The sequence below is a fragment of the Psychrobacter sp. HII-4 genome (assembly GCF_904846595.1).
GTDB classification, from domain to species: Bacteria; Pseudomonadota; Gammaproteobacteria; order Pseudomonadales; family Moraxellaceae; genus Psychrobacter; species Psychrobacter celer.
Genome location: NZ_CAJHBJ010000004.1, coordinates 113808 through 161506 on the forward strand (window position 1 = coordinate 113808; position 47699 = coordinate 161506).

Consider the following 47699-nt stretch of genomic DNA (forward strand, 5'->3'; position numbering starts at 1 on the left):
CATTGAAGCTGAGATTGATGGTGTTGACCATGAGTACTCAACGCTTGAAGGACTACAAGAAGACGTACTTGACTTGCTTTTGAACCTAAAAGGCTTGGCGATTACCCTTCATGACCAAAATGAAGTATTTTTGACCTTGGATAAACAAGGTCCAGGCACTATTACTGCTGCAGACATCACGCTACCGCATAATGTCGATATCATCAATCCAGATTTGGTGTTGGGTACATTAAGTGACCGTGGTCATCTTAAGATGCGTTTGCGCGTAGTAATGGGTCGTGGATATGAGCCAGCAAACCAGCGCCGTGAAGATGGTGACACCAAAGCAATCGGACGTTTAAAGCTTGATGCAAGCTTTAGTCCTGTGCTACGTGTTGCTTATCAGGTTGAGAACGCTCGCGTAGAGCAGCGTACTGATCTTGATCGTCTTATCGTTGAGCTTGAAACTAATGGCACTATAGATCCAGAAGAAGCAATTCGTAAAGCAGCCACTATTTTACAACAACAGATTTCTATCTTTGTTGACCTAGAAGCTGAAGAAGCGCCTGAGCCTGTGAAAGAAAAAGAAGAGGTCGATCCGGTGCTATTACGCCCTGTGGACGATCTTGAACTAACGGTTCGCTCAGCCAACTGCTTGAAAGCTGAAAACATTTACTATATCGGTGATTTGGTACAGCGTTCAGAGACTGAACTACTAAAAACCCCAAATCTTGGTAAGAAATCATTGACCGAAATCAAAGACGTACTAGCGTCTAAAGATTTAGAGCTCGGTATGCGCCTAGACAACTGGCCGCCAGCTGACCTTCGTGTCGATGATCGCTTTTCTTATCGTAGCCGTTAAACTTTAAGGATTTTTGACTATGCGCCATCGTAAGAGTGGAGTCAAGCTGGGTCGTACCGGCAGTCATCGTAAGGCAATGTTTCAGAACATGACCAACTCATTGTTTGAGCATGAACTGATCAAAACTACTTTGCCAAAAGCTAAAGAATTGCGCCGCGTTGCTGAGCCATTGATCACTTTGGCTAAAGAAGACAGCGTTGCTAATCGCCGTTTGGCATTTAGCCGTATGCGTAGTAAAGCTATGGTCGGTAAGCTATTTGGCACGTTAGGTCCTCGTTACCAAACGCGTCCAGGTGGTTATTTACGTATCGTAAAATGTGGTCATCGTGACGGTGACAACGCGCCAATGGCTTATGTAGAATTGGTTGATCGCGACTAATTTTGCATTGATGATATAATGTATAAAAAAGGCTCCAATTGAATTGGAGCCTTTTTTTATGTTTCGAGTTTGTCGCTGATTACAATAATAATGAATCAACATCGGCTGCACCTTGTCTGATGATTTCAGGCATCCCACCAGTCATATCTACAATGGTCGTCAGCTTGGTGGTCTTGATACCAGCATTGATCAAACCATCAATTTGATTGCTTAATAACTCCTCGATTTCAAAGGGATCATCAAGGATGTCATCACGCTCAGGCAGTATCAATGAGCTGGTCAAAATTGGTTCATCCATGGCTTCTAATAGTGCTTGAGCGATAGGATTGCTTGGTACACGGATACCAATGGTTTTTTTCTTGGGATGCGCCAGTTTTTTGGGGACATCTTTTGTCGCATTTAGGATAAAAGTAATTGGGGCTGGGGTATGCGCTTTTAGTTGTTTATACTGAGCATTGTCTACGGTCGCATAGGTGGCAATCTCGCTTAAATCACGACAAAGTAAAGTAAATTGGTGTTTGTCATCCAGTGCGCGGATTTGCTTAAGTTTGTCTAAGGCCTCTTTTGCGCCCAAACGGCACCCAAAAGCGTAGCTGGTATCGGTAGGGTAGATGATTAGTTGATCTTTGCGCAGCAGCTCGGCTGCTTGAGCGATCAGACGAGGTTGCGGATTGTCGGGATGAATATAAAAAACTTGCATAATCGTTCCTTATTTTATAATTATAACAGTATCGATGATCGGTACTACGTCGCCTTATTGTGAGTCATACTACGGGTCAATGACTGCTGACGCGGGGTGTGATATGGGGTGATAAAGACAAGTACAGAGTAACTCTTATGCCTATTAATACTTGTATCAAACCCATACCTTATAAAGGCGCTTTACTGGTTTAGTATAACGCAAGGCAAATATAAGTTTAGTGGCAGGGCGTTACGATGCGTAGAAAATCGTTAACGGTTTATGATGATATCAAAAGCGCCTAATTTATTTTAGCCGCGCTTATGGTGACTTTATAGACGATGCTGCGTGAGATAAATACCAGCAGCACAGAGCACATATACTATGTGTCCGTTTTATTTAAGATGAATTATAAATTAATTGCACACGCACAAAAAAGTATGCAATAAGGTTTTAGCATCGCGTGGCAGAGTATGAGGGCGGGCAATATAGTCCTCAGCTTGCTGATATACGTCGAGTGCAAAGGTGCTACCGCTGGTATCGAAGTCCGCAGACAAGTTGTCTTGTGACACTCGAAACACACGCCCGCATGCTAAGGTGAATAAACACTCTAGGGCTTGCGGTTTGATCTCTACGCGCTCAAACGCTTGCTGCTGCGCTTCACTACGGCCATCTGGGGCATACCAGTAGCCAAAATCTGCCAACTGCCGACGTGCCTCACCAGCGATGCACCAATGGCTAAGCTCGTGCAGGGCGCTGGCAAAGAACCCATGCGCGAACTCAATTCTCGCTGGTAGAGTGTCTGTTGCAGGGAAGTATTCTGGCTCACCCTGACCACGAACCAATACAACCTTTTGATGCGCAAACACTGTATTAAACAAGTCAATCAGCCAATCAGTCACCGCTTGTTCACTATCTGCTACTGAAGGCTGCTGGCCACTGTCTACCTTTGTAGTAGATATTTTTTGCCAGCCCTCTTGCCAGATTGATAGGTGCGCGTTTGTCATGATTGATGATAGCGCATTATCTGGGTGGCTAGAGGCTATTAAGCGGCTCAGACGCTGACGTAATATCGGCGCATGAATACGGGGCTGGAGGGTAGAAAAATCCATTGGATGGGTAAAACAAGTCATAGATCGGATACAGAGCAAATAGAGTATAAAGACAAAAGACCTTGTGAGCGAAGGCCAAGCGGCAGAGTGAAGCGGTAATGCGGTAAATATAGCCGGTATCAAAAAATAGTAACATACTAGCGCTGGCACCCCTCGGTGCTTTCCGTTAGTATGGCAGGCAATATTATACACCGTTTTGATGAATGAGGCCGCGCATGTCAAACACTTTAGAAAATAAGCCGTCAGCAAATAACACTGACCATAAAAAAGCGCCCGTATCAAGCGTTATGCCTGAGAATATCTCGTTAGATAAATGGGCCGACAGTGGGTTTGAGTGGGCAGGAGAGGTGGAACCACGCAGTTTTGAGCGTTTGGCTGCCATATTGACCACAGAGCATGAGCAACAAATAATACAGCTAAATACTCAATTATACCGTCATAATAATGTGCTGCATCTCGCCTTTACCTTGGCGGGCGATATCTGGCTCACCTGTCAGCGCTGTTTGCAGCCAATTGCCATTGATTTGTCTGATGATTATGACATCGCGTTGTTGGATGATGACAGCCAAATAAGCTTGGTCGATGAAGAGCAAGATTATTTATTACTTGATGAAATCATTCCTGAGCAATCACCAGAAAACTTGCTGCCATTAAAAAAACTGGTAGAAGATGAGATATTGCTCAAAACACCCATGGCCCCTAAGCACGATGATTGTGAAATGAGTGTTGAGCAGTTTGGTGAGATTCCAGAGGAAGAAGAAAACGAAAATCCTTTTGCAGCATTGGCATCGCTCAAAGGCAAACTATAACCGCGGTGGCAGATGAGCCTATGGCAGATTATGATGCCTTTTATCCGCTTTCTATCAAAGAGTGAAAGGCAGGGCTTTATTAATCCATCAAACATGCGTATAATGTCCGGTTTATTGCATTCTAGCAACAAGTTGCTTGCTGATAGAAGCTGACTGGGCAAATTTTCTATCGATTTTAGACGTAGTCAGCACTTTATGTAGGTGGCAATCTATTTAACCAATGATGCTTAAGACTTAGGTTGTTGTGATTATATAGCCTCTGTCAGTATCGACTAAAGCTGAATTTTAAGCTTATCCCTTTAAGTATAGGAGCTATATCATGGCTGTTCAAAAAAGTCGTAAAAGCCGTTCTCGTCGTGACATGCGCCGTTCACACCATCGTATGGAAGTGGCTGAGCTAAGCGTAGATGCTACCACTGGTGAAAAACATCGTCGTCATCACATGACTAAAGATGGTTTCTACCGTGGCCGTCAGTTATTTAAGGTCAGTCAAGACGCTTAAGTCGTTGGTTCTATAATGGTCAATACAAAATAATGATAGTACAGGTGACTATCATTATTTTTGTGTCGCTATTATGAAGCAATTCGCTTTAAGCCAAAAAAAAGCCAAGTTATTTCGCTATCATAAATTATGTGGCTGGATAACTTGGCTTTTTGCTATCGTTTTTTAGACTTTTTGTCTAAAAAGCGTATGATGTTACTCTCTTTTGTAGACAAGCACCGATGCAGCTACCATCCATTAAATCGGGGTTTTGCTCAGCTTTGCCGCACCACCTACTATGATAATAGCGTGTGTCAGTGTATAGTTTACGAATGTTCCGTTTTTTAGACCAAACGTCAAATCAACGGCTTTATACAGTATTTAATAATATAATAACCCCCATTGATTTAGGGATATTTCCAATTAAATAAGGAATATTGGTTATGGCCTCTGTACCCGATATGGTAAAAAAGCAGCCGATTCGTATGGCGGTGATTTTTCCTGGACAAGGATCGCAAGTAGTCGGGATGACTAGCGAGCTTGCTGACATCTACCCAGAGATTCGTGAAACCTTTACCGAAGCCAGCGACGCGCTTGGCGAGGACTTATGGGCAATCTGTCAAGACGAAGAAAAGCTCAATCAAACCCAATATACGCAGCCTGCGCTACTGACAGCAAGTATGGCAATTTGGCGTATCTTACAACAAAAAATCACCACTGCGCCTTGCTACCTAGCAGGTCACTCGTTAGGTGAGTACAGCGCCCTTTGCGCCGCTGAAGTGATCTCACTTGCCGATGCCGTCACCTTGGTGCATAAACGCGGCCAGTTGATGCAAGAGGCTGTGGTCGGTGTAGATACCGCTATGGCAGCTGTGTTGGGGTTAGAGGATCACCGAGTCGAAAACCTCTGTGAGCAAGCGACCGAGCATGTCGATGATGCCATCGTGGGCGCTGCTAACTTTAACAGTCCAGGGCAAGTGGTCATTTCGGGCAACGCAGCTGGCGTGAATGCCGTTATCGATAAAGTACAAAATACGGGCAAAAAATCCATACCTTTGAAGGTCAGTGTACCGTCTCACTGCGCATTGATGGCGCCTGCAAGTGACGCCCTAGCCGAGATATTGGCAGGTATCAAGTTTGATCAAGCTACCATTCCTGTGATTCAAAATCGCCATGCGCGCGTTGAAACCAGTGCCGCTGGCATCAAACAAGCACTGACTGAGCAACTAAGCCAACCGGTCTTGTGGTCACAGACCATGCAAGAGCTGGCTGATAAACAAATCAATGTATTAATCGAATGCGGCAGTGGCAACGTACTCAGCAACTTGGCCAAGCGCCAAGCACAGCCGATTACCAGCTATCCTACAGATAAGCCTGCTCGTCTAGATAAGTTAATGGAGGTGTTATTATGAGCCGCACAATTACCCTAGTCACTGGTGCCAGTCGCGGTATCGGTAAAGCTGTCGCCAAGCGGTTTGCAAAGGAAGGACACTTTGTGATTGGCACGGCGACCACCGAAAAGGGCGCTGAGCTGATTGATGAGTATCTACACGATAGCGGTGGTATCGGCCGCGTATTAGACGTCCGTGATACCGCGCAAATCGAAAAGTTATTTGAAGAGATTGAAAGCGTCTACGGTGCCGTACAAGTATTGGTCAACAATGCAGGTATCACCCAAGACGGGTTGCTAATGCGTATGAAAGACGAGGATTGGGAAAACGTCGTCGATACCAACTTAACCTCAGTCTATCGTATGAGCAAACGTGCGGTACGCGGCATGATGAAAGCACGTCGAGGACGCATTATCAATATCACCTCTGTGGTGGCGCAGATGGGTAATGCAGGTCAGTCCAACTATGCTGCTACCAAAGCGGGTGTCGAAGGCTTTAGTCGGACGCTGGCGCGCGAGATTGGCTCAAGACAGGTGACCATCAACTGCGTCGCACCAGGTCTGATCGAAACGGACATGACGGACGAGTTGGACGAGCGCTTGCTAAACTCGATGCTAGACGCTGTCCCTATCAGCCGTTTGGGTCAGCCAGAAGATATCGCTGCTGCTGTACACTTCCTAGCCAGCGATGAGGCCAGCTATATAACTGGCGCAGTCATTCCAGTCAATGGCGGGATGTATATGTAAAGTGACGCACAAGTGTTACATAGAAATAATAAAAAACTGTGTGAACGAGTGTAAACTATAATAAAGGGTGTTATAATGACGGATACTTTTATGTCAAAGCACTGTATCATGACAGGACTTTAGTAGACATTAGACAGACTGTATCAGGTGTCATAGAGTACTCAGACGGCGATGTCGCTGATCTGGCAAATCCCATTTTATATACCATGCTATAGAGTGTAGACCACACGCTATAGCAGTTTATTAAAAATAATAGATGAAAAAGGAGCAATCTACATGAGCAACGATACCGAGCTAAGAGTTAAATCAGCTGTGGCTGAGCAATTGGGTATGAACGTTGAAGACATCAACAACGACGCTTCATTCATGGAAGATCTAGGTGCAGATTCACTAGATTTGGTTGAATTGGTAATGTCATTTGAAAGTGATTTTGGTATCACTATCCCTGACGAAGACTCTGCAGAGCTGACGACGGTTCAAAAAGCAATTGATTACGTACAAGCCCAGCTATAATGCTGTAGTCATCTGATTGGCTCAGCCAGTCTAAAAAGCCGCTTGCCCTATGGGTTGGCGGTTTTTTTTGTGCTTGTCGCATTTCATATATGGACTTCAATGGTACATTTGAGTGTTTAACAATCTCAAAGTATTAACATATACTTTATGAAATTAACATTACTCAACATACTCTTACTATTTAAATGAAGCGTTTTTGTTATACTCAAAATGTCTACGTGATGCAGACATCGTTGTATATGGCTTGATGCTGTGTATAAATTAATTGCATATGAAGTAATTGGCTGAAGTTTATATACTATAAAGATTACTGACATCACTGATAGTGAGACATTATCTACAACAATAACGACGCATAATAAATAACAACCTCTCAAGGAGTAGTTAGATGGGTATTTTTAGTTTTGCAAAAGACATCGGCGAAAAAATCTTTAACCGTGATGATGCCAAACATGACGCCAAATCAGAGACCAAAGCAGATGCCAACACCCCAGTACAGAGCACTGAGCCTTCCGCCCAGTCAGTAGCCAATATTTTGCTTCGCCGTATTCAGCAGCAAAATCTGAATATCAGCAATCTAAAGATCAAATACAATGGTACGACAGATACTGCAGAAATCAGCGGTAATGCCAAGACACAAGCAGACCGCGAAAAAGCCATTATCGCCATCGGTAACGTGCAAAATGTAGCAAAAGTCATCGATAATATCGATATCGAAGAAGATGCTCCAGAATCAACCATGTATACGGTAAAATCTGGCGATAGCTTATCGAAGATTGCCAAAGAGGTGTATGGCTCATCTGGGGATTATATGAAGATTTTTGAGGCCAACAAGCCCATGTTATCTGACCCAGACAAAATTTACCCAGGCCAAGTCTTACGTATTCCAAAACCTTAACGTGATAGCTTAATACAAGAGGCAGATAAGCCTGAGATTACTGTATTAAAAAGATTGCTCATTGGCAAAAAAGCGCCTCTTATATAGAAAAAGCGTCTCTTATATAAGAGGCGCTTTTTATTGGGTAAGAGGTTGTTGACATCACTGGTTAACGTTACCTGACTAAGCAGCGACTCGCCATAAGAAGTGACTAACCATAAGCAGCTGTGATGAGACAGGATATTAAGCATTAGTACCGCTGAGCTTTTGTTGTTGTTCAGCGATTGCCCAATGTATATGCTCGTCTAGCATGGCATTATGGGTCTGCAGCTTAGCCTGCAACTGGGTAATGACCTCTTGACTGCCGTTGGCATTGCCAAGTGCAATCGCGATATTGCGTAAAAAATTAACGTAGCCTGTGCGTCTAAGCGGGCTACCTTGAGTTTTTTGCATAAAATCCGCTTCTTGCCATTGCCACAGCTCAAGCAAACTGCTGTTATCAAGACTGTGCCGCGGTGCAAAGTCTTCGACAGTTGTGATATTGGCATAACGGTTCCATGGACAGATGAGCTGGCAATCATCACAGCCAAAGACGCGATTGCCAATGGCGCGGCGATATTTTTCATCGATGATACCATCATGTTCGATGGTCAAATAAGAGATACAAGCAGAGGCGTTTAGCTCATAAGGCGCGACAATGGCCTGAGTGGGACAGACATCAATACAAGCGCTACAACTGCCGCAATGCGACTTGACAGGAGCGTCGTCTGGTAGCTCGAGACTGATGAACAGCTCTCCTAGTACAAAAAAAGAGCCTGCTTGTTTATTGAGTAGCAAAGTATGTTTGCCTGTCCAGCCAAGACCAGCGGCATCTGCGATTGGCCGCTCAAAGATGGGGGCTGAGTCACTAAATGGCCGAAAAACAAACTCTTGCGCCGAGCCGATATCCAGGTGTTGCCACTCAGGAAGCATGGCTTCGATTTGTAATGCCAATTGCTTTAGACGACTGCGCATGGTTTTATGATAGTCGCGCCCTCGTGCATAACGCGCTATGATACCTTGATTGGGAAAATCGTTATCAGCGACCGTCCGCGGCGTAGGCGTTTGCGTCAAATAATCCATGCGCACACTGATGATGGTTTTGGCACCTTCTACCAGTTGATCGGGGTGAGCGCGCAGATGGTGATTGTTGTGCATAAACTGCAGCTGTCCTTCATAGCCTTTTGCCAGCCACTGCTGTAGCTGCGTCATCTGCTGAGCAAATAACGGATGATGCACGGAGAGAAAACCACAGTCCCCAAACCCCAACGTCTGTGCTTGAGACTTAATCCACCGCTTGACATCCTCGGCACTTGTGAATGGTGAGTCACTTTTGACGTCGATTTTTTTGTTGGGTACCTGCGATCGGTGAGCAGGCGTCGCAGCCGCTGTCTGGCCGTTAGAAGTGTCGGGTAAGTCCGGTTTTGAGAGAGTAGACATAAAGAATAATAAAAATCAAAGAAGTATCGCTATGATAAGGCAGTGAGTATGGAGTGCAAGCATAAAAATGAATAAAGGAGCAAATATGAAACCGGATTGTCATTTAGCGTCAATAATGCCTAATGAGACCACGGCACTGTATAACAGTGAGCAGGTCTATGCCATGGAGCAGGCTTGGTTTGCACAAGGGCATGATAGCTTTGGGCTTATGCAGCAAGCAGCGTGGCAGATGGCGCAGTATATACAAAAGGCACATGAACAAAAATGCGCGACGGCCTCTATTAACGGTACACCTGCCCGTCGTCATAGGTATCAGCAGCGGGCAAGTATTTGGGTAGGTAAGGGCAATAATGGCGGTGATGGCTGGCTCCTTGCGCATTATCTACAGCGCATGGGCTGGCAGGTACAGGTCGTGACAGTTGGTTTTGGTAAAGACGATCTTGAGACAGATAGCTCTAAAATACAGGATACTGATATAAATAGTGCGACATCTATCTCTGATGCCGAAAGCGCAAAACAAATAGCATTGGCAAAGGGGTGTCGTTATCAGCGCTTTGAAGAGGTGTGCGCTGAGTGGGACGTTAGCCCTGATATCGATGCTGATGCGAGTACATGGCAAGCGAGTGGTTATGCAGCGGATGCTGATGTCTATATCGATGCAATCTTTGGCATTGGGTTGGACCGTGCACCAGCAGGCATCTACCAAAGCGCTATTTATCGATTTAACCAATTGGCCAAATGTTATAAGCCGTTTGTGATTGCGGTGGACATTCCTAGTGGTTTGGTCGCGGCGACAGGTGAGGTGTTTGCTGGTGCCGCGATACAGGCAGATATGACTCTGTGCTTGGTAGCGCGTAAGTTTGGTCTGCATACCAAAGACGGTATGGATTATAGTGGCCAAGTCGTCGACATCGCGCTGATACCTTATGTGCTGGAGGATAATGCTCTTAAACCGGTGGCAAAGCTGATCACAAGTGCGTACGCTCTAACCCCTCGCCAGCAAAACAGCTATAAAGGCAGCTATGGCCATGTGCTCATCATCGGTGGCAACCGTGTAGATGGCTCGCAAGGGATGGGCGGTGCGGCGATACTATCAGCTTCTAGTGCCATGGCAACGGGAGCAGGTAAGATCACTGTGGCATGTCATGAAGCTTTTCATGCAGCCTTGCTGACCTCACTGCCTGATGCCATGACGATAAACCTACATGATGCTGATGGGGTAAGGCAATTGCTTAAGGGAGCCAGCGTCATCGCTATCGGTATGGGCTTGGGACGTGATAATAAGGCCAAAAAATTATTTGTCTGCTATTTAAAAGCTGCCATTACAGAAAAAAAACCAATCGTCATCGACGCTGATGGCCTGTATCATCTGGCGGATTTGCATAAGGAGCATCACCCGCTTATCGCTGCCTTGCAACAGCATAGCGCTCATCACTCAGTCTGCCTGACACCGCACAGTGGTGAAGCCGCAAAGCTATTAGGTATGGAAGTCAGTCAAGTAGAGAGCGACAGATTGGCTGCTATTAGACAGTGTGCGACAGATTATGGTGGTGATTGGGTATTAAAGGGGGCAGGATCGTTGGTGCTAGAGCAAAGAGAGCAGCAGGCACAGATTTATGTCTGTGCGGCAGGCAATGCAGGCATGGCGACAGCAGGTATGGGCGATGTCTTATCTGGTTTGATCGCTGGACTGCTGGCGCAAAAGGACTTGATAAGAGAGTCGCGCGGTCTACAGCAAGCAGTGCTTCTACACGGTATGGCAGGCGATATGTTGATCAACCAAACCGATAAAACGGCGTTATTGATTGGTCAACGAGGGCTACAGGCGCAAGATATGCCGGCGGCCATTCGTCATGTCATGCAGGAACTTACCGTCAGTGATGACAGCTGGTAGTAAGAGCAACAGTAAGACCGATAACGCTATAGGTAGGGCGTGTCCTCAATTGAGTCGATAGTCATCTAAATGGGCGAGAGTTGAAGGCACGCCCCAATCCACTGGCATAAGCGGCGAACTGCAATGCGCCGAGCGTTAGTTTACAAGGCTGCAGAGTTACCACAATATTGATCGATTGCTTGCTGTACCCGTTCACGTTTTAGCTCAATCTCTCGGCCATCCAAATATTGACGTTTGCCATTGGCATCCATTTCATAGATACGGCCACCGACATTGAGGTTGGTTAAGTTATTACGTAGTGACTGACAACGCTGTGCATTGGCTTGTGCCTCTTGCTCTTTGATGCGAGCCTCTAGCTGTGCCACGCGTTGCTGCTCGGCGGTCTGAGTATTGCTACTTTGACTGGCATCTGTTTTGCCCGCCATTTCTCCTGCGTTGTTTTGCCGTCCATCGCTGCGAAACTCAATCAACTCGACATTTTTGCCATTTTGCGGTGCATGTTGGCTATATTTTACCTCACCATGCGCGCCGATAGACTTATACACTTGAATAGCATGACTGGCGCTCATCGACAGCATTAGCATACCTGCCATACTCGCACTGACAAGGAGTTTGGTAGCAGTATATTGTGAAAACGCATATGCCATAGCAGAGTTCCTCTTAAGCGGCAAAATAAAAATATTGGTATAAATATAACACTTTAGTATTTGGATGGTACTAAAAATGTACCGAGGTTTGATTCTATCAAATAATTCTTATCAATGTATATTATTTAATAACCAATAGTTAGGGATAGGGGATATAAGTTTTTCTTGACAATAGCTGATAAACCATCGAATATAAGGACAGTTGATTGGTCAGTGAGCGGCTTTTATGATATTGCCGTGGCACTTGAGGACAAGGACCACAGGTTACTTATCGGTAGCTTGCACGGTTTTGTTTTCTTTGTGATGATGTGTTGTGAGGGTGGTCAAGAAGACCACCACAAATCACAAAATACATTGTCTCCGGACTTATCTGTCTACAATGACTAAGATAAACTTGTTATTTGAACCCTACTAAGTGTCATGCTTACGTTTGTCTCAAAAACGGCTTGATATGTAATGATAATACGAAATCAATAGTCGGTTATAGGACTTAACGGCCTTGTTATCCGCTACTAACCATGAGTGCTATCTGATTTGTTTATGATGATTTATGTATATTGTGTCAACGCCTTTGCATCCGTTAGTCTGACAGATGCTAAGTTTTTAAAACAACGGTTTTTAAAACAAAGGTTTTGAGAACAGCTGCTTGGTAATCCCCTTCAATAATAAGCGTCTTTTATAGATGCGCTCGCATCTTGTCATCGTACATCGATAACTTCCTATCACAAACTGACCTCAATACCTTGCTGTATTTGAGTCTGATGCTGTGTCCAAACAGTATGACTTACGTATGGTGGGCACACATTCTTGATATGGATAAGAGTTGGCGCTTGTTTTATGGTGCTAAAAATCACACCAGTCGGTAATGGTTTTTATTATAAAACACCGCAAATTCTCGCCGCAAAAAAAGGTGATGACAGTGACGCAAACCACGCAAAGTCCGAATATGACCGGACATACCCAGACGGGTAATGCCGCAAAAAACTTCGAAGAAAAACAGCAACGTCTTGCAGAGGGTAGTGCGCAGCCAGTGATGCTATCGGGTGCTGAGATGTTGGTGCAATCGCTGACCGATGAAGGGGTTGACTATATTTTTGGTTACCCGGGTGGCGCGGTACTTCATATTTATGATGCTTTGTTTCAACAAGACGCCATTGAGCATATTTTGGTACGTCATGAGCAGGCCGCAGGTCATATGGCAGATGCCTATTCACGAGTGACAGGCAAGACAGGGGTGGTGCTCGCCACCTCAGGCCCTGGTGCGACCAACACGGTGACGGCCATCGCAACCGCCTTTATGGATTCAGTTCCGATGGTGGTGATTTCAGGTCAGGTGCCAAGCAGCTTGATTGGTGAAGACGCTTTCCAAGAAACAGATATGGTTGGCGTATCACGCCCTATCGTCAAGCACAGCTTTCAGGTGCGCCATGCCAGCGAAATCCCGATGATCGTCAAAAAAGCCTTTTATATCGCCCAGTCTGGACGCCCAGGTCCTGTGGTTATCGATGTGCCAAAAGACATGACGGCTCCTAGTGAAAAGTACGCTTACGAGTATCCTGCTGAGGTATTCTTGCGCTCGTATCAGCCATCACAAAAAGGCCATAGCGGTCAAATCAAAAAAGCGGTTGAGACCCTATTATCAGCGCAGCGCCCTGTCGTCTATGCCGGCGGCGGCGTGATTTGGAGTAAGGCCCACGCAGAGCTGACCGATCTTGCTCATCGTTTAAACTTACCTGTGACCAATACCTTGATGGGGCTTGGCACCTTCCCAGGCTCCGATCGTCAGTTCTTAGGTATGCTAGGTATGCATGGCACTTATGAGGCCAACATGACCATGCACCACGCGGATGTCATCTTGGCAATTGGCGCACGCTTCGATGATCGCGTGACCAATAACGTCAAAAAATTCTGTCCAAATGCGACGGTTATCCATATCGATATCGATCCGGCTTCTATTTCTAAGACGATCAATGCCCATATTCCAATCGTCGGGGATGTCAAGGCGGTCTTGACAGATATGCTAGGTATCATCGGTGATGACAAAGAGCTTGAGCAGCACGCCTTGCAAGATTGGTGGTCGCAAATCAACGAGTGGCGTACGCGTCATGGCTTGCGCTACGATACCAGTACCGATGAAGGTATCAAGCCGCAAAGCGTCGTCCAAGCTCTGTGCAAAGTGACAGATGGCAAAGCCATTATCACCAGTGACGTCGGTCAGCATCAGATGTTTGCCGCTTTATATTATACCTATGATGAGCCGCGTCAATGGTTAAACTCAGGTGGTCTTGGCACCATGGGTGTAGGACTGCCTTATGCAATGGCGGCCAAGCTTGCAAGGCCTGAGCGCGATGTGGTGTGCATCACTGGTGAAGGCTCTATTCAGATGAATATCCAAGAGCTATCGACTTGCTTGCAATACAATCTACCTGTCAAAATATTAAACCTAAACAATGCTCAGCTGGGTATGGTTAAGCAGTGGCAAGACATGCTGTATGAAGGCCGTCACGCACAGTCTTATATGAATTCACTACCAGATTTTGTGAAGTTGGCAGAGAGCTATGGTCACGTCGGTATCAAAATCACCGATCCTGCGACGATGGAGGCTCAGCTGGCCGAAGCCATGGCAATCAAAGACAGACTGGTATTTATCGATGTTTATGTCGATCGTCATGAGCATGTATATCCAATGCAAATCGCGGGTCAATCCATGCGTGATATGTGGTTAACAAAAGGGGAGCGCACCTAATGCAACAACAACATCTGATTTCGGTATTGATGGAAAACGAAGCGGGTTCGTTGTCGCGGTTGGTCGGCTTGTTTTCCCAGCGTGGCTATAACATCGAGACGCTAAACGTCGCGCCCACTGATGACCCAAGTATCTCGCGTCTGACCGTGACGACCATTACCTCACCTGAGCGAATCGAGCAAATCACGAAACAATTGCATAAATTAATCGAAGTGGTTAAGGTACTGAATCTGACGGATAATGTCCATGTCGAGCGTGAGCTGATGCTGATCAAAGTGCGCGCGACTGGCAGCGTACGCGAGGAAATTAAGCGTAGTGCTGATATCTTCCGCGCACAAATCGTGGATGTGACATCCAATCTATATACCATCCAAATCGTCGGTGATAAAGCCAAGCTCGACGGCTTTATCGATGTGATTGGCCGCGAGCGTATTATGGAAGTGGTTCGCTCAGGCGTCATCGGTATCGCACGTGGAGAAAAAACCCTAAGTCTTTAGTCGGCAGTAGTGACTAATACTGTAAACAATATAGTTTATTATCAACAGCGCGCTCATCTTAGCCCACACTCTACGAGAATGGTTGAAGTAGGAGCGCTTACTATCCATGGCACGCCATGATTGAGGAAAAGGACTCTATTTATGAACGTTTATTATGATAAAGATTGTGATCTATCGATTATCCAAGGCAAAAAAGTGGCCATCATTGGCTACGGCTCACAAGGTCACGCCCACGCGCTGAACCTACAAGACTCAGACGTCGATGTCACCGTGGGCCTACGTGCCAACTCGGGATCATGGAAAAAAGCTGAAAATGCTGGTCTAAAAGTCGCTGAAGTCGAAGAAGCGGTAAAAGCGGCCGACGTTGTCATGATTTTGACGCCTGATGAGTTCCAAAAAGAGCTTTATAATGAAGTAATCGAACCCAACATCAAAGAGGGCGCTACCTTAGCTTTCGCGCACGGTTTTGCCATTCATTACAACCAAGTAGTGCCGCGCGGTGATCTTGATGTCATCATGGTCGCACCAAAAGCGCCAGGTCATACTGTTCGCTCAGAGTTCACCAAAGGCGGCGGTATCCCTGATCTTATCGCAGTTTACCAAGACGCATCCGGTCAAGCCAAGCAGTTGGCGCTATCTTATGCAGCAGGCGTGGGTGGTGGCCGCTCGGGTATCATCGAGACGACGTTTAAAGATGAGACAGAAACCGATCTATTCGGTGAGCAAGCAGTGCTTTGTGGCGGCGCAGTAGAGCTGGTCAAAATGGGCTTTGAGACGCTAACTGAAGCAGGTTACGCGCCAGAAATGGCCTATTTTGAGTGCTTGCATGAGCTAAAGCTTATCGTCGACCTCATGTATGAAGGCGGTATCGCTGACATGAACTACTCAATCAGTAACAACGCAGAATACGGCGAATACGTCACTGGTACAGAGGTCATCAACGAGCAATCACGTGAAGCCATGCGCAATGCCCTAAAACGCATCCAGTCTGGTGAGTACGCGAAAATGTTTATCTCTGAAGGCGCGACCAACTACCCATCAATGACTGCCCGTCGCCGTAACAACGCTGAGCATCAAATCGAAATCACTGGTGCCAAACTGCGTGCTATGATGCCATGGATCGGTGGTAACAAGATCATCGATAAAGACAAAAACTAAACCAAAGCACTAAGCCTACGCTTATAAGTAGCCATATGCGCTATCTTTAGACTGGCTGCGTGAGACAAACCCATGTTATCAATAGATAGCATGGGTTTTTTGTAGGTGGATATGGGCTAAGAATAAATGATATGGGTTGAAAAACAAAAAACGCTGCCCAATATAGGCAGGCATTACGGTCTTAATTATGGTGGCTAATAGTGATGGTAGTCGGTGCGTATAGCAGTTAGCTGCCGCGCATTTTTTGTTGATGGTTGCCGCCATCAGTCTTTTTTTGTCTTTGTCTTATTGTCGCAAAGTGCTTCTTTTTTCTAGAATACAGGTTGTCTGTTGTGCAAATATCTTATCCTGACTGGCTAACGCCGCAATTCGTTTACATTACTCTGAGCGCTGTGGTAGCAGTCTTGATTTGGATAGAAGGGGAGATGCTCAAAAAAACAGACGGCAAACTGCCCAAATCAAAGTTTTTTCAGATCAGCTCATTATTGGATACATCGTGGTTTTTTGTCTCTGTTGTCATGCTCTATGCCATAGACCTAACACCACTGGCCATTACCGTCCCAGCGGCCTATGGTATCTATACCACCTTTGGCTGGGTCTATGGCACACGCCTGCTCAAACGTAAGGGCATTCCAGACTCACCGAAGGATTTGGTGGTTCCGGCCAAATACATCGCTTATAGCCAGTCGTTTTCATTGATATTTTTTGCGCTTTGTCTATTGGTACTAAGTGCGCCATGGCTCCCGATATCGCAAGGTTAGGGGGCTATTTAGTTATCTCGTTAGAAAGATGATTAGAAGAATTAGAGGATAGCCAAATAAAAGTAACGTCAATCATAATGAAAGCAGTTGATGTTATTATTGATAATCCCTTTGTTATCAAATAATTATGTTGTATCAGTACTGCCGGTGATCATTGGTTTTTATTCCTCATAACTATTTACAAAAATCATCAATTTAAGCTGTTGCCGTTAGGAAAAGCTGTTATAATCGGCTTGTACCCAGAGGATTTAAAGCAATAACTTTGCTTTATTTAACAGGGGCTTGGTGGTTTTTGCCAGTCCGCTGCAACAAAAGTTATTTGGGTATATATCAATTAATCGGTGACGACACCAGTCTCGCCAACAGTTAAAGAGTTAGGAAAATTTATGTCAGATAAAGTTGAAGGCACTGTAAAGTGGTTTAATGAAGCTAAAGGTTTTGGTTTTATCGCTCAAGACAACGGCGGACAAGACGTATTCGCTCACTACAGCGCCATCCAAGGTAGCGGTTTCAAAACTCTAGCCGAAGGCCAAAAAGTGTCGTTCATCTTAGGTGAGGGCAAAAAAGGTCCACAAGCTGAGCAAATCGAAGCACTATAATCTCTTTGCTGTTTGGGCACACTGATGTTCAGTACGCTCGATGACAGTGAGAGTGACGATATGCATATACTTTTTGTTTATAAAAACAATAAAAATACTGTTTAGACTTTAAAAAAAAGCAACCTCTTATCAGGTTGCTTTTTTTGTGGGGTTTGTTTTTCGGTTATTTACGATATAGGATTGATTGAGAATAGCGATATAAGGTTGATTTATGAAGTGGCAGACATGGTTTTCGATCGATTGGCAGCAGCTGGTGGGCATATCTTTATCTGCTGCGGGGTTTTATGTGGGCTTGATGCTCTTTATTCGCTTGATGGGGCTGCGCAGTTTTTCAAAACTATCTAGTCACGACTTTGCCATGACGGTTGCTATCGGTAGTATTTTAGCCTCTACGGTGTTGTCTGACTCGCCATCACTGATGCAGGGTCTATTTGCTGTGGCGGTGTTATTTGTCATGCAAGGGCTGATTTCTATGATCAGGCGCAAGGTCAAACCACTCAAATCGTTGATTGACAATAAAGCCATTATACTGATGGCTCACGGCGAGTATTTTGCAGACAATTTGGCCGAGGCAAATTTAAGCACCAGTGATGTACAAGAAGTGCTGCGCAAAAATGGCCTAAAGTCCAAGACAGAAGTGTTTGCGGTGATTATGGAGACGACAGGAGACATGAGCGTCATAAAAAACAATGATGTCCCGCCTGACTGGGCGTTGTTTGATGACATACGTGACAGCGAGCTGTTGATGAGACCGAGCCACCATGAGTCAAGCTAAGCTCAGGCTGCTTTGATGAGCAATGGCGCGCCAAACACTGGTAGGGTAAGAAGTCATAACAAAGCCTTAAGCAAGCTGTATGCTAGCAATGCTATAACAGAGTGAAGAATAAAGCTTGAGGTCAAAAAAAGGAAGAGGACATCAGGGTGAAATTGTGCGTTTATAAACTATTTATTATAGAATGGTGACAAATTTATGACGCATTATTCACGGCGTTGTCTTGACCTTGGGCCTGTGCTCACGCAAGATACGTAGGTCTGATAATAGCGGCGGGCTTAGCCTTAGTGGATTTTATTAATAAGAAATATGCGACAAATATGCGTTTTGGTATTGTTTCATCTCTCTTAATTAACTACTATCTATTGACGCAGTATAAACCTTGAGTAGTATTTTGAACGACAGTTTGAATAACCATGAACCTTTGGTTCTTAATTGGCAATTTTTTAATTCATAACATTAATAAACGAGGAACGTATGAAAGCATTAGTAGCGGTCAAGCGTGTCATTGATTACAACGTAAAAGTTCGTGTAAAAGCTGATAACTCTGGCGTTGACTTATCAAACACTAAGATGTCAATCAACCCTTTTGACGAGATTGCAGTAGAAGAAGCAGTTCGTCTAAAAGAAGCTGGCGTCATTGACGAGATTATTGTTGCCTCTATTGGTCCTAAAGAGTCACAAGAGCAGATTCGTGCGGCCTTGGCACTGGGTGCAGATCGTGGTGTTTTAGTATTGACTGACGACAAGCCATACCCTCTACAAGTCGCTAAAATCCTAAAAAATATCGCCGAAAGCGAAAGCACCGATATTGTTCTTTTGGGTAAACAAGCGATCGATGATGACAACAACCAAACAGGTCAGATGCTAGCGGCATTGATGGGTATCGGTCAGGGTACCTTTGCATCAGAAGTAAAAGTCGAAGGCGATAAAGTAAACGTCACTCGCGAAATCGATGGCGGCTTGCAGACGGTTGCGCTTGATTTGCCAGCAGTCATCACCACTGACTTGCGTTTGAATGAGCCACGTTATGCTAAATTGCCAAACATCATGAAAGCGAAGAAAAAACCGCTTGATGAAAAAACGCCAGCTGATTTTGGTGTAGATATGGCATCTAAGCAAGAGATTATCAAAGTCGTACCACCTGCTGAACGCAAAGCTGGTATCACAGTGGGCTCTGTTGATGAGTTGGTCGATAAGCTAAAAAATGAAGCAAAAGTAATCTAATGTCTTAATGATTGGATACTTCGCGGCGGCACATTGTGTACAAGGCTACGTCTATAAATTTGCGTCTATAAAGACAAGTCATAGGGCCATATAGACCACGTTGTACACAAACCCCTTCATGAATCGATGATACGAACAAATAAAGGATTAAAACAATGGCAATTTTGGTATATGCAGAACATGACAATGCCAGTCTAAAAAAGGCAACTTTGAACACCATCGCAGCAGCAAAACAAATGGGCGATGACGTTCATGTATTGGTCGCAGGTAGCGGCGCGCAAGCGGTCGCTGATGAAGCAGCAAAAGCTGAAGGCGTGACCAAAGTATTACTGGCAGACAACGCAGCATATGAGCACCAATTAGCGGGTAATGTGGCTCTATTGGTTGCTGATGTGGCCGGCGATTATAGCCATATCGTTGCTGCAGCGACCACCACTGGCAAAAACTTTATGCCACGTGTGGCCGCATTGCTAGATGTGAGCATGATCTCTGAAATCTCAGCAGTCGTAGATGCGCAAACCTTTGAGCGTCCTATCTATGCTGGTAACGCGACCGCTACCGTGAAGACGTCAGAAGATAAAGTGGTCGTTACGGTTCGTACCACAGCGTTCGATCCAGTAGCTGCTGAAGGCGGCTCGGCGACGGTTGAGACTATTGACAGTGTGCAAGAGACGGGCAAAGCAAGCTTTGTCAATGAAGAGATGGCGCAATCTGACCGTCCTGAGCTGACGTCAGCGAGTATCGTTGTCTCTGGTGGCCGTGCATTGGCAAACGGTGAGAACTTCACCAAATACATCGAGCCATTAGCTGACAAGCTAGGCGCTGCAGTTGGCGCATCACGTGCCGCTGTGGATGCAGGCTATGTACCAAACGATATGCAGGTCGGTCAAACCGGTAAGATCGTTGCGCCGCAGCTATATATCGCAGCTGGTATCTCAGGTGCAATTCAGCATTTGGCCGGTATGAAAGACTCTAAAGTCATCGTGGCGATCAACAATGACCCAGAAGCGCCAATCGCTAGCGTTGCTGATTACTTCTTAGAAGCAGATTTGTTTGAAGCTTTACCTGAATTGACTAGCAAAGTATAAAGATTAACGCTTTTGACTAATGAGAAACTTAATTTGTATTATATAAGCCCTGCTATCATATAGCGGGGCTTTTTATTGAGCTGATTATTGGACTAAGATTGTATATTGAGTCGACCTTATAATTTATAAAAATCCGCTTTATAGTAGTTTGAAGTAGTGTTAGTTAGGGTGGGGTTATTGGATAGAGGCTATGTTTAGTCTACTATATGACTCTACAATGCTATTGAGGTAATTATCACGGACGAGAAGGTAGAGAATCAGTATGAATGCAATTTTACAGTTAGAACCGACTTGGCAGCAGTGGATCGCAAACAATATAAATCGCGGCGTCGCTTATCATAAAATCATTAATACGCTTTTTGAGAGAGGTTTTTATGGCGCAGCCTATGAGCTAATGTCGCAGCAATCAGGTACGATCAATATTCCTTATATGGATATGAGCCATAACTCGATAGTGCTGCCGGATAAGACGGTGAAACTGGCATCGACTTTTTACCCTCCCTTTGTCGCCGTCATCGAAGGCTTCTTAAGTCATAAAGAGTGTGATCAACTGATAAGCAGTGCTGAAGGGAATATGCGAGACTCTCGAATTGTGAGCCCTGTCGATGGTACTTTTGCAGAGCACGATGCTAGAACCAGTAAAAGCCACGGCTTCCAGCGCGGTGCTACGCCTTTGATAACGACAATAGAAAATAGGATAGCAGCCCTATTACATTGGCCAGTGGTTCATGGAGAAGGGTTACAGGTTTTAAAATATGGTAAGGGCCAAGAATATCGCCCACATTATGATTTTTTTGATCCTAAAAACGCAAATTATCAAAAAAACATCGGTAAAGGTGGTCAACGCGTCGGTACTTTGCTGATGTATCTATCGGATGTCGAGGCGGGTGGCGGTACTAACTTTCCAAAGATAAATCTAGAAGTCAGACCAAAAAAGGGTATGGCATTATATTTTGCTAACACCAAGTTTGACGGCAGTATCGAACCTTTAAGCTTACACGCAGGCATGCCAGTAAATAAAGGCACGAAGTTTTTAGCTACTAAATGGCTACGAGCAAACCCTTACGTCAGCTAGTGTGAAGTTTCTAGCGTGAAGTTTAAGGAGGTTTAGTTATACTGTCTTTGCCGTAACGTCTCGTATAGACACAGCGACCCTGCGATAGCCACATTTAAGCTCTCTTGACCATTGGGCTGTGGTAGGGCAATGGGCGTGGCGCATTGCATCAGCTCGGCAGACACCCCTTGACCCTCATGACCCATAATCCAAGCGATAGGCTGGGTCAAATCGTGCTGATAAATAAGCGTATCAGTGTGGGAGCTGGTGGCAAATAACGGCGCTTGTACATGATCTAAAATGTCTTGAATACTCAAGCCTTCATAGATATGTAGGGCAAACTGTGCGCCCATCCCTGCTCGCAAGGTCTTAGGCGACCAAGCCTGCGCCGTCGCGCTGGTGCATAAAACATGAGGGATACCAACCGCTGCTGCTGTGCGTAGCAAGGTGCCCACATTGCCACTGTCTTGTACGTCATTGAGGATCAAACAATCCTCTGCAAGCATCGGTAAGCTGGGCGTGGGTATGGTAATCAGCGCCATGATGTCGATACCCGTACCGAGACTACGAATACTCTCGTACAGCGAGTCTGATAGCGTTATGATCGGCGTATGACTTGGTAGGCGCGTCAATAGTTGCCCAACCTCAGGATGCGTATGCGCTGATTCAGCCAGCAGGATTTGGGCAAACGGATAATCACTACGCAATGCAGCATCAATCAAATGTACGCCTTCGAGTACGGTCTGGCTGTGTTTTTTGCGCTGGCGGGCTTGCGTCAACAAACCTTTGACCAGCTTGACGGTATTATTCTTATCTGAGGTAATCAGCTCGGTGGGGTTTGCTACCATAATAGATCGCTTAGAGAAAAATATAAGTGAATCAATCAGGATAAGGTGCCATTAAACAAAACAAGTGTTATCCTGATTGCGATAAACCGATGGGTCAAGCTTATGAGTGAGCGTGCTGTACGTGCAAGTCTTTGACATAGTTGACTTCGTTTTTGCTGCCTAATACCACCGGCACACGCTGGTGAATGTCAGTCGGCTCGATATCCAAAATACGGTTGATGGCATCTGTCGCCGCGCCGCCTGCCCGCTCAATCAGCAAACTCATCGGATTGGCTTCATACATCAAACGCAGCTTACCTGCCTTGTTAGGGTATTTGGTGTCGAACGGATAAGTAAAGAGACCACCGCGGCATAAAATGCGATGAACATCGCCGACCATTGCAGCGACCCAGCGCGTATTAAAATCACGGCCGCGAACGCCCGTCTTGCCCGCGATAAGCTCATCGATATATTGCTGCATCGGCGCCAGCCAGTAGCGATAATTGGAAGCATTAATAGCATATTCGCTGGTATCGGCGGCGATTTGCACATGGTCATTGATAAGAATATAGTCGCCACTGTCTGGGTCTAGGCTAAACATAACCACATTATCAGCGATGGTCAGTGCCAGCACCGTAGAGGTGCCATATAGCAAGTAACCGGCTGCCAGCTGCTTATTGCCCGCTTGCAAAAAGTCACTGTTTTCGCTGTTCTGCCCTTGACGCTCATACGGTAAGATAGAAAAAATGGTGCCAACCGCCATGTTGATGTCGATGTTTGATGAGCCGTCGAGCGGGTCAAACAACACCAATAGGCTGCCATTTGCATTGGCAGGGGTGGCATCATCTAACTCTTCTGAGGCAACGCCTGCGCAGTGAGTGTTTTTTGCTAAGGCGTCCAGCAGTAAGTCATTGGCCAGCACGTCTAGTTTTTTTTGCTCTTCGCCTTGGACGTTTTGATTGCCCGCTTCGCCCAAGATATCGGCGAGCGCGCCTTTTTTGAGCAGCCCAGAGATGGTCTTACCCACCTCCGTCACGGTGGTGATTACGTCGCTAAGCGCAGGGTCTTTAGCATGCGCGTCTAGATAATTTGCTAAGGTGCTCATAAGGCTTCCTGATAAGTTATATGAAGAGATAAAAAAAACGGATCATGATAAAAAGATGTCGTGGCCATCGCTCAACGGCTAAGCAAATTTTGAAATAGCTGATAGCGCGTCTTTGTCCTGACCACAAAATCAGCTACACTATGTGCATTGTTAATGATTTATGGTTTGACTCGGCGGCGTCCTAAAGGCGACAAGATATCTCACCGATAAGACGCTTGTGTCATTAGGGTAAATTGTAGCAAATAAGTGCTAAAAAGTCCCCGTGTCTGCCCATGCCAACACCAAATGATCGAATAAAAGCCAATAAAGACTGACGGGCTGTGTATTATGGTCGTATCTTATATAGTCCTTCATATAGCCTCATATCAACTCACAATAAAGACGTGTCCTTATGCCAAACTCTATCGATAGTCCCTTAACGCAGTCGGTCTCACCCACTGATTATGCCAAGTTTGACCCCAATACCATTCATCAAAGGCTCAATAGCTCATTGAGTCGTCCGCAGCTCAATGCAGACAATCGTATTCGTCACTTTTTGGGCGTAGAAGGACTCAATAAGGCTCAGCTGCAAGCAATCATCGCCAAAGCAGAGACTTTTTTTGATGAAAATGGGCAACTGATTAACCGTCCTGAGCTTGACGGCTATACGGTGATGAACTTATTTTTTGAACCATCGACGCGTACCCGTACGACCTTTGAAGTGGCCGAAAAACGTCTTGGTGCCAATGTGCTCAATATCGATATCGAACGCTCTAGTACCAAAAAAGGCGAGAGCCTACGCGATACCTTGTGGAATCTGCAAGCCATGACAGCAGATATCTTTGTGGTGCGTCATTCGGCCTCGGGTGCAGCGCACTTTATGGCGACAGAGGTGACGCCTGATATTGCTATCATCAATGGTGGGGATGGCTGGCATGCGCATCCGACTCAAGGTATGCTCGACATGCTGACGATTCATCGCGAAGCACCGCGGCCGTTTGAGGCGCTATCAGTAGCCATTATTGGTGATATCAAACACTCTCGGGTAGCTCGCTCGGACATCAGTGCGCTGCAGACCTTAGGCGTAAAAGACATTCGTGTCTGCGCACCGCGTACCTTACTGCCAAAAGGTATTGAACGGTATGGTGTCAAGGTCTATGAAGACATGAATGCGTGCGTCAGCGATTGTGATGTCATCATGGGCTTGAGAATTCAAAATGAGCGTATTGGCTCGCCGCTACTGGCATCATCTAGCGAGTACTACAAACATTATGGCATCACCCCAGAGCGGGTGGCATTGGCCAAGCCTGATGCCCTCGTCATGCACCCAGGGCCGATGAACCGCGGGGTAGAGATTGCCTCAAGCGTGGCTGATGGCGCTCAGTCGGTCATCTTAAAGCAGGTGAATAATGGTATTGCGATTCGTATGGCGGTGTTGGCATTGGCCATGGAAGGTCAGCGCGCCCATCAGGCGTCTCGCCTATAAAGGCCAAACGATTATTTTACTCTTTTTTATTTTCATTTTATCGATACGGTAATAACGCTCATGTCTACTACACTCAATACAGATGCGCCGATATTTGACCACCTGCCGGCTGCCATCAAACAATCATTACCAAGTACCGTCTATGATAAGCTCGCAAGCTTAGAGGCGGGGCGCGAGATGTGGCTGCTCCCACCATTGGTTGATTTGTGCGCGCGTTTGCGCGAGCCAGGTCAGCAGCAGCATGGCACCTTACAGTCAGAAGGGTCGGCGGCGCGTGGCAATGGGTTTTTGCATGTGGTCATTCCGCCCGACACGACCCCCATTTTAGAAAACGGCTCATTATTAAAAGGCCTACGCGAGCGTGCGCTGAGCGATGGCGGCATTCATTTGCATATTTTAGGCGCATTGACGGCAGGTCTAGAAGGTGAGCGCCCCTCTAACATCGCTGGCCTAAAAAAAGGCGGCTGCATCGCGGTTTCTAATGCTCGCAGACCCTTTAGCAATGATCTGGTGCTGCTACGTACGCTTGAGTACGCGGCCACGTTTGGTATGAAGGTATTCTTTTATCCCAATGAGCCAAGTCTGGCGGGAGAAGGGGTGGCGCATGAGGGCTATATTGCATCTTATCATGGCTTACAAGGTATCCCGTGGATCGCTGAGACAGTGGCTTTGTCTACGCAGCTGCTGATGGTGGAAGAAACAGGCATTGCCGCTCACTTTAGCCAGCTGTCTTGCAAGTCTTCGATTGAGCTGATGCGCTGGGCAAAAGATAAGGGCTTGCCTGTCACGTGTGATGTGGCCATGCATCAGCTTTATTTGACCGATGATAATTTGGAAGGTTTTAACGCCCAAGCGTATGTGCTGCCGCCGCTGCGTAGTAATACCGATCAGCAAGCCATCCGCCGTGGCCTAAAAGACGGGACCATCGATGCCATCTGTAGCCATCATGAGCCACTCAATAGCACTGCCAAAAAAGCCCCGTTTGCTGAGAGCACTCCTGGTATCTCAAATTTTGATACCTTTATGGCGCTGGCTTGTCAGTTGGTACACGACGAGGTCTTAACGCTCGAGCAACTGGTAGATAAAATCTGTCTCAATCCTGCTAAAATCGCAGGCATCAGTGAGCAGTATGAGCACATCGGTGGCGCGGTATTGGTCGATCCTACACTAAAATGGCAAGTCACCAAAGAGTCTATGCTCTCAAACGGCAAAAACACGCCATTCTTTAACCAGCAGTTGCAAGGCCGCGTCGTGGAGACTTTCTTTGGCTAATCTGCCTCGATCAGATGATCGTTTGCCGCCATCTGTCGAGGATGGCTCTTCTCATGCGCCCCACAGATCACACAAGTCGGCGAGCACCGCCAGTGAATCTATCAAAGCAGTGGCCATCTATGAGGTGGTCAAAGGGACGGGGGCTATTCTTGGCGCTGGGGCGTTATGGTTATGGCATGCAAGCCTTGAATATTGGTTAAGCCATGCAAATGACGCTTGGCAGCAAAGCTTCGGTCAGCTGCTAGCGCCGCAGATCGAAAGTGCGGTGCGCATTGCTCAGCAGGCCAGTAAAAACTGGCCCATGTTTTTGCTACTGATCGTTGCGTACGCCAGCTTGCGTTTTTTGGAGGCGTATGGCTTGTGGCAAGATAAGACATGGGCGTATTGGTTTGGTGTGCTGGGCTATGGCATATTTATACCTATCGAGATTTACTATTTGCTAGCACGCCCGTTTGATTGGTTTAAGCTTGCGATACTGATCTCAAATATCGTTATCGTGTTTGTGGTTTATCGCAATATGAAACGAAAGGGGTTGATATAACGATTTTATTTAGCCCATCAACTCAGTAGTACCGTCAAACATAGTCGAGTCCAAGTAAAACAGATACATGGCTATCAAGTCGCTCAATGAAACGTTGTTTTTCTTGGGTGCTGTGCCTACGCCGACAGATGCTACGAAAAACAACTTTTCCTCTCAAGGTATCGTTTTTATATCGGATTGACTGTACAGTAGACCAGCATAGCAATAAATGCTTATGCTGGTCTTTTTTTATGATGATAATAGAGGGACAAAAGACTTTTAAGCGAATTATAGCGTGGTGGCCTGCTTATCAGGCGCAATGCTTTTTGCGACCTTACCAACGCTCAAGCCTTGTACCAAGATAGAGAAGATGACCACCGCATACGTGAGCGCCAGTAAAATGTCACGCTCTGCGCCCGTTGGTAGCTGCAGCACCAGTGCCACCGAGATGCCGCCGCGCAGTCCGCCCCATGTCAGTACTTTCCACGCTCCAGTTGGCAAGTCAAGCTGCCGCTGAAGGGTCTTTGTGGTCATACCGACAACGATAAAACGGGCAAGTAAGGCAATAACAATCGTCAAACCTGCAGCGATAAATAAATTGCCAGAATATGCAATCATCACCACCTCAAGTCCAATTAAGACAAATAAAATCGCATTGAGAATTTCATCGATCAGCTCCCAAAATAGATCGATATAGTGTCGTGTTTTATCACTCATCGCCAGTGCTCGTCCGCGATTACCGACCATCAGTCCCATCATGACCATGGCCAGTGGCCCTGAGAGATGCCAATGGCTGGCCAGCGCATAGCCGCCGATCACCCCCGCCAGCGTCAATAGCACCTCTTCTTGATAACTATCAATGCTCTTTAGCATATAGTACAAAATCGCCCCAAGCACCAGACCAAACACAATGCCGCCGCCTGCCTCAACGGCCAAGGTATGGGCCACATAGTTGGCTGTTGGGATATCGCCGCTGGATAAAATACCAAGTAGCAGGACAAAAATAACGACGCCGATACCATCATTAAACAACGACTCGCCTGCGATGACGGTCTCTAAGCTTTTTGGGGCGCCAGCGGATGATAAGATGCCCATCACCGCGATAGGGTCGGTCGGCGAGATTAAAGCGCCAAACAACAAACACCAAAGAAACGGCAAGCCAAATCCAAAGAATGGCAACATAAGATAGAGCGCAGTGGCGATTAGCAAGGCTGAGACTAGGGTACCTACGCAGGCGAGAATACCAATGGGCAGTCGATAGCGTTTTAAGTCACTGATATTGATATGCAGCGCCCCTGCAAATAAAAGCATCGAGAGCATACCGTCCAATAGCACCTCGGTAAAATCTAGCTGCTCTAGTAAGCTCACTTCATAATCAATGAGCTGGTCGAACCCCAAAAATCCCAAAAAAATCGCACCGATAGATAGGACAATCGAGATCACCATGACTCCAATGGTCGTGGGCAGACCGATAAAGCGATGATTGACATAGGTTAGCAGGGCAGTAATCGATAAAAAGATAGCGCTGATTTCAAGTATGGTCAGGCTGGTTGCAGATGCCATAAAACAGGTCTCTTATGAGTGATAAGTAGTAAAAGTAATCAGTACAAATTATTTAGTGTGCGCCTGCAGACTTTGGCGAATGCTGGCGGCAAAGTCACTGACATAGTGAAAGTGTTGGTGCTGCGAGTTTTTATCAATAATAAAGGCTTTGGCTTGCTGACACATCGCGCTTAGGTCGTCGATAAGCTCTTGGTAGCTTAGGTTTTCTTCTCCTGCGCGCTCAATTAGCTGTAGCTCATGCAGCAAGGTCTGCTGCTGTGCTTGATTGATACAGGCATAGTTGAGATTGACCATCGCTTGACACAGCGCCTTTAGGACCATGGCATCAGCTGCGGCATAGCGCCGAATCTCTCCAAGTGAGGTGTTGATGAATTCTGGTATTTTGGGCGTATAAGTCACCACGGCCAAGATAGCCACGCGCTGCTGCGCCACCACTTGTTTTGGTATGGTGGTATACGGCGGTTTGTCACGGTGCTCGGCAGGTACATAAAAATGATAGGGGCTAGGCGGCTGACGACGCATCATAATGCTCAGGCAACTGGTGAGCGATTGTACGCAGTTGATGGCTGTTTTTGGGTCATTGATACCAGGTGAGAGGGCGCGCACCGCAATCTCGGTCATCTGCCCCAGACTATAGGCGATATCATTGGAGTGTGCCAGTCGCTGCTCGATACGAATACAACCGGCAAAGCGCTGCCAAAACATACCATCAGGGGCACGTGGCACCACGGCCAGCTGCGGCGTTGCGGTTTTTTGCCGATTATTGGGATGGTCTGTCGGACGTTGATAAAAATGCCCAATGACGTTGTTGTCAGTGACATAATCACCGAGGTTACTCTGTAGATGCACCACGCCGCCATACTCTTGAGTCAGGGTGATTAAAGACTCCAAATAAATGTGCTGCAGGTAGCCGGATTGCGGCGGATAAATCGGCGTTGCCTGCCACTGGTGAAACTGCTCGACATCGTGCTGCTCGACATCGCGCTGATGCTGAATATCACAATAATCGCCATACCAGTAGTGAATATTATTAATGGCATCGTTGCTGGCGTTTTGAATGACGTGCGAGGCCTGAATAGCGTGGACCATATGCTGGACAAAATAGACCAATAACAGCGCACAGATGATCGCCATGATAATCCCAAAGGTCACCGCCAGTTGCGGTACGCCAAAGGCCACATCATACTTATGAATCGACTTGAGTACCAACAAACTATAGCTAAAGGTACCAATAAACGCCCCTAAGACAAACTGGTTTGGTGTGTCTGTCAAAAAGTTGCGTAATAGCCGTGGGCCAAACTGGGAGGAGGCCATCGAAAGGACGGCGATAGTAATTGAGAACGTCGTACCAGCAACGCCCAATACAGCGCCAGCAATCGAGGTCATGATGGCGCGCGCCGCATCGTCATCACCCGTAAAAGCAAAGGTAATCTCTCGAACGGTCTCGCGGTCAAAGTGCTGATCTATCGTCACCAATACCGGCGCCAGTAAGATGCCGGCGATGACGCAAGCAGTTGGAATAAACCAATAAGAGCCGATCAACTCCTGCCACAAGTTTCTTAAACGATCGGGCAGGTCAGCCAATGTCTGTAACGACCAAAGCTGCGAAAACGCCTTCATTCTCTGCACTGCAAATAAGAGTAGTCGCTTAAGAAAGCCATTTTCAGGGTGTTTGTCCAATGTTCGCGCTCCAAAAATGACTAATGACTGACGAGATCGTATATAGTGAATCTATTTTAAAACAGGTATCGTCCTACAAGGATTCATTGTCCTTGCTTGCCGCGTCTACGCCCTATAGCTGGTTCAAAATAAAATGGTGATAAATTTAAGCGTAACGCTGGAGTAATCTTTTGACTATTTATTACCTTATCATATAAATAATAACGATGAAAAATTTAGTAAAAATAAGCCCCTATCATAGGAGCTTATTTTATCTATTTTAGCAAACTAATTTTTATTATTAGAGCCGTGTTTAGGGTTGTCCGCTTCGGTGATGATTGTGCTTTTGTGTCCCCATCTGCTGGTTTGTGGAGACGGCGGCGTTTTTGGGTCTATAGGAATGATGATTTCATTATCATGTGCATCACATTCAACCTTACTGTCCTTGTCATAAGCGGCTGGATCAAAGTGCGGGGTCGCTGTTGTATCAATTGACTGTCGAGCTAAGCTTTTAGGAGCGGCTCGCGATGTTTTTCTAAATTCAGGTTTTTTAAATAAAGGGTGTTGGGTGTTTTTATTCGTGCCTTTATCATCAGGGTTTTTGCGCGGTTCAGCGTTAGTAAAGATAACATTCAACGGCAAGTCTAGCTGCTGCTTAGCATACGCTTCTGTGTGCTCAAAACGATCTACCAGTAAGCTGAGCCAAAGTTTTTGGTCTTCCACTCTCATCTCATCGAGCTCGTCTTTGATCGGCAAAGGGTAGGGTAGAGTGCGATAAAAATCCCACAATGTCATCTTGCTCAAGTCTTTTTTGAGTACATAGTCCTCATCTTCGGTCATGGTGATGAGGTTGCTGTCTTGGAGGTAGTTGATATAGGTGTACCATTTGGGTAGCTCTTTGCGGCCCAACACATTGCGCAGGGCTTGCTCACTGACCGCTTCGCCTTTTAGATGATGGGTGTACACAAGGTTTAACATATCGAGCAAGCTGAGCAGTGGATGGCGCGGGTAGACTTCTTCGGTCTCAAAAATCGTCAAGGTATAGCTGATCTCAACGCCTAACAAAATCAAATTCCAAGACAGGTATATCCATAACAAAAAGATAGGCAAGGCGGCAAAAGCTCCGTAAATGGCCTCATAGCTGGTAAAGTTTGCCATCACTGTGCCAAACAGATGCTTCATCAGCTCAAAGATAATCGTCACAAAGACCCCAGCGATGGCTGCATTTTTTGCGGGCACACGGGCTTTGGGAATAAACCAATACATCCCTATAAAGCCGGCCATGGTGATACCAACCGACACCACTTGTACCCAAAACCCCCAATCAATACCGTAGCCTGCTATTTGGCGATTTAAAAAACTCAAGCTTTGTACCGTGCTTGAAGCGATAAACGCCGTACCCAGCACCATAGGCCCCAAGGTCACAATCGTCCAATAGCGCAGCAGACTCTTTATACCACCTGAGCGGCTCTCCACCCGCCAGATTTGATTAAAGGCACGCTCAATGGTGGTCAAGGTCATGATGGTGGTAAAGAATAGCACCATGGCGCCGATGATGGTAAGGTTCGATGATTTTTCGGCGAAGTCATTGATATACTCACTGACTTGCATGCTCGATTGCGGCAACAAGTTGCTATAAATGACCTCGTATATCTGCGCTCTGACGGATGCCAGTGCCGGTACAGAGGACAATATCATGAGCAAAACGGTCAATACAGGCACGATCGACAGCATGGTGGTATACGTAAGGGAGGCGGCTTTTTGCTGGCAGTTGTCTTCAAAAAAGTGCCGCGTCAAAAACCGTAAAAACTGGAACCAGCGCTGATGTAAAAATGGGAGTCTTTTGCTTAAGTTTTCCATAGTGACCATTTAGCAGGAAGTAGAGAGACAATAGTGTAACAAAGATGCGTCGTTATCATCTGCCGTTTAATTGTGTCAAAATGCACAGCGGCTCTTTGATAAGGCATTACGTAGGCGTGGCTGGAGTAAGTGGTCGTAAAATAGTCGTCAGCTGGTTTGCATGTCGGTGAATGACTGGGGCATAATGAGCACATCATCGCATCGCCTATCGCAGGCGATATCGTTATTGATCGATAAATAATGATATATAGATAATACTATCAATGATTTTATGAGGAAGGACGGTTAATGAGTCAGGCCAACCCTTACGTTTTGGTGCTTTATTATTCAAATTATGGCACGACAAAGACATTAGCCTACGCCATCGCTCAAGGGATCGAAGAGGCTGGGATGACAGCGCGCATCCGTACAGTGCCGACCGTCGCGCCTGAGACCACGGCCAGCAAACCTGCGATTCCTGATGAGGGCGATCTGTATTGCACCATGGACGATCTCAAAGACTGTAGCGGCCTTGCACTCGGTAGCCCCACCCACTTTGGCAATATGGCCGCGCCCATGAAATACTTTTGGGACAATACGGTCACGCTCTGGCTGGCGGGAAACCTACAAAACAAGCCTGCCTCGGTATTTACGGCGACAGGTTCGATGCATGGTGGCCAAGAGTCCACATTGCTCACGATGATGTTGCCATTGATGCATCACGGTATGATAATCGTTGGGGTACCGTATGCTGAACCTGCATTAAATCGGACGCATCGCGGCGGGACGCCTTATGGTGCCAGTCATGTGAGCGGTGCATTACATGACCAGCCAGTCTCTGATGATGAGCGCGAGCTCGGTATCGCTCAAGGTCGGCGTTTGGCGATTAGTGCTCGCGCATTGGCGCAGGCCAATTGGCAACGATAAACGGCTTTTGTCTTCTACTACCTTTGTCTTTTACTATACTGTCAGTAGCCCCCAACTGTCGCTGCTGTGAATGAGGAAACCTGTATCTATAATGGCTACCAACCGCTCTGATAGCGACACCCATAGCAACGCGCCAACTGTAGAGTCTGGGCGCGCGGCCACCCCGCAAAAACCTATTACGCCCATGCGTCAGCGCTTGATGATGACGTGGCTGATTTGGTTGGTGTATAGACTGCTTGGGTTGCCCATCTTGATCAATGTGTTTAATGCCAGTCGCCCTGATATTGTGGGCGGTATCGCATGGCAAGCACTATGGCTTTTGCCAGCTTTTATACTGACGCCATGGATCGTGCGCGGGCGCTCGCCTTATGCGTTATTGGTCGGTAGTATGTTTACTCTAGTATATTTGGGCGCAAGTGGCGTGGTGCTGTTTACTCGCGCGTATGGCAGCAGCTGGGCGGAAATAGCGGTATATCTGTTTGATTTTGTATTGTTGTTTGCCATCAATGTTTGGCTGTTTATTTTACTAAAACGCTTGCCGTCGATGAATAATGTCGTCAAGAAGCCGCGCGCTCGCTAGATTGGTTTTTTACCTCTGCTGTTGGCATAAAAGATATTAGGTCACAAAAAGATTGGATAACAAAAAGCGGCACTCTCATGTAGAGTACCGCTTTTTTTATAAGGCTCGCTCAGCGTCAAGTGAGCGATAAGCTGAAAATTAATTGACCTTAGTCAGCTCTAGATCCATCTTTTTACCATCGTTAATCTGACTGACTTTTATGGGCAAATAATCCAAGCTCGGTGCTAACCAAAAACTGGTTGAGCGGTCATTGTCGTCATGAATACGGTCAATACGGACAGTATCAAAGGTACCGGCTGGCACCGTGATTTTGGTATTGCCCGATTTTTTAAATGGTGTTTTTTCTACCTTGTCTTTTTTGGCCATGTAGTAGTTACCAGAGAACTTACCGTTTAGTAAATCTTGACGAATTTGCACTTCAAGACTTAAGTCATCAAAGGCTTGCTGCGCCATATCCATGGTCATGGTTTTGCCTTTATAGGTACTGGTGACTTTTTTGCTGCTTGGGTTAAAGCTTAGCTTGTGCGTACGGCCAAGACCCAGCAGTTTATAAGTGGTGCTGGCCTGCGTCGGAATGACGTTGTTGCCTTTGATGGTAAAGGTACTGCTTTGCGACGCATTGGCAACACCTGCCACCCGTGCTTTGACATTATACTTCCAAGTATTGCCCGATTTGCCTAGCGTACGGGTGGCGGTGCCTTTGTATTTATCTTCTACCGTAAAGCTATAATTGGCACTAGAGGGCTGGACGGTTTTGGCGCTAGCGAGGGTGGGTGCGGTCATACTCAAGGCTCCAATAGCAGCAATGCTCACGCCTGTGGTGAAGGCGGACAATACTGTCGACTTGCTGCGGGCGGGGTTGTTAATGTTAGATTTAGATCTAAAGCTCATGGATAGTCCTTAATACATTCTGTTTATCACTGTCTGTTTAACATTGATTGAGCAGTGGTAACTTATTGCTATTATTATGATCTCAGAGACTATGATGGTCATACTCTATTACACTTTCAAGGCAGGTACTCCCAAGTGACGTTTGCCTCTTGTAGTCAATGTTGCTAGCCACGCGGTCGCCCTATCTGTACGTAACTTGCTGTAAAACCAGTAAAGCACAGCGCTGCCTACAAAGTTGCCCAATAAGGCTGCCTGATAGCTAGGGCGTGTCCTCAATTCAATCGATAGCCATCTAAATGGGCTAAAAATGGCTAAATCTGGCCAAACGGTGTCAAATAGCTGACTAATATCTCGATATTACTTGCGCTATCTTCCTTGTTTGACGGCGATTTATCTCATTTTTGTCGCCATTTTTAAAATGAGGACACGCCCTAATATACGAACAGGATAAAAAATTCTTGTAAATTTTTGGTTTTTACACTTGAAGCAAACTCCCCCTGCCCCCACTTTTTGATACAAGCTCAAAGCTTATCTATGAGATGTCACTTTTTGGTCACATTTCTTATAGATACTGGTTTTGAGACCATTAATTCAAATAAACCCTTTAACGTTATAACCAACTTTTGGAGTCATATCGATGAACATTCGTCCTTTACATGACCGTATCGTCGTTCGCCGCGTAGAAGAAGAGCAAAAGACTGCTGGTGGTATCTTGCTACCTGGTTCGGCACAAGAAAAACCATCACAAGGTGAAGTGTTGGCAACAGGCAATGGTCAGATTCGTGACAATGGCGACATTCGCGCGTTAGATGTAAAAGCTGGTGACAAAGTATTGTTCGGTCAATATGCTGGTCAAACCGTGAAAGTTGACGGCGAAGAACTACTTATTATGAAAGAGTCTGATGTATTGGGTGTGCTAGAAGGCTAGTCCTTTTGAGTATGATTGAGTACTCAGCATATCTTTGACCATAGGCGTCTGTAATGACCTGTATTTAATGACGCTCATTTAAAACGTCAAGCTGGTCAATACACTTTCGACTCATTTAAATGTATTTTTATACTTATAATAATGGAGTAAATTAACATGGCAAAAGATGTAAAATTCGGTATTGATGCTCGCACGCAAATGATGGACGGTGTCAATGTTTTGGCAAACGCCGTAAAAGTCACGCTAGGCCCTAAAGGTCGCAACGTGGTGATCGACAAGTCTTTTGGCGCACCAACCATCACCAAAGACGGTGTGTCGGTTGCCAAAGAGATTGAGCTTGAAAACAAATTTGAAAACATGGGCGCACAATTGGTTCGTGAAGTCGCGAGCCGCACCAACGATGTCGCTGGTGACGGTACCACGACGGCAACCGTATTGGCTCAGTCGATCTTGCAAGAAGGCATGAAGTCTGTCGCTGCTGGCATGAACCCAATGGATCTCAAGCGCGGTATCGACAAAGCAGTACGCGAAGCGGTTAAAGAGATTCATAATCTATCTACCCCAGCTGATGATCACAAAGCAATCGCCCAAGTAGGTTCTATCTCTGCCAACTCAGACACCAAAATCGGTGAGCTGATCTCGCAAGCGATGGAAAAAGTCGGTAAGCAAGGCGTTATCACGGTTGAAGAAGGCTCAAGCTTTGAAGATACCCTGGAAGTGGTCGAAGGTATGCAGTTTGACCGTGGTTATATCAGCCCATACTTTGCCAACAAGCAAGATAGCTTAACTGCTGAATTTGAAAACCCATATATCCTATTGGTTGACAAAAAAATCAGCAACATCCGTGAAATCGTGCCACTACTTGAGCAAGTGATGCAGCAAAGCAAGCCATTGCTAATCATTGCTGAAGACGTAGAAAACGAAGCATTGGCTACGCTAGTGGTCAACAACATGCGTGGCGGCCTAAAAACTTGTGCCGTCAAAGCACCAGGTTTCGGTGATCGTCGTAAAGCCATGCTAGAAGATATCGCAACGCTCACTGGTGGTACGGTCATCTCTGAAGAGATTGGTCTGAGCCTTGAGACTGCGACTATAGAGCAATTGGGTACCGCGAAAAAAGTCACTGTTGGTAAAGAAAACACCGTCATCGTCGATGGTGCTGGCAACAAAGCCGACATCGATAATCGTGTTGAATCTATCAACCGTCAAATCGCAGAGTCTACCTCTGACTATGATAAAGAAAAGCTACAAGAGCGTGTGGCCAAACTGTCAGGCGGCGTAGCCGTTATCAAAGTCGGCGCAGCGACTGAAACAGAAATGAAAGAGAAAAAAGACCGCGTTGACGATGCGCTACATGCCACTCGCGCTGCGGTTGAAGAAGGTGTCGTCCCTGGTGGCGGTGTTGCATTAGTCCGTGCGATGAGTGCCTTGTCTGACTTAACTGGCGACAACGACGACCAAAACGCAGGTATCAACATCCTACGCCGCGCGATGGAAGCACCACTTCGTCAAATCGTCACCAACGCAGGCGAAGAAGCGTCAGTGGTCGTCAATGAGGTGAAAGGCGGTAGCGGTAACTATGGCTATAACGCTGCGAGTGGCGAGTATGGCGATATGCTAGAGATGGGTATCCTTGACCCTGCCAAAGTATCACGCTCAGCATTAGAAAACGCCGCCTCTGTTGCAGGCCTCATGCTCACGACTGAAGCGATGATTACTGATCTGCCAGAAGGTGATGACCCAATGGCTGCTATGGGCGGCGCTGCTGGTGGAATGGGCGGTATGGGTGGAATGGGCGGCATGATGTAACTCTACTTCTGCTACAAAGCGATTTCTCTTTGTCAGACGCGCTCAATGTACAATAGGTACTATTTTCGCTCGTCTTCCTTGATAAATCGCTTTTCGCTGAAAGTATGAATAATATCACGTACCTGTAAAATCTAGTCCAAATAAAACCCCCGATAGGCTGAGCTTATCGGGGGTTTTTTTATGCAAGATAAGTATGTTTTGGCTAAAAGATTACGCATCTGCCTCATCACGACGAAATGTCCACGTTTTGTCGTCAGACAGCTCATCGACATAGTAATATCCCGCCAAATCAAACTGCTTTAACTGCTCAGCTTTGGTCAGTTTATGGTCAGCAGCATATTTCACCATCAATCCACGGGCTTTTTTGGCATAAAAGCTAATCACTTTATAGTTGCCATTTTTCTCATCCTCAAATCTGGGCGTGATAACCTTAGCATTTAATGCCTTCTTTTTTACCGACTTAAAATACTCATTAGACGCTAAATTAATCAATACCTTGTCTTCGCTATCAGCCATGCGTGCATTGATAACATCAGTCACTTCCTCGCCCCAAAACTCATATAGGTTGTCACCGCGCTCATTTTTCAGCTTAGTACCCATCTCTAAGCGATACGGCTGAATCAAATCTAGTGGTTTCAATACGCCATACAGCCCCGACAAAATACCTAAGTGCTCGTTGATGTAGATGGCAGTGTCCTTGTCCATACCATACATATCCAGACCTGTATAAACATCACCATCAAATAGATAAGCGGCAGGTTTGGCATTTTTGGTGGTAAAAGGTTTGTCGTTATCCCATTGCCACTGCTGGTTGCGCGCCGCATTGAGCTGCGCCAGATCATCCGAGATACTCATCAGCGCTTGCAAATCAACCGGCTCTTTTGTCTTTAGTATTTTCATTAGTGCCTGTGCGTGGTCAATCAGCTCAGGCTGGCTATAGTAGTTGCCTAGGTTGACAGGGATATCGTCTGTTTCATTTAAAGACTTGGCAGGAGAGAGTAAAAAATACATGGCTAATCCTTATTCTGTGAAATCAATGATCTGTCTATCGCGGTGTCAAGTACTCTGATTATACCTTATATGCAATTTTAACGTGATTTGACGTCATGATTGAGGAGGTTTGCTGCTTAACTGACAAAAAAGCAAACATTTGAAAGGGCGTTAAGATGACCAGTAGGCTATATTCGGCAAGGGGTTAGCTTTCGTAGAAAAATAAAAGTTGTTAATATAACAATAAAAGTTATCCAGATGGTGTAAATGCCTAACTTTTAATTTTACTTGTTGGTCACCATTAGGCAATGAAAGTTGCCGGATGATGTCTCTATAATAAAAAGACATGATGGCGATGTAGTCGTCATTTATTAAATTGATAGCCTTTGGTCAAAATCTTGAACCAACAACGACCAAAGGTTTTTTTGTCCCCTGTGCTTTTTAAATGTGCGTTGAGGGTATTAAAGGTAGTCATTGAGACGTAAATAAAGTCATTAGACGTAAGTAAGGAGACGGTATGAAAATCGGTGTAATCAGTGCAGATATCGCAAGCGAGAGCCGTGTCGCGCTAACCCCAGACGCGGTCAAAAAACTGCGTAAGCTTGGGTTTGAGGTCGTCATCCAGTCAGGTGCAGGGCAGGCAGCCTACTATGCTGATGCGCTGTATCAGGCGGCAGGAGCCGACATTGCCAGCAGCAGCGCCGAGGTGATTGCCCAGTCTCAAATTATTACCACCATTCACGACTTGCCCGCCGAAGTAGCAGAGCATTTGAGTGCAGGCCAAATCGTCGTCGGTATGCTAGACCCTTACCGCAATACGCAGCTAGACACGTATGCTGCTAAAGGCGTTACGGCCTTTGCGATGGAGCTATTGCCTCGCACACTGTCACGCGCCCAAAACATGGATGTGCTGTCGTCACAAGCCAACCTTGCAGGCTACAAAGCAGTGCTGCTGGCGGCCAATGAATACTCGCGTCCATTTCCGATGTTTATGACCTCGGCAGGGACAGTAAAACCCGCCAAAGTGGTGATCTTGGGCGTCGGTGTTGCAGGGTTACAAGCCATCGCGACAGCCAAGCGTTTGGGCGCGGTGGTAGAAGCCAGTGATCTGCGCCCTGCCGCAAAAGAGCAGGTGGAATCGCTGGGCGGTAAATGGCTGGATGTGCCAATGAGTGACGACGAAGCACAAAAAGCCAAAGCGACGGGCGGCTATGCGTGGACGCCATCAGAGCAATATATCAAAGACCAAGCTGCAGTCGTCGACAAAGCATTAAGCAATGCCGATATTGTCATTACCACAGCACAAATCCCTGGTCGTCAAGCTCCGCGCTTAGTCCATCAGGCAACCCTTGCCAAAATGAAAGCCGGCTCGGTGCTGATCGATATGGCAGCTGGAACGGGCGGTAACGTCGAGGGCAGTGCGCCAAATGAGACTGTCACCACAGACAATGGCGTACGTATCGTTGGCGCGGCCAATATTCCATCAATGCTTGCGGCGCAGTCTTCAGACTTGTATGCCAATAACCTTGTCAACTTTATCACCACCTTAATTGCACCAGCTGCTACAGATGACGCGTCAGCAAACAAACTGGCACTGAACTTAGATATGGAAGATGAGATTCAGGGTGCACTGGCAGTGACCCACGACAACCAAGTGCGCTTGGCCAAACGCTAGCCCTTGCTGGTTGCCATACATTTGCCAGACACGAATAAATTTTTAGGAGGATAAGATGATTGCCACCATTTTAGCGGCAGCGCCTGCCGGTGCAGCCATGAGTAGCACACCATTTGTCGCGATTTTTACCGTATTTGTACTCGCTATCTTTGTTGGATATTACGTCGTCTGGGGCGTGACCCCAGCGCTACATACGCCATTGATGGCGGTGACCAACGCCTTATCAAGTATCGTGATCGTCGGTGCGATGCTACAGACTATCCATATCGACGGCTCGATGTTTACCCCGACCAGTTTGCTTGGTGCTTTTGCGGTATTTTTGGCCAGTATCAATATCTTTGGTGGTTTTGCGGTGACTGAACGTATGCTCGCGATGTTTAAGCCCAAAGCAAAAAAAGCGCCAGTAGCAACATCTGAAAATGGAGGTGATGCATGAGCGATTTAACCCAATTTATTGCCACCAATGCAGATTGGTTTTATTTAGTCGGCGCTATCCTCTTTGTTTTAACGTTACGCGGATTGTCGAGTCCAAAGACAGCGATTCGTGGCAACCGCTTTGGTATGGCAGCGATGGCAATTGCTGTTATCACTACCTTTTTCTTAGCAGAAGGCCCTGTGCTGTGGTTAATCATCGGTGCGATGATCTTAGGTGCCATCGTCGGCATGTGGAAAGCAAAAACCGTCGCGATGACGCAGATGCCAGAAACCGTAGCGTTGATGCATTCATTCGTCGGTTTGGCAGCGGTTGCGATTGCCCTTGCGACGGTATTACACACTGAGCAAGAACATGGCGCGGTTGCCCGTGTTGAGCTATTTATTGGTTGCTTTATCGGTGCGATTACTTTTTCTGCCTCTGTCTTTGCTTTTGGTAAACTGGCAGCAAAAAGCTGGGCAAAAACAATCTCTGGCGGCTGGGTAAAACCTGTCCAAGCCTTGCTGTTTATAGCGATGATTGGGTTTGGCGGGGTGTATTTTGTCACGGATTCCTTGCCTGCGTTTTATGCGATGACAGTGATTGCAGTGATCTTTGGCTGGATGTGGATTGCGCCTATCGGCGGCGGTGATATGCCAGTGGTCGTGTCGCTACTGAACTCATTTTCAGGTTGGGCGGCAGCAGGTATTGGCTTTACGCTGGGCAACTCAATGCTTATTATCGCAGGTTCGCTCGTCGGTTCCTCAGGTGCGATTTTGTCTTATATCATGTGTAAAGCCATGAACCGCTCTCTACTAAACGTTTTGTTTGGTGGTATGGGCACGTCAGCGGCCGCTGCAGGCGGTGATGATGGCGCACCAAAAACATACAAATCAGGCTCAGCAGAAGACGCAGGGTTCCTTATGTCCAATGCCAGCAATGTGGTCATCGTACCAGGTTACGGTATGGCACAAGGCCGCGCGCAAAACGCGGTAAAAGAATTGTACGAGCTATTAAAAGACGAAGGTGTCAACGTTCGCTTTGCTATTCATCCTGTTGCTGGTCGTATGCCAGGGCACATGAACGTACTATTAGCAGAAGCCGACGTGCCTTATGACGATATTCTAGAGATGGATGAGATTAATTCCGACTTTGCCAGTACCGATGTGGTCTTGGTCATCGGTGCCAACGACGTCGTCAACCCGTCAGCAAAAGACGATCCGACATCTCCTATCTTTGGTATGCCCATTTTAGAAGCCAACAAAGCGCAAACGGTGATGGTCATCAAGCGTTCGATGAGCACCGGCTATGCAGGTCTTGATAACAGCCTCTTCTATATGGACAAAACCATGATGATCTTTGGCGATGCCAAAAAGATGGTCGAAGAGATGGTACGTAGTATTAATGGCGGCGGTCATTAATCGCTAAAATCAGCTTTTCAGCACAAGTTTTGAGTATGTTTTCTTAAATAAAAAAGTCACTTAGGTGGCTTTTTTGCGTTAAGGTAAGCCATCTTTCTATTCAGTTAGACTTTATACAAAATCAAAATTAAGAGAGTCATTTATGAACATGTTACTGCGCTTTTTTATTATGGTTAGTTTGCTTAAGCAGCAGCTTGATAAACAGTCAGTAAAACAGCGTCTGAGCGCCGAGATGTTGGCTGCACCGATAGTACGTCAATACCGTGTCTTGCCGCACGATATGGGGTTTCGCGATCATCTGCCCAATTATCGTTATTTGTCCTTTATAGAATTAAACATCACCAACTGGCTGATGACTTGCTGTCATCAAAAGGGAATAAAAAATCTTGGCTGGATTATCGCCATGCAAGAGATGGTCTATCTTAAAGAGATTAAATTTCTAAATAAAATGACAGTAAATAGCGTGCTTGTCGGTTGGGATACAAAATACGTGTATTTTGAAACGCGGTTTTTTGTCAAACATCAACTGATGGGTATTGGTATGACGAAGTTTGTCTTGACCGATAAAAAAGGTAAGTGTGCGCCGGCGGTATTGGATATGCTCGGCGAGCAGACCAATGACGTCATCGACTCATGGAATGCGCATCAAGTAGCGATTAAATCTGTAAAGTCTGCCAAATAGGCTGATTAATCAAAGCCGTTTGTATAAAGAACTTGGCTATAATCAGTTAGCGAAGTTTGGTACGATGTAGGCTGCTAAATCGTCGATAAGAGAACTGACAAAAGAGCTGACAGGCGACCGCGCCACTCAACGTAATATTTTTAACTCACATAAGCTAAGGAGCTAACATGACCCCGCAAAAACTAAAATGGACAGACAGCCTCGATATCGCCATTGAGCTTTATGAGAAGTTTCCAGAGGTCGACCCGCAGTACATTCGTTTTACGGATTTGCACCGCTGGGTGACTGAGCTTGAAGGCTTTGATGATGATCCGCAGCGCTCAAACGAAGGCATTTTAGAAGCCATTCAGATGAATTGGATCGATGAAGCCGATTAAGGCGATTTTCTTCTTTAACAGTACATCCAATAACAATAAAAGAGAGCAACAGGGCAGGCAGCATCATGACGTCTCAAATTAAAGAGTTAGCCGAAGCGATAGCGTGTAAGGGTATTAGCATTCGTACCACCAATCACGCTGAGATTAGCCACGACACTGCCAAGCTTGGTAGATTGTGGCAGAAGTTTTACCAGAATTACGCAGGACAGTTGCCTGAAGGCGAAGATATTTACGGTATCTATCATAACTACGAAAGCGATGACTTGGTAGGGGCCTTTGACGTGGTGGCCAGTTGGGAGGTGACGGGTGAAGCAGAGGCATCAAGCGCGCCTAATCCTGCAGGTGACTTGGTCGCGGTAAATATTCCTGCAGGCAAGTATTTGGTTTTCTCTGAAACAGGCAATATGCCTAATACCGTCATGAATGCATGGGAAAAGGCATGGGAGTACTTTAATGATCCAAACTGTGAACACACTCGCAACTTTGATGTAGACTTTGAGCACTATATCGATGGGAATTTAGAGTACGGCCAAGTCGACCTTTATATAGGTATTAAATAAAGCCGTAACTATAGTCAATCCTAAATAAAACAGATAAATTATATATCAAGGTGGCACTGGTCTAAATTTTCCTTGCGTGCTGTGCCTACGCTGCTCGATGCTGCGTAAAGTTTATCCCAGTCCCACTGTATCGTTTTTATACTGAAATCACTATAGCTAACAACTTAAATGAGTTTTGAGCCAAAGCCACCCATAAAAAAGCGCCAGTCATCTAAGACTCGCGCTTTTTTACTTTTCGGTTTTATCTACACAGTTACTCTAATAATAAATTCTCCAAAATACCTTCATAAATCTGTGCAAGTTTACCCAAATCATCGACTTCGACCTTTTCATCTACTTGATGAATCGTCGCATTACGTACGCCAAGCTCGACCACTTGCGCACCAGTCGGCGCGATAAAGCGTCCATCGGACGTACCGCCTGATGTCGATAGCGTCGTGTCTGTACCTGTGACTGACTTGATCGCATTTTGACAGGCTGAAACCAGCTTGCCTTCAGGGGTCAAGAATGGCTGACCAGATAATTTCCATTGGATATCATAACTGGCTTTGCTATCAGCAAAATGCTTATCGAAAATGGCATGTGTTTTTGCTTTGAGTTCTTCTTCACTGGTTTCGGTCGAGAAGCGGAAGTTAAAGACGACCTCTAAGGTTTCGGGGATGACATTGGTTGCGCCTGTGCCACCGTTGATATTTGATATTTGCAATGAGGTGGCTGGGAAATAGTCATTGCCATTATCCCATGCGGTAGAGGTCAATTCAGCAAGCGCAGACATCGCCGCATGAATAGGATTACAGGCCAAATGTGGATAGGCAACATGACCTTGCTTGCCAGTGACCGTCAACACCGCACCCAACGAGCCGCGGCGGCCATTTTTGATGACATCGCCTAGCGTATCAGTGCTTGACGGCTCACCAACGAGACAATAAGTAATTTTTTCTTGACGAGCCTCTAAGGTTTCAATGACTTTCACCGTGCCATTGATAGAGGGGCCTTCTTCATCTGAAGTGATTAAAAAGGCAATCGAGCCATTGTGCTCAGGGTGACTCGCGACGAAACGCTCGGCGGCAATGGTAAAGGCTGCAATGCCCGTTTTCATATCTGCCGCACCGCGCGCCCAGAGATAGCCATCTTTTATGGTTGGGGTAAAGGGCGGGTAAGTCCAGTTTTTTTCGTCACCCGTCGGTACGACGTCGGTATGGCCAGCAAAACATATCACAGGGTCGGCTGTACCGCGGCGTGCCCAGAGGTTTTTGACTTCCGCACGCTCGCCGCTTTGTTCTTTATTACCATAATACATAAACTCGCAGTCAAAGCCCGCTTGCGCTAGGCGAGACGACAAAATATCTTGGCAGCCATCATCATCTGGAGTGACGGAAGGGCGCTCAAGCAAAGCGATGCTTAAGTCCAGTGTTTGCTGCTGATGAGTCATGTTTTGATTGTGAGTGTCAGACATGAAAAAACCTTTTTATTATAAAGTGAGAGGATAAGATTTTGGATTAAAGACTAGGGTATGTTGAACATTCAGCCATGGTACAAGTCGTAGCGGCTTATGATAGATTTATACCTTTTACATACTATCTTCAATAAACGGCACCAAACCATCTCGGCGCATCCATGTTGCGATAGAGTAGCGTTGCCGATGAGCGATTTGTACTTGATGTTGCAGATCACTGTCGAAGATAATGAGTCTATTAGCAACTGGCATTACTTCATGGTGCGTGCCATGCTTATCAACGACTTCTAGCGCACCGCCGTCAGTCGCTCCCCAATCATCATTGAGATAAAACACCGCCGAGATCACCCGTTCATCACGCCCAGCAGGGTTGTCGCTGTGCCATTGATAGCCGAAGCCAATCGGATAGCACGCATAATGTGCTTCGCTATGGCGAATACCCGCGAATAAGCTACGATTAAACAAAGTCGCTAGCGCGTTGATACTTTGCAGATAATAGTAGCCTGCAAAGAAGTTCGCGGTGATCCAGCGTATTCTATCACCGCGAATATCACTGATACGAATGCCAGCGGTTAGCGCCGCATCACGATAGTCAATAAAACCACTTTCAGCCTGTAGCGCAAGTAATGCGGTCTTATTAAATACATTATCAATAGTGAGCCAGCCATCAGTGACAAATGTATCAAGCTGCTTATCCGTCAGCCTATCTTCCCAGCTGACTGCAAAATCAGACAGTTGCAGTACCTGCTGGGTAGGCGCGTCTTGGTCGTCGTTATGACTGTCTGGAGATAGTAACGGAGGGTTATCCTGTCCTATCGGATGATCGACCACCAGCTTTGTCACATTTAGGTTGCTAATAATATTAGTCATCTCACCTCGTTATTATTAATCAGCTGGCATTCAAAGCCCTTTTATTAAGAGCATTTACCAAAACCACATTATCTTTTACGCTGCCTATGCTACCATAGATGCAATTTTTCTTACTTTAAACTTTTGAGATTATGAACTATAAACACGCTTATCACGCTGGTAACTTTGCTGATGTGGTAAAACACATTTTATTGGTGCAATTGCTTAATCAGCTAAGCCAAAAAAACAAACCCTTTTATGCGCTCGACGCTTACGGTGGTCGCGGTCTTTATTCACTCAGCAGTGAAGAAGCGCGCAAAACTGGTGAAGCCGAGGGCGGCATCAAAGCATTGTTGAAGCTTGATGACACCAAAATGGCACAAGCCCCAGCGGCTGTCAAAGACTATCTAGCAGGCATCAAGCAAGCCAAAGCCACTTATGATAATAAAGTCTACCCAGGTTCGCCATGGTGGATCGCCCATCATATCGAAAAAAACCCAGACACTGGCGTACGCGGCGAAGCGTTTGAGGCCAAAGCCAGCGAGTATGACGCGCTCAACTACCAATTGTACAAACTGCCCATTGGCATTCATCATCGTGATGCGTTTGAAGGCGTCACCGCTGTGATTCCGCCAGCCGAGCGCCGCGGTCTTATCTTTCTTGATCCTCCTTATGAGCAAGAGCATAAAGACTTTACGCGTCTGATCAACTTACTCGTCGCCGCCTATAATAAATGGCCACAAGGCACATATGCACTGTGGTTCCCGATCAAAAACATCGAAGCCGTTGAGCTGTTTTACAAAAAACTCAAGCGTACCGAGATGAGACGTCAGCTGGTCTGTGAGCTAAATATCTATCCAAATGATGTCGCCGTGGGTCTCAATGGCACAGGTTTGCTCGTCATCAATCCGCCATGGCAATTCGATAGTCATGCCCGTGAGATATTGCGCTTTTTGCAGCCTGCTCTAAAAGTAGCTGATGCGCCAGAGCTGACACCTGATAGTGCCACCAATGTCCGCTGGCTAGTTGGCGAATAAGGATACCGTTATGACGACTGAGCAACCATCTCACCATAGTTTAAATGATAATGCCGCAACTCAGCCGCCTTTTGTTGACGAGCATGAGTTCAATATTCGCATGGCGGATAATGATAATTACGATGGCTTAACGTTTGAGGTGATTGAGACAGAAGTTACAGAGGGTCAGCCGGTGGTCAGCCGCGGTGTCTATTTGGCCCCCAATTTGATTACCACCTTGTCGTTGTTGTCTGGCTTTTATTCGATTTTGGCCAGTACCCAAGGATCGTTTTACAAAGCCTCACTGGCTATATTTTTGTCAGCGATTTTAGATGGTGCTGATGGCCGCGTCGCACGCATGCTCAATGCGCAAAGCCCCTTTGGCGAGCAGTATGACTCTCTAGCAGATATGCTGGCCTTTGGGGTTGCGCCTGCGATTTTAGTATATAGTTTTGCGTTGCAGCCGCTAGGCCGCATTGGTATTGGCTGTGCTTTTGTTTTTACCGCTTGCGCCGCTTTTCGTCTAGCGAGGTTTAACGTACAGATAGGCGAAGTTGATAAAAAATACTTTGTCGGTTTGGCCAGTCCACTGGCGGCTATATTGGTCACGTCCGCTGTCATGGTCGCGGTCGATCATAATGAGTGGGTCGGACAGTATGATACAGCTATTATACTCTTGTTTGCGGTGTGGGTTGTTATCTGTGGTCTGCTGATGGTCAGCAATGTCAAATACTATAGCTTTAAAGAGTTTGATAAAAAGAAAGTCCCATTTGTGGTACTTATCATTGGAGTGTTGATCATGAGCATCGTTCTCTATGACATTCCTGTTGGTATTTTAGCCATTGGCATTCTCTATGCGTTATCGGGCATTTTTACGACGATTAAAGCAAAAGCAAAAAGTTAGAGCTGCCTTTAGGCTTTGTATCCAGGGATTTACCGATAGGTAGATCCCCTTTTTATGTCTTTAAGCACGGTATTAAGCTCAAGGATATAGACTGAGATATAGTCGATACACTCTAAAAATGTCATAGCGCTACTGGGATGAATTTTGCGCAGCCTCTGGGAACGCAGCACGCAAGTAAAATTTATACCAGTAGCGCGTTTAAATCCATAACAGTTTTACATT

Annotated in this window: 46 protein-coding genes (1 of these 46 only partly in view); 33 read left to right on the top strand and 13 right to left on the bottom strand. The window is 46.2% G+C overall.

Features of this window, described 5'->3' with window-relative positions; translation table 11 throughout:
- Window positions 1-841: the 3' portion of a DNA-directed RNA polymerase subunit alpha gene (locus tag JMX98_RS04145; RefSeq protein WP_075102286.1), read on the top strand. Its footprint begins 167 nt before the window's first position; the window shows 841 of its 1008 coding nt (coding positions 168-1008); the start codon falls outside the window, past its left edge; its stop codon occupies window positions 839-841.
- A gap of 19 nt (window positions 842-860) precedes the next feature.
- Window positions 861-1220, top strand: coding sequence for a 50S ribosomal protein L17 (gene rplQ, locus JMX98_RS04150; RefSeq protein WP_075102287.1), 360 nt, complete (start codon window positions 861-863; stop codon window positions 1218-1220).
- A 79-nt stretch (window positions 1221-1299) separates the two neighbouring features.
- On the opposite strand, the gene JMX98_RS04155 is transcribed toward rplQ, so the two are convergent.
- Both JMX98_RS04155 and JMX98_RS04160 read right to left on the bottom strand, forming a co-directional pair.
- Window positions 1300-1920: an L-threonylcarbamoyladenylate synthase gene (locus tag JMX98_RS04155; RefSeq protein WP_192994626.1), complete on the bottom strand. Its 621-nt coding sequence runs from the start codon at window positions 1918-1920 to the stop codon at window positions 1300-1302.
- A gap of 395 nt (window positions 1921-2315) precedes the next feature.
- A complete protein-coding gene (locus JMX98_RS04160) occupies window positions 2316-3011 on the bottom strand; it encodes an elongation factor P hydroxylase (RefSeq protein ID WP_201584912.1) in 696 nt (231 codons plus the stop codon).
- 215 nt (window positions 3012-3226) lie between these two features.
- On the opposite strand from JMX98_RS04160, the gene JMX98_RS04165 reads away from it, so the two are divergent.
- The 6 genes from JMX98_RS04165 (at window position 3227) to lysM (ending at window position 7849) form a co-directional block, all read left to right on the top strand.
- A complete protein-coding gene (locus tag JMX98_RS04165) occupies window positions 3227-3820 on the top strand; it encodes a YceD family protein (RefSeq protein ID WP_201584866.1) in 594 nt (197 codons plus the stop codon).
- A gap of 319 nt (window positions 3821-4139) precedes the next feature.
- Window positions 4140-4322 (top strand): 50S ribosomal protein L32, encoded by a 183-nt coding sequence (rpmF, locus tag JMX98_RS04170; RefSeq protein WP_010196743.1) that lies wholly within the window; start codon window positions 4140-4142, stop codon window positions 4320-4322.
- 422 nt (window positions 4323-4744) lie between these two features.
- Window positions 4745-5713, top strand: a complete 969-nt coding sequence (gene fabD, locus JMX98_RS04175) for an ACP S-malonyltransferase (protein ID WP_201584868.1) — start codon at window positions 4745-4747, stop codon at window positions 5711-5713.
- Window positions 5710-6438 (top strand): 3-oxoacyl-ACP reductase FabG, encoded by a 729-nt coding sequence (gene fabG, locus JMX98_RS04180; protein WP_201584869.1) that lies wholly within the window; start codon window positions 5710-5712, stop codon window positions 6436-6438. Before fabD ends, fabG begins: the two co-directional genes overlap by 4 nt.
- 276 nt (window positions 6439-6714) lie before the next feature.
- Entirely contained in the window at window positions 6715-6951 is a 237-nt protein-coding gene (gene acpP / locus JMX98_RS04185; RefSeq protein WP_068034635.1) for an acyl carrier protein, read from the top strand.
- A 388-nt stretch (window positions 6952-7339) separates the two neighbouring features.
- Window positions 7340-7849: a peptidoglycan-binding protein LysM gene (gene lysM, locus JMX98_RS04190; RefSeq protein WP_105244917.1), complete on the top strand. Its 510-nt coding sequence runs from the start codon at window positions 7340-7342 to the stop codon at window positions 7847-7849.
- Between the two features lie 222 nt (window positions 7850-8071).
- On the opposite strand, the gene queG is transcribed toward lysM, so the two are convergent.
- A complete protein-coding gene (gene queG, locus JMX98_RS04195; protein ID WP_201584870.1) occupies window positions 8072-9307 on the bottom strand; it encodes a tRNA epoxyqueuosine(34) reductase QueG in 1236 nt (411 codons plus the stop codon).
- 85 nt (window positions 9308-9392) lie between these two features.
- On the opposite strand from queG, the gene JMX98_RS04200 reads away from it, so the two are divergent.
- On the top strand, window positions 9393-11201 hold the full coding sequence (locus tag JMX98_RS04200) for an NAD(P)H-hydrate dehydratase (protein WP_201584871.1): 1809 nt from the start codon (window positions 9393-9395) through the stop codon (window positions 11199-11201).
- A 140-nt stretch (window positions 11202-11341) separates the two neighbouring features.
- Here the strand turns inward: JMX98_RS04200 and JMX98_RS04205 are convergent, their stop codons facing one another.
- Window positions 11342-11848 carry a DUF4124 domain-containing protein gene (locus JMX98_RS04205; protein WP_201584872.1) on the bottom strand — a complete coding sequence of 169 codons (507 nt, stop codon included), beginning with the start codon at window positions 11846-11848 and terminating at the stop codon, window positions 11342-11344.
- 1033 nt (window positions 11849-12881) lie between these two features.
- Here JMX98_RS04205 and JMX98_RS04210 point away from each other — a divergent pair.
- The 9 genes from JMX98_RS04210 to JMX98_RS04250 all read left to right on the top strand — a co-directional run bounded on the left by JMX98_RS04210 (window position 12882) and on the right by JMX98_RS04250 (window position 21771).
- Window positions 12882-14594 carry an acetolactate synthase 3 large subunit gene (locus JMX98_RS04210; protein WP_201584913.1) on the top strand — a complete coding sequence of 571 codons (1713 nt, stop codon included), beginning with the start codon at window positions 12882-12884 and terminating at the stop codon, window positions 14592-14594.
- Complete coding sequence (ilvN, locus tag JMX98_RS04215; RefSeq protein WP_075102296.1) at window positions 14594-15091, top strand: acetolactate synthase small subunit; 498 nt, start codon at window positions 14594-14596, stop codon at window positions 15089-15091. Before JMX98_RS04210 ends, ilvN begins: the two co-directional genes overlap by 1 nt.
- Before the next feature lie 141 nt (window positions 15092-15232).
- Complete coding sequence (gene ilvC, locus JMX98_RS04220) at window positions 15233-16249, top strand: ketol-acid reductoisomerase (RefSeq protein WP_105244921.1); 1017 nt, start codon at window positions 15233-15235, stop codon at window positions 16247-16249.
- A gap of 332 nt (window positions 16250-16581) precedes the next feature.
- On the top strand, window positions 16582-17010 hold the full coding sequence (locus tag JMX98_RS04225) for a hypothetical protein (RefSeq protein WP_201584873.1): 429 nt from the start codon (window positions 16582-16584) through the stop codon (window positions 17008-17010).
- A gap of 386 nt (window positions 17011-17396) precedes the next feature.
- On the top strand, window positions 17397-17609 hold the full coding sequence (locus JMX98_RS04230; RefSeq protein WP_071003179.1) for a cold-shock protein: 213 nt from the start codon (window positions 17397-17399) through the stop codon (window positions 17607-17609).
- 211 nt (window positions 17610-17820) lie between these two features.
- Window positions 17821-18384, top strand: a complete 564-nt coding sequence (locus JMX98_RS04235) for a DUF421 domain-containing protein (protein ID WP_201584875.1) — start codon at window positions 17821-17823, stop codon at window positions 18382-18384.
- A 474-nt stretch (window positions 18385-18858) separates the two neighbouring features.
- Window positions 18859-19608 carry an electron transfer flavoprotein subunit beta/FixA family protein gene (locus tag JMX98_RS04240; RefSeq protein ID WP_201584877.1) on the top strand — a complete coding sequence of 250 codons (750 nt, stop codon included), beginning with the start codon at window positions 18859-18861 and terminating at the stop codon, window positions 19606-19608.
- Between the two features lie 155 nt (window positions 19609-19763).
- Window positions 19764-20696 (top strand): electron transfer flavoprotein subunit alpha/FixB family protein, encoded by a 933-nt coding sequence (locus JMX98_RS04245; protein ID WP_201584879.1) that lies wholly within the window; start codon window positions 19764-19766, stop codon window positions 20694-20696.
- Window positions 20697-20958: 262 nt separating this feature from the next.
- Window positions 20959-21771 (top strand): 2OG-Fe(II) oxygenase, encoded by an 813-nt coding sequence (locus JMX98_RS04250; RefSeq protein ID WP_201584881.1) that lies wholly within the window; start codon window positions 20959-20961, stop codon window positions 21769-21771.
- A gap of 32 nt (window positions 21772-21803) precedes the next feature.
- Here the strand turns inward: JMX98_RS04250 and JMX98_RS04255 are convergent, their stop codons facing one another.
- Window positions 21804-22598 carry a TrmH family RNA methyltransferase gene (locus JMX98_RS04255; RefSeq protein WP_201584883.1) on the bottom strand — a complete coding sequence of 265 codons (795 nt, stop codon included), beginning with the start codon at window positions 22596-22598 and terminating at the stop codon, window positions 21804-21806.
- Window positions 22599-22698: 100 nt separating this feature from the next.
- Entirely contained in the window at window positions 22699-23682 is a 984-nt protein-coding gene (locus JMX98_RS04260) for a class 1 fructose-bisphosphatase (protein WP_201584885.1), read from the bottom strand.
- A gap of 391 nt (window positions 23683-24073) precedes the next feature.
- On the opposite strand from JMX98_RS04260, the gene JMX98_RS04265 reads away from it, so the two are divergent.
- The 3 genes from JMX98_RS04265 to JMX98_RS04275 are packed head-to-tail and all read left to right on the top strand — an operon-like array spanning window position 24074 to window position 26960.
- A complete protein-coding gene (locus JMX98_RS04265; RefSeq protein WP_201584887.1) occupies window positions 24074-25147 on the top strand; it encodes an aspartate carbamoyltransferase catalytic subunit in 1074 nt (357 codons plus the stop codon).
- A gap of 60 nt (window positions 25148-25207) precedes the next feature.
- A complete protein-coding gene (locus JMX98_RS04270; protein WP_413772318.1) occupies window positions 25208-26419 on the top strand; it encodes a dihydroorotase in 1212 nt (403 codons plus the stop codon).
- The gene (locus JMX98_RS04275) at window positions 26412-26960 is read left to right on the top strand and encodes a DUF2127 domain-containing protein (protein ID WP_201584889.1); all 549 of its coding nucleotides are present in this window, start codon (window positions 26412-26414) and stop codon (window positions 26958-26960) included. Before JMX98_RS04270 ends, JMX98_RS04275 begins: the two co-directional genes overlap by 8 nt.
- Window positions 26961-27227: 267 nt before the next feature.
- Here the strand turns inward: JMX98_RS04275 and JMX98_RS04280 are convergent, their stop codons facing one another.
- The 3 genes from JMX98_RS04280 to JMX98_RS04290 all read right to left on the bottom strand — a co-directional run bounded on the left by JMX98_RS04280 (window position 27228) and on the right by JMX98_RS04290 (window position 32021).
- Window positions 27228-28502, bottom strand: coding sequence for a cation:proton antiporter (locus JMX98_RS04280; RefSeq protein WP_201584891.1), 1275 nt, complete (start codon window positions 28500-28502; stop codon window positions 27228-27230).
- Between the two features lie 48 nt (window positions 28503-28550).
- Window positions 28551-30182, bottom strand: coding sequence for a DUF2254 domain-containing protein (locus JMX98_RS04285; RefSeq protein WP_227680025.1), 1632 nt, complete (start codon window positions 30180-30182; stop codon window positions 28551-28553).
- A gap of 267 nt (window positions 30183-30449) precedes the next feature.
- Window positions 30450-32021: a YihY/virulence factor BrkB family protein gene (locus tag JMX98_RS04290; protein WP_201584893.1), complete on the bottom strand. Its 1572-nt coding sequence runs from the start codon at window positions 32019-32021 to the stop codon at window positions 30450-30452.
- A gap of 288 nt (window positions 32022-32309) precedes the next feature.
- Between JMX98_RS04290 and wrbA the strand changes: the two genes are divergently transcribed.
- Window positions 32310-32927 carry an NAD(P)H:quinone oxidoreductase gene (gene wrbA / locus JMX98_RS04295; RefSeq protein WP_105244932.1) on the top strand — a complete coding sequence of 206 codons (618 nt, stop codon included), beginning with the start codon at window positions 32310-32312 and terminating at the stop codon, window positions 32925-32927.
- Between the two features lie 91 nt (window positions 32928-33018).
- Window positions 33019-33507: a hypothetical protein gene (locus tag JMX98_RS04300; protein ID WP_105244933.1), complete on the top strand. Its 489-nt coding sequence runs from the start codon at window positions 33019-33021 to the stop codon at window positions 33505-33507.
- 138 nt (window positions 33508-33645) lie between these two features.
- Here the strand turns inward: JMX98_RS04300 and JMX98_RS04305 are convergent, their stop codons facing one another.
- Window positions 33646-34398 carry a DUF3108 domain-containing protein gene (locus JMX98_RS04305; RefSeq protein WP_201584894.1) on the bottom strand — a complete coding sequence of 251 codons (753 nt, stop codon included), beginning with the start codon at window positions 34396-34398 and terminating at the stop codon, window positions 33646-33648.
- Between the two features lie 637 nt (window positions 34399-35035).
- On the opposite strand from JMX98_RS04305, the gene JMX98_RS04310 reads away from it, so the two are divergent.
- Together JMX98_RS04310 and groL are read left to right on the top strand one after the other, a co-directional pair.
- Window positions 35036-35326 (top strand): co-chaperone GroES, encoded by a 291-nt coding sequence (locus tag JMX98_RS04310; RefSeq protein WP_075102316.1) that lies wholly within the window; start codon window positions 35036-35038, stop codon window positions 35324-35326.
- Between the two features lie 156 nt (window positions 35327-35482).
- Window positions 35483-37135, top strand: coding sequence for a chaperonin GroEL (gene groL, locus JMX98_RS04315; RefSeq protein WP_201584895.1), 1653 nt, complete (start codon window positions 35483-35485; stop codon window positions 37133-37135).
- 210 nt (window positions 37136-37345) lie between these two features.
- Here groL and yaaA read toward each other — a convergent pair whose 3' ends face one another.
- The gene (gene yaaA / locus JMX98_RS04320) at window positions 37346-38146 is read right to left on the bottom strand and encodes a peroxide stress protein YaaA (protein ID WP_201584896.1); all 801 of its coding nucleotides are present in this window, start codon (window positions 38144-38146) and stop codon (window positions 37346-37348) included.
- A gap of 496 nt (window positions 38147-38642) precedes the next feature.
- Here yaaA and JMX98_RS04325 point away from each other — a divergent pair, with 496 nt between their 5' ends.
- The 6 genes from JMX98_RS04325 to JMX98_RS04350 all read left to right on the top strand — a co-directional run bounded on the left by JMX98_RS04325 (window position 38643) and on the right by JMX98_RS04350 (window position 43252).
- Entirely contained in the window at window positions 38643-39800 is a 1158-nt protein-coding gene (locus JMX98_RS04325; RefSeq protein ID WP_201584897.1) for an NAD(P) transhydrogenase subunit alpha, read from the top strand.
- A 97-nt stretch (window positions 39801-39897) separates the two neighbouring features.
- Window positions 39898-40236, top strand: coding sequence for a proton-translocating transhydrogenase family protein (locus JMX98_RS04330; protein WP_201584915.1), 339 nt, complete (start codon window positions 39898-39900; stop codon window positions 40234-40236).
- Complete coding sequence (locus JMX98_RS04335; RefSeq protein ID WP_201584898.1) at window positions 40233-41633, top strand: NAD(P)(+) transhydrogenase (Re/Si-specific) subunit beta; 1401 nt, start codon at window positions 40233-40235, stop codon at window positions 41631-41633. The genes JMX98_RS04330 and JMX98_RS04335 overlap by 4 nt, the downstream gene beginning before the upstream one ends.
- 142 nt (window positions 41634-41775) lie before the next feature.
- Window positions 41776-42315 carry an acyl-CoA thioesterase gene (locus JMX98_RS04340; RefSeq protein WP_201584900.1) on the top strand — a complete coding sequence of 180 codons (540 nt, stop codon included), beginning with the start codon at window positions 41776-41778 and terminating at the stop codon, window positions 42313-42315.
- A 167-nt stretch (window positions 42316-42482) separates the two neighbouring features.
- Entirely contained in the window at window positions 42483-42692 is a 210-nt protein-coding gene (gene iscX, locus JMX98_RS04345) for a Fe-S cluster assembly protein IscX (RefSeq protein ID WP_071003236.1), read from the top strand.
- Between the two features lie 65 nt (window positions 42693-42757).
- On the top strand, window positions 42758-43252 hold the full coding sequence (locus JMX98_RS04350) for a GyrI-like domain-containing protein (RefSeq protein ID WP_201584902.1): 495 nt from the start codon (window positions 42758-42760) through the stop codon (window positions 43250-43252).
- A gap of 253 nt (window positions 43253-43505) precedes the next feature.
- Here the strand turns inward: JMX98_RS04350 and dapE are convergent, their stop codons facing one another.
- Both dapE and JMX98_RS04360 read right to left on the bottom strand, forming a co-directional pair.
- Window positions 43506-44708, bottom strand: a complete 1203-nt coding sequence (gene dapE / locus JMX98_RS04355; protein ID WP_413786511.1) for a succinyl-diaminopimelate desuccinylase — start codon at window positions 44706-44708, stop codon at window positions 43506-43508.
- 114 nt (window positions 44709-44822) lie between these two features.
- A complete protein-coding gene (locus JMX98_RS04360; protein WP_201584904.1) occupies window positions 44823-45578 on the bottom strand; it encodes a 2OG-Fe(II) oxygenase in 756 nt (251 codons plus the stop codon).
- 131 nt (window positions 45579-45709) lie between these two features.
- Here JMX98_RS04360 and JMX98_RS04365 point away from each other — a divergent pair, with 131 nt between their 5' ends.
- Together JMX98_RS04365 and pssA are read left to right on the top strand one after the other, a co-directional pair.
- Window positions 45710-46594, top strand: coding sequence for a 23S rRNA (adenine(2030)-N(6))-methyltransferase RlmJ (locus JMX98_RS04365; protein ID WP_075102326.1), 885 nt, complete (start codon window positions 45710-45712; stop codon window positions 46592-46594).
- Between the two features lie 100 nt (window positions 46595-46694).
- Window positions 46695-47477: a CDP-diacylglycerol--serine O-phosphatidyltransferase gene (gene pssA, locus JMX98_RS04370; RefSeq protein ID WP_192994954.1), complete on the top strand. Its 783-nt coding sequence runs from the start codon at window positions 46695-46697 to the stop codon at window positions 47475-47477.
- The last annotated feature ends 222 nt before the right edge of the window (window positions 47478-47699 follow it).

Coding starts and splice junctions, on each gene's coding strand:
- rplQ (WP_075102287.1), top strand. CDS start 861: ATGCGCCATCGTAAGAGTGGAGTCAAGCTGGGTCGTACCGGCAGTCAT.
- JMX98_RS04155 (WP_192994626.1), bottom strand. CDS start 1,920: ATGCAAGTTTTTTATATTCATCCCGACAATCCGCAACCTCGTCTGATC.
- JMX98_RS04160 (WP_201584912.1), bottom strand. CDS start 3,011: ATGGATTTTTCTACCCTCCAGCCCCGTATTCATGCGCCGATATTACGT.
- JMX98_RS04165 (WP_201584866.1), top strand. CDS start 3,227: ATGTCAAACACTTTAGAAAATAAGCCGTCAGCAAATAACACTGACCAT.
- rpmF (WP_010196743.1), top strand. CDS start 4,140: ATGGCTGTTCAAAAAAGTCGTAAAAGCCGTTCTCGTCGTGACATGCGC.
- fabD (WP_201584868.1), top strand. CDS start 4,745: ATGGCCTCTGTACCCGATATGGTAAAAAAGCAGCCGATTCGTATGGCG.
- fabG (WP_201584869.1), top strand. CDS start 5,710: ATGAGCCGCACAATTACCCTAGTCACTGGTGCCAGTCGCGGTATCGGT.
- acpP (WP_068034635.1), top strand. CDS start 6,715: ATGAGCAACGATACCGAGCTAAGAGTTAAATCAGCTGTGGCTGAGCAA.
- lysM (WP_105244917.1), top strand. CDS start 7,340: ATGGGTATTTTTAGTTTTGCAAAAGACATCGGCGAAAAAATCTTTAAC.
- queG (WP_201584870.1), bottom strand. CDS start 9,307: ATGTCTACTCTCTCAAAACCGGACTTACCCGACACTTCTAACGGCCAG.
- JMX98_RS04200 (WP_201584871.1), top strand. CDS start 9,393: ATGAAACCGGATTGTCATTTAGCGTCAATAATGCCTAATGAGACCACG.
- JMX98_RS04205 (WP_201584872.1), bottom strand. CDS start 11,848: ATGGCATATGCGTTTTCACAATATACTGCTACCAAACTCCTTGTCAGT.
- JMX98_RS04210 (WP_201584913.1), top strand. CDS start 12,882: ATGCTATCGGGTGCTGAGATGTTGGTGCAATCGCTGACCGATGAAGGG.
- ilvN (WP_075102296.1), top strand. CDS start 14,594: ATGCAACAACAACATCTGATTTCGGTATTGATGGAAAACGAAGCGGGT.
- ilvC (WP_105244921.1), top strand. CDS start 15,233: ATGAACGTTTATTATGATAAAGATTGTGATCTATCGATTATCCAAGGC.
- JMX98_RS04230 (WP_071003179.1), top strand. CDS start 17,397: ATGTCAGATAAAGTTGAAGGCACTGTAAAGTGGTTTAATGAAGCTAAA.
- JMX98_RS04235 (WP_201584875.1), top strand. CDS start 17,821: ATGAAGTGGCAGACATGGTTTTCGATCGATTGGCAGCAGCTGGTGGGC.
- JMX98_RS04240 (WP_201584877.1), top strand. CDS start 18,859: ATGAAAGCATTAGTAGCGGTCAAGCGTGTCATTGATTACAACGTAAAA.
- JMX98_RS04245 (WP_201584879.1), top strand. CDS start 19,764: ATGGCAATTTTGGTATATGCAGAACATGACAATGCCAGTCTAAAAAAG.
- JMX98_RS04250 (WP_201584881.1), top strand. CDS start 20,959: ATGAATGCAATTTTACAGTTAGAACCGACTTGGCAGCAGTGGATCGCA.
- JMX98_RS04255 (WP_201584883.1), bottom strand. CDS start 22,598: ATGGTAGCAAACCCCACCGAGCTGATTACCTCAGATAAGAATAATACC.
- JMX98_RS04260 (WP_201584885.1), bottom strand. CDS start 23,682: ATGAGCACCTTAGCAAATTATCTAGACGCGCATGCTAAAGACCCTGCG.
- JMX98_RS04265 (WP_201584887.1), top strand. CDS start 24,074: ATGCCAAACTCTATCGATAGTCCCTTAACGCAGTCGGTCTCACCCACT.
- JMX98_RS04270 (WP_413772318.1), top strand. CDS start 25,208: ATGTCTACTACACTCAATACAGATGCGCCGATATTTGACCACCTGCCG.
- JMX98_RS04280 (WP_201584891.1), bottom strand. CDS start 28,502: ATGGCATCTGCAACCAGCCTGACCATACTTGAAATCAGCGCTATCTTT.
- JMX98_RS04290 (WP_201584893.1), bottom strand. CDS start 32,021: ATGGAAAACTTAAGCAAAAGACTCCCATTTTTACATCAGCGCTGGTTC.
- wrbA (WP_105244932.1), top strand. CDS start 32,310: ATGAGTCAGGCCAACCCTTACGTTTTGGTGCTTTATTATTCAAATTAT.
- JMX98_RS04300 (WP_105244933.1), top strand. CDS start 33,019: ATGGCTACCAACCGCTCTGATAGCGACACCCATAGCAACGCGCCAACT.
- JMX98_RS04305 (WP_201584894.1), bottom strand. CDS start 34,398: ATGAGCTTTAGATCTAAATCTAACATTAACAACCCCGCCCGCAGCAAG.
- JMX98_RS04310 (WP_075102316.1), top strand. CDS start 35,036: ATGAACATTCGTCCTTTACATGACCGTATCGTCGTTCGCCGCGTAGAA.
- groL (WP_201584895.1), top strand. CDS start 35,483: ATGGCAAAAGATGTAAAATTCGGTATTGATGCTCGCACGCAAATGATG.
- yaaA (WP_201584896.1), bottom strand. CDS start 38,146: ATGTATTTTTTACTCTCTCCTGCCAAGTCTTTAAATGAAACAGACGAT.
- JMX98_RS04325 (WP_201584897.1), top strand. CDS start 38,643: ATGAAAATCGGTGTAATCAGTGCAGATATCGCAAGCGAGAGCCGTGTC.
- JMX98_RS04330 (WP_201584915.1), top strand. CDS start 39,898: ATGAGTAGCACACCATTTGTCGCGATTTTTACCGTATTTGTACTCGCT.
- JMX98_RS04335 (WP_201584898.1), top strand. CDS start 40,233: ATGAGCGATTTAACCCAATTTATTGCCACCAATGCAGATTGGTTTTAT.
- JMX98_RS04340 (WP_201584900.1), top strand. CDS start 41,776: ATGAACATGTTACTGCGCTTTTTTATTATGGTTAGTTTGCTTAAGCAG.
- iscX (WP_071003236.1), top strand. CDS start 42,483: ATGACCCCGCAAAAACTAAAATGGACAGACAGCCTCGATATCGCCATT.
- JMX98_RS04350 (WP_201584902.1), top strand. CDS start 42,758: ATGACGTCTCAAATTAAAGAGTTAGCCGAAGCGATAGCGTGTAAGGGT.
- dapE (WP_413786511.1), bottom strand. CDS start 44,708: ATGTCTGACACTCACAATCAAAACATGACTCATCAGCAGCAAACACTG.
- JMX98_RS04360 (WP_201584904.1), bottom strand. CDS start 45,578: ATGACTAATATTATTAGCAACCTAAATGTGACAAAGCTGGTGGTCGAT.
- JMX98_RS04365 (WP_075102326.1), top strand. CDS start 45,710: ATGAACTATAAACACGCTTATCACGCTGGTAACTTTGCTGATGTGGTA.
- pssA (WP_192994954.1), top strand. CDS start 46,695: ATGGCGGATAATGATAATTACGATGGCTTAACGTTTGAGGTGATTGAG.